The sequence below is a fragment of the Nonomuraea sp. NEAU-A123 genome (genome assembly GCF_018603905.1).
Taxonomy (GTDB): Bacteria; Actinomycetota; Actinomycetes; order Streptosporangiales; family Streptosporangiaceae; genus Nonomuraea.
In genome coordinates, this window is sequence record NZ_JAHFZZ010000029.1 from 41,625 (window position 1) to 99,295 (window position 57,671).

Annotated in this window: 48 protein-coding genes (1 of these 48 only partly in view); 24 read left to right on the forward strand and 24 right to left on the reverse strand. The window is 70.0% G+C overall.

The features are described 5' to 3' along the window. Window positions 1–129 precede the first annotated feature (129 nt). The 7 genes from KLK06_RS51045 to KLK06_RS51075 form a co-directional block, all read right to left on the reverse strand. Entirely contained in the window at window positions 130–999 is an 870-nt protein-coding gene (locus KLK06_RS51045; protein WP_214643109.1) for a dioxygenase, read from the reverse strand. After that, on the reverse strand, window positions 996–2,093 hold the full coding sequence (locus KLK06_RS51050; protein ID WP_214643110.1) for a maleylacetate reductase: 1,098 nt from the start codon (window positions 2,091–2,093) through the stop codon (window positions 996–998). Before KLK06_RS51050 ends, KLK06_RS51045 begins: the two co-directional genes overlap by 4 nt. Beyond that, complete coding sequence (locus tag KLK06_RS51055) at window positions 2,090–2,677, reverse strand: nuclear transport factor 2 family protein (protein ID WP_214643111.1); 588 nt, start codon at window positions 2,675–2,677, stop codon at window positions 2,090–2,092. Before KLK06_RS51055 ends, KLK06_RS51050 begins: the two co-directional genes overlap by 4 nt. Beyond that, entirely contained in the window at window positions 2,674–3,513 is an 840-nt protein-coding gene (locus KLK06_RS51060) for a sugar phosphate isomerase/epimerase (RefSeq protein ID WP_214643112.1), read from the reverse strand. Before KLK06_RS51060 ends, KLK06_RS51055 begins: the two co-directional genes overlap by 4 nt. A gap of 84 nt (window positions 3,514–3,597) precedes the next feature. Continuing rightward, window positions 3,598–4,455 carry an alpha/beta fold hydrolase gene (locus KLK06_RS51065; RefSeq protein WP_214643113.1) on the reverse strand — a complete coding sequence of 286 codons (858 nt, stop codon included), beginning with the start codon at window positions 4,453–4,455 and terminating at the stop codon, window positions 3,598–3,600. Window positions 4,456–4,500: 45 nt separating this feature from the next. Further along, window positions 4,501–5,328, reverse strand: coding sequence for an IclR family transcriptional regulator C-terminal domain-containing protein (locus KLK06_RS51070; protein WP_308168844.1), 828 nt, complete (start codon window positions 5,326–5,328; stop codon window positions 4,501–4,503). A gap of 121 nt (window positions 5,329–5,449) precedes the next feature. Then, on the reverse strand, window positions 5,450–6,172 hold the full coding sequence (locus tag KLK06_RS51075) for an alpha/beta fold hydrolase (protein WP_214643115.1): 723 nt from the start codon (window positions 6,170–6,172) through the stop codon (window positions 5,450–5,452). A 307-nt stretch (window positions 6,173–6,479) separates the two neighbouring features. Between KLK06_RS51075 and KLK06_RS51080 the strand changes: the two genes are divergently transcribed. The 6 genes from KLK06_RS51080 to KLK06_RS51105 are packed head-to-tail and all read left to right on the forward strand — an operon-like array spanning window position 6,480 to window position 12,712. Next, window positions 6,480–7,424 (forward strand): ABC transporter permease, encoded by a 945-nt coding sequence (locus KLK06_RS51080; protein ID WP_214643116.1) that lies wholly within the window; start codon window positions 6,480–6,482, stop codon window positions 7,422–7,424. A gap of 2 nt (window positions 7,425–7,426) precedes the next feature. After that, complete coding sequence (locus KLK06_RS60925; RefSeq protein WP_214643117.1) at window positions 7,427–8,311, forward strand: ABC transporter permease; 885 nt, start codon at window positions 7,427–7,429, stop codon at window positions 8,309–8,311. After that, the gene (locus KLK06_RS51090; RefSeq protein WP_214643118.1) at window positions 8,308–9,306 is read left to right on the forward strand and encodes an ABC transporter ATP-binding protein; all 999 of its coding nucleotides are present in this window, start codon (window positions 8,308–8,310) and stop codon (window positions 9,304–9,306) included. Before KLK06_RS60925 ends, KLK06_RS51090 begins: the two co-directional genes overlap by 4 nt. Continuing rightward, complete coding sequence (locus tag KLK06_RS51095; protein ID WP_214643174.1) at window positions 9,303–10,061, forward strand: ATP-binding cassette domain-containing protein; 759 nt, start codon at window positions 9,303–9,305, stop codon at window positions 10,059–10,061. Before KLK06_RS51090 ends, KLK06_RS51095 begins: the two co-directional genes overlap by 4 nt. A gap of 24 nt (window positions 10,062–10,085) precedes the next feature. After that, window positions 10,086–11,699, forward strand: a complete 1,614-nt coding sequence (locus KLK06_RS51100; RefSeq protein WP_214643119.1) for an ABC transporter substrate-binding protein — start codon at window positions 10,086–10,088, stop codon at window positions 11,697–11,699. Between the two features lie 14 nt (window positions 11,700–11,713). After that, complete coding sequence (locus tag KLK06_RS51105) at window positions 11,714–12,712, forward strand: LLM class F420-dependent oxidoreductase (RefSeq protein ID WP_214643120.1); 999 nt, start codon at window positions 11,714–11,716, stop codon at window positions 12,710–12,712. Window positions 12,713–12,897: 185 nt separating this feature from the next. Here KLK06_RS51105 and KLK06_RS51110 read toward each other — a convergent pair whose 3' ends face one another. The 4 genes from KLK06_RS51110 to KLK06_RS51125 form a co-directional block, all read right to left on the reverse strand. Further along, window positions 12,898–13,746 (reverse strand): hypothetical protein, encoded by an 849-nt coding sequence (locus KLK06_RS51110; protein ID WP_214643121.1) that lies wholly within the window; start codon window positions 13,744–13,746, stop codon window positions 12,898–12,900. 78 nt (window positions 13,747–13,824) lie between these two features. After that, a complete protein-coding gene (locus KLK06_RS51115; RefSeq protein ID WP_374197202.1) occupies window positions 13,825–14,046 on the reverse strand; it encodes a hypothetical protein in 222 nt (73 codons plus the stop codon). 550 nt (window positions 14,047–14,596) lie between these two features. Continuing rightward, complete coding sequence (locus KLK06_RS51120) at window positions 14,597–15,022, reverse strand: ATP-binding protein (protein WP_214643122.1); 426 nt, start codon at window positions 15,020–15,022, stop codon at window positions 14,597–14,599. A gap of 73 nt (window positions 15,023–15,095) precedes the next feature. Beyond that, window positions 15,096–15,407 (reverse strand): STAS domain-containing protein, encoded by a 312-nt coding sequence (locus KLK06_RS51125; RefSeq protein WP_214643123.1) that lies wholly within the window; start codon window positions 15,405–15,407, stop codon window positions 15,096–15,098. Between the two features lie 306 nt (window positions 15,408–15,713). Between KLK06_RS51125 and KLK06_RS51130 the strand changes: the two genes are divergently transcribed. From KLK06_RS51130 to KLK06_RS62760, 6 genes are all read left to right on the forward strand, one after another. Further along, entirely contained in the window at window positions 15,714–16,766 is a 1,053-nt protein-coding gene (locus KLK06_RS51130) for a LacI family DNA-binding transcriptional regulator (RefSeq protein WP_214643124.1), read from the forward strand. Between the two features lie 164 nt (window positions 16,767–16,930). Then, window positions 16,931–19,084, forward strand: coding sequence for a CBM35 domain-containing protein (locus KLK06_RS51135; protein ID WP_214643125.1), 2,154 nt, complete (start codon window positions 16,931–16,933; stop codon window positions 19,082–19,084). Window positions 19,085–19,356: 272 nt separating this feature from the next. Beyond that, a complete protein-coding gene (locus KLK06_RS51140) occupies window positions 19,357–21,450 on the forward strand; it encodes a glycoside hydrolase family 36 protein (protein WP_214643126.1) in 2,094 nt (697 codons plus the stop codon). Between the two features lie 28 nt (window positions 21,451–21,478). Further along, a complete protein-coding gene (locus tag KLK06_RS51145; RefSeq protein WP_214643127.1) occupies window positions 21,479–22,801 on the forward strand; it encodes an ABC transporter substrate-binding protein in 1,323 nt (440 codons plus the stop codon). A 4-nt stretch (window positions 22,802–22,805) separates the two neighbouring features. Further along, complete coding sequence (locus KLK06_RS51150; RefSeq protein ID WP_214643128.1) at window positions 22,806–23,684, forward strand: carbohydrate ABC transporter permease; 879 nt, start codon at window positions 22,806–22,808, stop codon at window positions 23,682–23,684. Further along, window positions 23,681–24,544 carry a carbohydrate ABC transporter permease gene (locus KLK06_RS62760; protein ID WP_214643129.1) on the forward strand — a complete coding sequence of 288 codons (864 nt, stop codon included), beginning with the start codon at window positions 23,681–23,683 and terminating at the stop codon, window positions 24,542–24,544. The genes KLK06_RS51150 and KLK06_RS62760 overlap by 4 nt, the downstream gene beginning before the upstream one ends. Here KLK06_RS62760 and KLK06_RS62765 read toward each other — a convergent pair whose 3' ends face one another. The 5 genes from KLK06_RS62765 to KLK06_RS51180 all read right to left on the reverse strand — a co-directional run bounded on the left by KLK06_RS62765 (window position 24,545) and on the right by KLK06_RS51180 (window position 31,440). Further along, window positions 24,545–26,191: a ricin-type beta-trefoil lectin domain protein gene (locus tag KLK06_RS62765; RefSeq protein ID WP_214643130.1), complete on the reverse strand. Its 1,647-nt coding sequence runs from the start codon at window positions 26,189–26,191 to the stop codon at window positions 24,545–24,547. It lies immediately after the preceding gene. A 64-nt stretch (window positions 26,192–26,255) separates the two neighbouring features. Next, window positions 26,256–28,292 (reverse strand): glycoside hydrolase family 2 protein, encoded by a 2,037-nt coding sequence (locus tag KLK06_RS51165; protein WP_214643131.1) that lies wholly within the window; start codon window positions 28,290–28,292, stop codon window positions 26,256–26,258. 33 nt (window positions 28,293–28,325) lie between these two features. After that, window positions 28,326–29,168, reverse strand: coding sequence for a carbohydrate ABC transporter permease (locus KLK06_RS51170; RefSeq protein WP_214643132.1), 843 nt, complete (start codon window positions 29,166–29,168; stop codon window positions 28,326–28,328). Further along, on the reverse strand, window positions 29,165–30,079 hold the full coding sequence (locus tag KLK06_RS51175; protein WP_214643133.1) for a carbohydrate ABC transporter permease: 915 nt from the start codon (window positions 30,077–30,079) through the stop codon (window positions 29,165–29,167). The genes KLK06_RS51170 and KLK06_RS51175 overlap by 4 nt, the downstream gene beginning before the upstream one ends. Then, window positions 30,079–31,440: an ABC transporter substrate-binding protein gene (locus KLK06_RS51180; RefSeq protein WP_214643134.1), complete on the reverse strand. Its 1,362-nt coding sequence runs from the start codon at window positions 31,438–31,440 to the stop codon at window positions 30,079–30,081. Before KLK06_RS51180 ends, KLK06_RS51175 begins: the two co-directional genes overlap by 1 nt. A 150-nt stretch (window positions 31,441–31,590) precedes the next feature. Here KLK06_RS51180 and KLK06_RS51185 point away from each other — a divergent pair, with 150 nt between their 5' ends. Further along, window positions 31,591–32,601 (forward strand): LacI family DNA-binding transcriptional regulator, encoded by a 1,011-nt coding sequence (locus KLK06_RS51185; RefSeq protein ID WP_214643135.1) that lies wholly within the window; start codon window positions 31,591–31,593, stop codon window positions 32,599–32,601. Window positions 32,602–33,335: 734 nt separating this feature from the next. Beyond that, window positions 33,336–34,601, forward strand: coding sequence for an MFS transporter (locus KLK06_RS51190; RefSeq protein ID WP_308168833.1), 1,266 nt, complete (start codon window positions 33,336–33,338; stop codon window positions 34,599–34,601). Window positions 34,602–34,627: 26 nt separating this feature from the next. Here the strand turns inward: KLK06_RS51190 and KLK06_RS51195 are convergent, their stop codons facing one another. Beyond that, entirely contained in the window at window positions 34,628–35,197 is a 570-nt protein-coding gene (locus KLK06_RS51195; RefSeq protein WP_214643137.1) for a carboxymuconolactone decarboxylase family protein, read from the reverse strand. Window positions 35,198–35,275: 78 nt separating this feature from the next. Between KLK06_RS51195 and KLK06_RS51200 the strand changes: the two genes are divergently transcribed. Further along, the gene (locus KLK06_RS51200; RefSeq protein WP_250907341.1) at window positions 35,276–35,635 is read left to right on the forward strand and encodes a helix-turn-helix domain-containing protein; all 360 of its coding nucleotides are present in this window, start codon (window positions 35,276–35,278) and stop codon (window positions 35,633–35,635) included. 153 nt (window positions 35,636–35,788) lie between these two features. On the opposite strand, the gene KLK06_RS51205 is transcribed toward KLK06_RS51200, so the two are convergent. Together KLK06_RS51205 and KLK06_RS51210 are read right to left on the reverse strand one after the other, a co-directional pair. Then, window positions 35,789–36,211 carry a heme-binding protein gene (locus KLK06_RS51205; RefSeq protein ID WP_214643138.1) on the reverse strand — a complete coding sequence of 141 codons (423 nt, stop codon included), beginning with the start codon at window positions 36,209–36,211 and terminating at the stop codon, window positions 35,789–35,791. Between the two features lie 59 nt (window positions 36,212–36,270). Then, complete coding sequence (locus KLK06_RS51210; protein ID WP_308168835.1) at window positions 36,271–37,509, reverse strand: MFS transporter; 1,239 nt, start codon at window positions 37,507–37,509, stop codon at window positions 36,271–36,273. A gap of 117 nt (window positions 37,510–37,626) precedes the next feature. Here KLK06_RS51210 and KLK06_RS51215 point away from each other — a divergent pair, with 117 nt between their 5' ends. After that, entirely contained in the window at window positions 37,627–38,061 is a 435-nt protein-coding gene (locus KLK06_RS51215) for a MarR family winged helix-turn-helix transcriptional regulator (RefSeq protein ID WP_214643139.1), read from the forward strand. Window positions 38,062–38,430: 369 nt separating this feature from the next. On the opposite strand, the gene KLK06_RS51220 is transcribed toward KLK06_RS51215, so the two are convergent. After that, on the reverse strand, window positions 38,431–39,792 hold the full coding sequence (locus tag KLK06_RS51220; protein WP_214643140.1) for a hypothetical protein: 1,362 nt from the start codon (window positions 39,790–39,792) through the stop codon (window positions 38,431–38,433). After that, a complete protein-coding gene (locus tag KLK06_RS51225) occupies window positions 39,711–41,603 on the reverse strand; it encodes a S8 family serine peptidase (RefSeq protein ID WP_214643141.1) in 1,893 nt (630 codons plus the stop codon). The genes KLK06_RS51220 and KLK06_RS51225 overlap by 82 nt, the downstream gene beginning before the upstream one ends. 101 nt (window positions 41,604–41,704) lie before the next feature. On the opposite strand from KLK06_RS51225, the gene KLK06_RS51230 reads away from it, so the two are divergent. The 8 genes from KLK06_RS51230 to KLK06_RS51265 all read left to right on the forward strand — a co-directional run bounded on the left by KLK06_RS51230 (window position 41,705) and on the right by KLK06_RS51265 (window position 54,166). Next, window positions 41,705–41,968 (forward strand): substrate-binding domain-containing protein, encoded by a 264-nt coding sequence (locus tag KLK06_RS51230; RefSeq protein WP_214643142.1) that lies wholly within the window; start codon window positions 41,705–41,707, stop codon window positions 41,966–41,968. Window positions 41,969–42,509: 541 nt separating this feature from the next. Continuing rightward, a complete protein-coding gene (locus KLK06_RS51235; RefSeq protein ID WP_214643143.1) occupies window positions 42,510–42,686 on the forward strand; it encodes a hypothetical protein in 177 nt (58 codons plus the stop codon). Window positions 42,687–43,053: 367 nt separating this feature from the next. Continuing rightward, the gene (locus KLK06_RS51240) at window positions 43,054–45,351 is read left to right on the forward strand and encodes a TIM-barrel domain-containing protein (RefSeq protein WP_214643144.1); all 2,298 of its coding nucleotides are present in this window, start codon (window positions 43,054–43,056) and stop codon (window positions 45,349–45,351) included. Next, on the forward strand, window positions 45,348–46,655 hold the full coding sequence (locus tag KLK06_RS51245) for an ABC transporter substrate-binding protein (RefSeq protein ID WP_214643145.1): 1,308 nt from the start codon (window positions 45,348–45,350) through the stop codon (window positions 46,653–46,655). The genes KLK06_RS51240 and KLK06_RS51245 overlap by 4 nt, the downstream gene beginning before the upstream one ends. A 4-nt stretch (window positions 46,656–46,659) precedes the next feature. Then, window positions 46,660–47,526, forward strand: a complete 867-nt coding sequence (locus KLK06_RS51250) for a carbohydrate ABC transporter permease (protein ID WP_214643146.1) — start codon at window positions 46,660–46,662, stop codon at window positions 47,524–47,526. After that, entirely contained in the window at window positions 47,523–48,335 is an 813-nt protein-coding gene (locus tag KLK06_RS51255; protein WP_308168838.1) for a carbohydrate ABC transporter permease, read from the forward strand. The genes KLK06_RS51250 and KLK06_RS51255 overlap by 4 nt, the downstream gene beginning before the upstream one ends. A 10-nt stretch (window positions 48,336–48,345) precedes the next feature. Next, a complete protein-coding gene (locus tag KLK06_RS51260) occupies window positions 48,346–51,279 on the forward strand; it encodes a glycoside hydrolase family 3 protein (protein ID WP_214643147.1) in 2,934 nt (977 codons plus the stop codon). Between the two features lie 178 nt (window positions 51,280–51,457). After that, window positions 51,458–54,166, forward strand: a complete 2,709-nt coding sequence (locus KLK06_RS51265; protein WP_214643148.1) for a cellulose binding domain-containing protein — start codon at window positions 51,458–51,460, stop codon at window positions 54,164–54,166. Between the two features lie 41 nt (window positions 54,167–54,207). Here KLK06_RS51265 and KLK06_RS51270 read toward each other — a convergent pair whose 3' ends face one another. The 3 genes in view from KLK06_RS51270 to KLK06_RS51280 are tightly spaced (each overlapping or abutting the next) and all read right to left on the reverse strand, a layout consistent with a single transcriptional unit that may run on beyond the window. After that, the gene (locus KLK06_RS51270; RefSeq protein ID WP_214643149.1) at window positions 54,208–55,104 is read right to left on the reverse strand and encodes a carbohydrate ABC transporter permease; all 897 of its coding nucleotides are present in this window, start codon (window positions 55,102–55,104) and stop codon (window positions 54,208–54,210) included. Beyond that, a complete protein-coding gene (locus tag KLK06_RS51275; protein ID WP_214643150.1) occupies window positions 55,101–56,129 on the reverse strand; it encodes a sugar ABC transporter permease in 1,029 nt (342 codons plus the stop codon). Before KLK06_RS51275 ends, KLK06_RS51270 begins: the two co-directional genes overlap by 4 nt. Further along, window positions 56,116–57,671, reverse strand: partial view of an extracellular solute-binding protein gene (locus KLK06_RS51280; protein WP_308168841.1) — the 3' portion only. It continues 100 nt past the right edge of the window; 1,556 of the gene's 1,656 nt are visible here — the last part of the coding sequence; its start codon lies beyond the right edge, outside the window; the stop codon is at window positions 56,116–56,118. Before KLK06_RS51280 ends, KLK06_RS51275 begins: the two co-directional genes overlap by 14 nt.

Consider the following 57,671-nt stretch of genomic DNA (forward strand, 5'->3'; position numbering starts at 1 on the left):
GTCGCACTCGCTCCCCCGCCCGCTGCGCAGCCCGCGGGGGGCGGCGGCCTGGACGGCTGACACACCGCCGAGGCCGCCGCCGACGACGACCAGGTCGAAGTGCTGCGATCGGGACACGTGGTCACTCCTTCATGTGGTGCTGTCAGGGGTTTCGGGCCGCAGCCGGATGTGCTCCTCGAGGTGGAGCCCTCCGTCCGGGCTTCGCCGGAAGACGTGCCTGCGGCTCCGCTTCACGCCGAAGACGGCGTCGGAGTCGATGTAGGGGTCCTCCGCGTCGAAGATCGTCGTGGTCAACGTGTGGTGGCCGGGGGCCGAGACGATGAGGTGGATGTGGGCGGCCCGCCACGGATGGCGGCCGGTGGCCGCGAGCAGGCGTCCCACCGGGCCGTCGGCCGGGATGGGATAGCTGACGGGGCGGACGGTCCGGAAGTCGTAACGGCCGGCGTCGTCCGTCCGGAACCGGCCGCGCAGGTGGAACTCCGGCTGGCCGTCGTCCTGCACGTCGTACAGCCCGTTGGGGGCCGTCTGCCAGACGTCGACGACGGCGCCCGCGATCGGCCGGCCGGCGGTCGTGGCGACCTCGCCGGTGACGAGCAGCGGCTCGCCGTCGAGGCCGGCGGCCGCGATGGAGGCGCCGCTCTCGCGGAACGGCGCGCCGGGCACGTAGAAGGGGCCGAGGATCGTCGACTCGGTGGCGCCGTCGGTCGCGGGATGGCCGAGGTCGTCGACCAGGCTCGACAGGCCCAGGGTGTCGGACAGCAGGATGAACTCCTGCCTGGTCGGCGTGCAGGTCCGGCCCGTCTCGGTGAGGAACACGATGCCCGCCAGCCATTCCTCCTCCCGCAGGCCGACGTCGACGGCGAACGCGTGCAGGTGGCGGACCAGGGAGCTCATCACCTCGCGCAGCCGAGGGTCGGGAGTGGCCTCGAGGCGGTCGAGCACCGTGCGGGTGAGTTCATGCCGCGCCTGCGCATCCGGGTTCATCACGTTCTTCCTCACGGGATCTCGGTGGGGTGCCGCCCGTCGAGGGCGGCTAGCAGGATCGCGCGGACGCCGGCGACGTCGGCCGGCCGCGGGTTGACGGGGTGCTCCTCGACGACGAGCGCGGCGGCGTGGTCGAGGTCGGACGCGGTGAATCCGAGTCCTTCCAGGGCGGCCGGGGCGCCGATGGCGTGGCGCAGGTCCCACAGGGCGCCCGCCGCGTCGTCGCCGCCGAGCGCTTCGGCCACCCGGCGAAGGGGCTGGGGGGCCGCGGATCGGTTGTACGCCGCGACGTACGGCAACACGGCCGAGTGGACGGCGGCGTGCGGCAGCCCGTACGCGCCGCCGAGCACGTGGCAGATCTTGTGGTGCAGGCCCATGGGGGCCGAGCCGAGGGCCCACCCCGCGAGCCAGGCCCCCTTCAGGGCGTCCGCGCGCGCCACGGGATCCCGCGGCGTGGTGGTCACCCGCGGCAGCGCGCCGGCCAGCAGGCACAGGCCTTGCACGGAGATCGCGGCGGTCACCGGCGACACCCGCGGGGCGTAGCCGGCCTCCACGAGGTGGGCGACGGCGTTCATGCCGCTCCCGGAGGAGAACGCCGGGCTCAGTTCATAGGTGAGCTCCGGATCGTAGACGACCGTGACGGGCTGGACCACGGGGTCGCGGCCGGTCCGCTTGTGGCCGTCGCGGGTGATCCCCCAGATCGGGGTCATCTCGCTGCCCGCGTACGTGGTCGGCACGGCGAGGATCCTGGTCCGGGTGCGCAACGCGACGGCCTTGGCGAGCCCGGTGGCCGAGCCGCCGCCCACGCAGACGAGCAGGTCCGCCCCCCGCGTGCGGGCCAGCCGGGTGGCGTCCTCGGCCTGCTGGTGCGGAACGTGGGTGGCGGTCTCGACGACGCGGCCGCACACGCGCCCGCCGAGCAGGCCCGCGATCGTGTCAGCGACCCCGCGGTTGCGCCGGTCGGAGATCAGCAGGATCCGCTCGGCTCCCAGCCGTACGGCTTCGGCGCCGACTCGCCTCACCTCGCCGGGGCCGAACACCACGCGCGAGGCTCCCTGCTCGTGGACGAAGGTCGGGGCGGGGCTCTCCGTCACGGGGCCGGCCGTCATCGGCCGTCGCGCAGCCAGGCGCGTCCCCGCTGGTAGAGCGCTTCGACGGCCGCACCGGTGAGCTGCGGCATGTCGGTCTTCACCTGGTAGCCCAGCCCGGTCTGCAGGTACGCCAGGTGGCGGTAGCCGTCGGGCAGGCTCTTCAGCAGGTCCTGGTCCAGCCGCAGGTTCGCCCCGGGGTCGACCGGGTCGATGCGGTCGCGCTCGTAGACGGGCTGCCGGAGGACCAGCTTCCAGCCGTCGCCCCGTTCGAGGAAGTCGTAGAACCGCCCGGTGCAGACGACGTCGCACTCGACGCCCTCCACGACGGCCCGCTGGGTGATCGTCATCTTCGTCTGGCCGATCGCCCGATGACCTGCCACCTCCACCGAGGTGCCGCCCAGGAAGTGCCAGATGCGCACCCCGCGCTCCCACCCCTGGCGGCTGACCTCGATGAAGTCACGGTAGCCGCCCTGGAACCAGGTGGCCTGCATGACGCCGTCGGGATGCCACAGCGTGGCGAACTGGTCCCAGTGGCCGGCGTCCCGCCAGACGGCCCAGTTCTCGACGAGCTGCCTGATCTCTGCCTGATCGGTGGTGTTCACGCTGACTCCTTGTGGTGGTCGTCCTGATGGAGGAGGGGCCAGCCGGCCGCGGCCAGGGCGCCGGCGGTGGCGTCGTGGACGAGGCGGGCGGCCTGCGCCGGAGGGAGCAGTTCGAGCTCGTCGGACCACACCTCGGCGGACATGCGGGCAGTCACGCCGAGACCGCGCAGCTCCCGCGCGAAGGCGGCCGCTCCGGCTCCCGGCGGCAGGCGCAGGTGGCGGGCCTCGTAGCGGAGGTCGTCGTGCGCGGTGGGCCGCGTGTCGTTGAGCTGCACCGAGAACACCCGCTCCGGCGGGACCTCGGCGAGGTCTGCCGGCGAGCCGCCGGAGCGCCGGTGGTGCCAGCTGTCGAGCAGGAGCCCGGCGTTGGGCGCCTGGGACTCGCGGACCAGCCGCCAGGCGTGTGGCAGCGTGCGGATCTCGCTGAACGGCATGTACTCCAGCGCGATCCGTACGTCGTGGGCGGCGGCCCGCTCGCACAGCCCGGCCAGCCGTCCGACGAGCCGCTCGTGCGGGTGCGCGGCGAACTGGACGACGTTGAGCTGGTCGCAGCCGAACGTCTCCAGGACGTGGAAGAGCAGCCGTCCCTCGTCGCCTCGGTCCGGGCCGTCGGCGGCCCAGTCCCACGGCGCCTCCACCTCGGCGACGTGCAGGCCGTGCACGGCGAGCAGGCGGCGCAGCGACGCGTCGTCCCGTCCGTCACGGGCGGCCTGGTACTGGTCGAGGGTGAGCCCGATCGCGTCGAAGCCGGCTTCGGCGGCGGCCCGGAGCCGATCGGTGAACGAGGCGCGCCGCAACGTCATGGCGCAGAGCGTGATCGCGTATCCCGACGTCATGTCGCTCCATTCTGTGCGCTATGTGCACACATGTGCGTATAATAAACGCCACAAGGATGCCAGTGCAATGAGCCGGCCATCCCGTCAGGCGGGCAGGAACGCGAGGAGGTGCTCCAGCACCTGCTCAGGCTGCTCCTCGGGCAGGAAGTGCTTGCAGTCGCGGATGGGCGCCCCAGCGACCCGGTCGGCGTAACCGGACCAGATCCGCGTCACGTCACTGCTCCCGAGCCCCCCGTCGGCGCCCCACAGCAGGAGCAGCGGCCGCGTCAGGCGGTTGCCGGCGTGGTGGTCCCGCTCGTCGGCGTCCAGGTCCTGCCGGAACCCGGCCCGGTAGTCCTCGAGGGAGGCGTGCAGGGAGCCCGGGTCGCTGAAGGCCGCGACGTACTCGGCCACGGCCTCCTCGCCGACCGCGTCCGGCAGCAGGGCCTGCCGTTCCAGGAAGAAGCGCAGGTAGGCCTCGGTGTTGCCGGCGATCAGCAGCTCCGGCAGCTCGGGCTGGAGGTGGAAGAACCAGTGCCACATGGCCGCGGCGGAGTCCTTGTCGAAGGAGCCCATCACCTCCCGCGTCGGCAGGATGTCCAGGAGCGCCAGGTGGTCGATGTCACCGGGCCGGTCCAGCGCCCAGCGGTGGGCCACGCGGGCGCCCCGGTCGTGGCCCACGACGTGCGCGCTGTCGAAGCCGAGCGCCCTGATCAGCCGCGACATGTCCCCGGCCGTGGTGCGCTTGTCGTAGCCGGAGCCGGGCTTGCCCGACGCGCCGTAGCCGCGCAGGTCGGGGGCGATCACGGTGAACCGCTCGCCGAGCGGCCGCATGAGGTGCCGCCAGCAGTGGCTGGTCTGGGGCCAGCCGTGCAGCAGGATCACGAGCCGGTCCGCCGTGCCGCACCGGCGGTAGTAGATGTCGACGTCGTCCAGCTCGGCGCGGTGGGAGGTGACGGTCACAGAAATTCCTTTCCGGACCCGCGCTCTCTCCGTCCGAGGAGGCCCCTATCCGATGAGGCCGAACTCCTGGTGGACGGAGCTGTGGCGCAGGTCCGCTTCTATCTGGGCTGCCGCTCGCCTCATGGCGGGCAGGAAGTCACTCATGGCTTCGGCGCTTCCGCGGCCGGACAGCATCGACACGTTGAGCGCGGCCAGGACCCGGCCGGCCGCGTCGCGGACCGGCACCGCGATCGAGCGCGATCCGTCGTCGATCTCCTGGTCGACGATCGCCCATCCCTGGGTCCCGGTCTCGCGCACGATGGTCCGGAGCCCGTCCGGATCGGTCACCGTGTGCTCGGTGATGGGCGCCAGCTCCACGGAGGCGAGATAGTCGTCGAGCCGCTGCCCGGACTGCCCGGACAGGAGCACGCGCCCCATCGACGTCGCGTAGGCGGGGAATCTGCTGCCGACCATGATGGGGATGGTCATCAGGCGCTTGACGGGCACCCGGGCGACGAACACGACGTCGTTGCCGTCCAGCACGCCGAGCGAGCAGGTCTCGTGGATCTCGCCGACGAGCTGCTCCATGTGCGGCAGGGCCACATCGGGAAGGCTGAGGCTCGACAGGTAGGCATAGCCGAGCTCGAGGATGCGCGGGCGCAGGGAGTACAGGCGCCCGTCCGTCATCACGTACCCCAGGTCGACGAGTGTCAACAGGAAGCGCCGCGCGGCGGCCCGGTCCAGACCGGTGATCTTGGCGACCTCGGTGGAGGTCAGCTGCGGCCGGGTGTGGTCGAACGCCTTGATGACGGCGAGTCCCCGCTCCAGGGACTGGACGAAGTAGGGTGGCCGCTCCTGAGCTCGCGAAGCCTGCTCGGCTTGGTCCACGTCGATTCGCGCCACCGCTGCCACACTCCCTGTTCGCTCATATGGGGTGGTTCCGATCCGCCCCGGCGGAGGACCGCGGCGGCGCCCCCAGGATATGGGGCGTCGCGACGGCGGACGATTGATCATCTCAGGCATACCGCACCGCTTCGGTCAGCAGTGCTGTGAGCTCCCGAGGGTGCGACAGCATGGGGGAGTGGGCGCTGCCGATCTCGGCCCGCCGGGTCGCACGACCGGCCATGGCACGCTGCGCCTGCGGTGACAGGGCGACGTCCCGGGCGCACACGATGTAGGTGGACGGGATCTCGTGCCAGGCGGCCCGCGTCGCCGGGGCGGTGACGGTGCCGATGTGCTCGGGCGTGAGCCGCCCGGTCGCGGCGGCCACCTGCTCGGGGGAGCACCCGCCGTAGAACAGGTGGCGGGCGGCCGCCTCCGACACGTGCAGGTAGTCGCCCTCGGCCGTGGGGCCCAGCGCCGGATCGGCGGGCGCCGGCGTCAGGGCGTTGGCGTCGGCGCACGACTCGCCGGCCTCCAGCAGGAACGCCGTCAGATAGATCAACGACGCCACGTTCGGCGCCCCGGCCGCGGCCTCGGTGATCACCGCTCCGCCGTAGGAATGCCCGCACAGCGTCACGGGGCCGTCCAGAGCGGCGAGCTCGGATCGCAGGAACGCGGCATGACCCGCGAGGTCGTGCCGGCCAGGGCCCCGGCCGAGGCCGGAAAGCTGCACGGCTCTGACGCTCAGGCCCGCCTCGGTCAGCAGGGGGACCACGGGGTCCCACGCCCAGGCGCCATGCCAGGCCCCGTGGACGAGCACCAGCGTGGGCAGCGCCTTTTCGGTCGTCGAACGCACATCGAATCCTCTCGCCTCGTCGCGCCGGGCGGCGCCACGGACAGCCGAATGGTAACAGTGCGCACAGCCGTGCGCCATACGCACAAATATGGGCGCACCTATTGCATTGGTTCCGGGCCGCTGAGTAGCATGCGCACAATCGTGCGTATACCGCACGGATCACTACGGGTCTCCTTCACAGCCCCGAGTGAAGGACGACCCCCCCTTCTCCACCACCCCGGTCACGCCCCAGGAGGAACGACGTGGAACTGCATTCCGAGGTCCCTGAAGCCGCACTCTCCCGAGCCGCGGTCCCGAAGTGGGAAAAATGCTGAGATTCCTGGGCCGTCGCCTGTTTCTGGCGGTGCCGACGCTGTTCGGCGTCTCCCTGGTCGTCTTCGTCACCGCGAAGCTCGTGCCGGGCGATCCGGTGGCCAGCCTGCTCGGCCCCCTCGCACCGGAGTCGGCACGCCGCGAGCTGATCAGCAGCCTCGGCCTGGACCAGCCGGTGGCCGTCCAGTTCGGCACCTGGCTGTGGAACCTCGCCCAGGGCCGGCTCGGCACGTCCATCCAGCTGCAACTGCCGGTGCTGGACCTCATCGTGCCCGCCTTCGGCAACACGGCCCTGCTCGCGTTCGCCGGCGCGCTGATCGCGTTCACCGGAGCCGTCGCGATGGGCTCCGCCGGCGCGTTCACCTCCCGGTCAGGGCCCGGCCGGTTCGCCTCCGGCCTGTCCTTCCTGGCCATGTCGGTGCCGCCGTACTCGGTCGCCCTGCTGCTGATCGTCGTCTTCGCCGTAGGGTTCCCCGTCTTGCCCGCCGGCGGCATGCACGACCCGATCAACGGCGGGGGCACGGCCGACCTGCTGCGCCACCTGATCCTGCCCGCGATCGCCGTGGCGGTGATCCCGATGGGGGTCATCGCCCGGATGCTCCAGGCCACGCTGGCCGAGGTGCTGGCCGGCGACCACATCACCGCCATGCGGGCGCGCGGCCTGAGCCGGGCCGCGATCGCCGGGCACGCGCTGCACAACGCCCTGCCCTCGCTGCTCACGATCGCCGGGCTCCAGCTCGCCTACCTCGTCGGCGGCGTGGTCTTCGTCGAGACGATCTTCTCCTGGCCGGGGCTCGGCCAGGCCCTCTACAACGCCATCGCCTCCCGGGACCTGCCGCTCATCCAGGGCGGCGTCCTGGTCATCGCCGTCTCGTTCGTCGTCATCAACATCGTGGTCGACGGGGCGCACGCCCTCATCGACCCCCGCGTACGGAGATAGCCGTGGACGACACCTCACCCACCCGCGACACCACCACCCCTCGCCCTCCACGAGGCAGGCTCCAACGGCACCGGCTTCCGGCGGCCCTGGTCGCCGGCGCGCTCATGACCCTGGCCCTCGTCCTGACGGCGGTCCTCGCGCCGCTGCTGCCGCTGCCCGACCCCGACACCGGCTCCCTCGCCCAGCGGCTGCTGCCGCCCGGTTCCGCCGGCCACCTCCTGGGCACCGACGGGCAGGGCCGCGACCTGCTCAGCCGCCTGGTGTGGGGCACCCAGCCGTCGCTGGTCGTGGGATTCCTACCGGTCATGGTCGCCGGCATCATCGGCACCGTCCTCGGCATCGTCGCCGGACTCGGCGGGCGCGGGCTGGAGAACGCCGTCATGCGCAGCCTCGACGTGCTCTTCGCCTTCCCCGCCGTGCTCCTGGCCATCTCCATCGCCGCCTCGCTCGGCGCCGGCCTGACCAGCCTGATCATCGCCCTGTCCGTCATCCTCGTCCCCGCCGTCGCCCGGGTGGTCGTCACCGAGGTGGCCAGGCTGCGCGAGCTGGACTTCATGCAGGCGGCGCAGGCCAGCGGGGCCACCTGGCCCACGATCGCGCTGCGGCACGTGCTGCCCGGCATCGTGCCGCCGGTGACCGTGTACTGCTCGGCCCTGGTGGGGCTGTCCATCGTGCTCGGCGCCGGGCTGTCGTTCCTCGGCCTGGGCGTCGCGCCGCCGCGTGCCGAGTGGGGCGCGATGCTGGACGACGTGCGGCAGCACATCTTCGTCGCGCCGCTCCTCACCCTGATCCCGGCTGTGGCGATCTTCCTCGCGTCCGTGGCGTTCAACGTGCTCGGCGAGGGACTGCGCCGGCACTTCGACGTGCGATCGAGGTACACGGTATGAGCGCGCTGCTGGAGATCGACGACCTGACCGTGGACTTCGCCGCCGGCCCGCGGGTGGCCCACGCCGTCCGCGGCGTCAGTCTCACCGTCGAGGCCGGCCGCACGACGGTCGTCCTCGGCGAGTCGGGGAGCGGGAAGTCCGTCACCGCGCGGGCGATCATGGGGCTGGTGGGAGGCCCGGCAACGATCCGCGGCGCCGTCCGGCTCGACGGCGCCGACCTCCTCGGCCTCGACGAGCGCGCCATGCGGGATCTCCGCGGGCGCGACATGGGCCTGGTGCCGCAGGACCCCAACGGCTCGCTCGACCCGCTGCGCCGGGTGGGCGCGCAGATCGGCGAGGTGCTGCGCGCGCACCGCGTCGTGGCGTCGCGAGCCGCCCGCCGCGCCCGGGTGCAGGAGCTGCTCGCCCACGCCGGGATCACCGACCCCGCCCGCGTGGCCCGCTCCTACCCGCACGAGTTGTCCGGCGGCATGCGGCAGCGAGTCGCCATCGCCGCGGCCGTGGCCTGCGGGCCCCGCCTGCTCATCGCCGACGAGCCCACCACCGCGCTCGACATGACGGTCCAGGCCAGGATCCTGGAGCTGTTCGACCGGCTCCAGCGCGACCTGGACATGGCGATCCTGCTGGTCACCCACGATGTGGGCGTCGCCCGGCAGATGGGTTCCTCAGTGGTCGTCATGTACGCCGGCCGGGTCGTGGAGCAAGGCCCCGCCCGGCGGGTGATCGAACGGCCCGCCCACCCGTACACCGCGGCCCTGCTCGGCGCGCAGCCCCGTCCCGGGATCCCCCGCGGGGAGCTGCTGGCACTGCCCGGCCTGCCGCCGTCGGCCACGACCCCGATCGACGACAGGTGCGCGCTGGTGCCGCGCTGCGCCCACAGCATCGCGGGCTGCTCGGCCGCGCTGCCCCGGCTCGAGCCCGTCGCGGACAGCGGCTCGTCCGCCTGCCCCGTGCCGTGGGCGAGCGCCCCCGCCACCGAACGGAGCTCAGGATGACCGAGCCGCTGCTGGCCGCGACCGGCCTGACCAAGAGGTTCGCCAACGGCGTCCTCGCCGTCGACGACGTCAGCCTCACCCTGCACGCGGGCGAGACCCTCGGCGTGGTGGGCGAGTCGGGGAGCGGCAAGTCCACCACCGCGAAGCTGATCCTGCGCCTGCTCCGGCCGGACGCCGGGCAGGTCGTCTTCGCGGGGCAGGACCTGGGACGCGCGCGGCGCTCGGAGTTGCGGGCGCTCCGCGCCAAGCTGCAGGTGGTCCCGCAGTCGCCGCAGACCTCGCTGAACCCGCGCATGAGCGTCGGCGACGCCATCGCCTTCAACCTGCGCGCGCACGGCTGGCGCAGGCAGGCGATCGTGGCTCGCGTCGCCTACCTGCTCAACCGGGTCGGGGTGTCGCCGGCGGACGCCGGCCGCTACCCGCACGAGATGTCCGGCGGCCAGGTCCAGCGGGTCGCCCTGGCCCGCGCCCTGGCCACCGACCCGGAGCTGATCGTCTGCGACGAGGCGGTCTCCGCGCTCGACAAGAGCATCCAGGCCCAGGTGCTCAACCTGCTCGCTGAGCTCCAGCGGGAGACCGGCGTGGCCCTCCTGTTCATCTCCCATGACCTGTCGGTCGTCGAGCACATCGCCGACCGCGTCGCCGTCATGTACCTGGGGCGGCTGGTCGAGGAGGGCCGGGCCGACCAGATCTGGTCGGCCCCGCGCCACCCCTACACCCGCACGCTCCTGTCGTCCATCCCCTCGATCACCTGACCCGCCCCACGTATGGAGACACCCATGACCTTCCGGCGACGTTCCACCCTGATCCCGGCCGCCCTCCCCTTCGCCCTCGTCGTCGCCCTCGCCGGCTGCGGCTCCGGCGCCTCCACCACCGGGTCGGGCTCCGGCTCCGGCTCCGGCGGCACTCTCGTGATCGGCATGACCGCGTCCGACATCCCCGGCACCGACACCGTCCTGGCGTTCACGCAGGGCTTCGAGGGCGAGCGTTTCGTCAACTTCCAGCTCTACGACGGCCTCACCCGCTACGACCTGAAGCAGGCGGACAAGACGCCGTCGATCGTGCCCGGCCTGGCCACCTCATGGGAGACCAGCAAGGACGGCCGCACCTGGACCTTCCACCTGCGGGAGGGGGTCACCTTCTCCGACGGCACCCCGTTCGACGCCGACGCCGTCGTGTTCGCCTTCGACCGGCTGCTGAAGAAGGACAGCCCCTTCTACCTCCCGACCGCGGCCGGCGCGGCGTCCCTGTGGGCCCACGACATCACCTCGTACGCGAAGGTGGACGCCCGCACGGTCACCGTCACCACCGAGAAGCCGAGCGGGCACCTGCTCACCGACCTGACCTTCCTCACCGTTCCCAGCCCCACCGCGGTCAAGAAGTACGGCAACGAGCAGTTCGGCCTGCACGCCTCGGGCACGGGTCCCTTCACCTTCGAGTCGCTCAAGCCGGGGCAGCAGCTCACGATGGTGGCCAACAAAAAGTACTGGGGCGGCGCACCGAAGCTGGACAAAGTGGTCCTGCGGCCCATGCCGGACGCGGGCGCGCGCACCGCGGCGCTCCGGTCGGGCGAGGTCAACTGGATCGAGTACCCCAGCCCCGACGACCTCGACTCGCTGAAGTCGCTCGGCTTCCAGTTGCTGTCCAACAACTACGACCACCTCTGGTACTGCACGTTCGACCAGGCCAAGAAGCCGTGGAACGACGTGCGGGTGCGGCAGGCGGCCAACTACGCCATCGACCGCGAGTCCATCGCCAAGAACCTGCTCAAGGGCACCGGCGATCCGGCCTACCAGCACGCCCCCGCCTCGACGGAGCAGTACGTCGCCGCCAACGACACCTACTCCTACGACCCGGCCAAGGCCAAGAGCCTGCTGGCCGAGGCGGGCCTGGCCGGCGGGTTCAGCACGACCTTGGCCGTGCCGACCGGCGGCTCGGGCAACCTCATCCCCGTGCCCATCGCGACCGCCCTCCAGGCCCAGCTCGCCAAGGTCGGGATCAACGTGAAGATAGAGAAGGTGGAGTGGTCGGCGCTGCTGGCCGACCTCAACGCCGGCAAGCCCGCCCTGGGCGCCGACGTACAGTGCGCCTCGACCGTCACCTACCAGGCCGAGGCCCTGATGCGGAAGTTCTGGGCCAAGGACACCCCTGTCTACACCGGCCACTGGTACTCCGCGAAGGTCGACCAGCTCACCGAGAAGGCGGAGCGCACGCTCGACCCGGCCGCGCGGAACACCCTGTTCCAGCAGGCCGAGCAGATCATCAGCGCTGAGGCGCCGTACCTGTTCGTGGTGAGCGACCGCAACCCGCGCGCCGTCGCCCCCGGAGTCAAGGACGTGGTCCAGCCGAAGTCCTGGTTCATCGACCTGACCACCATACGCATCGGCGACTGAGGAGAAGACCAGCCATGACAGCCATCGACGACCAGATCCGCTGGGCCCTGAACCTGCCGCTGCCCGGCCTCACGCTCCGCGACCACCGCCGGGCGGTGGAGGCCCTGCCCGATCTCGGCTACGGCGACGTATGGACCGGCGAGGGCGGCGGCCTGGACGCCTTCACCCCCCTGGCCGCAGCCGCGGCCTGGAGTCCCGGGCTGGGCGTGGGCACCGGCGTGGTGCCCGTTTTCACCCGCGGTCCCGCCGTCATCGCCCAGACGGCCGCCGCCCTGGCCGATCTGGCCGGCGGCCGGCTGACGCTGGGCATCGGGACCTCGGTGCCCGCCCACGTCTCGGCCTTGAACGACGTGCCGTTCACCAAGCCGGTCACCCGCCTGCGCGACACGCTGCGGTTCCTGCGCGCCGCGCTGCGCGGCGACACCGTCGACCAGGAGTACGAGACCTTCACGGTCCGCGGGTTCCGGCTGCCGAGAACCTCCACCGTCCTTCCGAAGGTCGTGGTCGGCGCGCTGCGCCCCCGCATGGTCCAGCTCGGGCTCAGCGAGGGGGACGGGGTGATCACGAACGTGCTGACCGAATCCGACCTCACGCGGGTCCTCGACGCGGCCGGACCCCGGCCGCCGGGCAAGGAGATCGTGGTGAAGGTCTTCGTCTGCCCCACCGAGGACGAGGACTACGCCAGGAGCGCGGGCCGGGCCTTTCTGGGCTGGATCCTCAACCAGGCGCCCTACCGGGCCTTCCACGACTGGCTCGGCCGGGGCGACCGCCTCCAGGAGACGCGGGCCCGCTTCGACGCCGGCGACCGGGACGCGGCGGGCAGGGCGCTGCCGGAGGACCTGGTGGACGCCCTGTGGATCCACGGCTCGGCGGCGGAGTGCCACCGGCAGATCGCCCGCTTCGCGCAGGAGGGGATCACCTCGATCCTGCTGTACGTAGCCCCGACCCCCGAGCTGCTCACCGGCCGCGCGGACCTGCTGGACGTGCTGGCCGGCCTGAGGGGTGGCGCCTAGAGGGGAACCACGCCGCCCAGCGATCCACGCGTGGTTTCCCCATCGGGCGGTTGACGTAAGCGCTGCGCCGGCCGAGGAAGATCAAGCTGACCGATGTCCGCGGCAAGGGCCGCGGACATCGCCCATACGTTGACCGCGGCCGGCCGGCCGTGCTCGCCTGCCGGCGCGGCAGGTGTCGGCAGGTGTTATAGCAGGGATCCGGCGAGCGGGATGTTCTGCGTCCGCAGGGCGCCGGTGACCAGCCGGGCGATCCGCCGGGCGCCGTACGCCTCGAAGTGGGTGTGGTCGTTGCAGAAGAACTGTCCGACCAGCCCGGAGGTGTAATCGCCGTTGTTGGGACACAGACCCAGGGAGTTGTAGTAGTCGACGCTGAGGGTCTGCAGGTCGATGACCGGTGAGCCGGTGGCGGCGCCGGCAGCGGTGGTCTGGGAGACGAAGCCGCGGTTCTTGACCGCGGTGCTGCCCGAGCAGGTGATGGCCGCGACGGCGGTGAGCAGGATCGGGTGGGCGCCGCGGGCCTGCGCCGCCTGCGCCATCATCGTCATCAGCGCCTGGTACCGCGCGGTGCCGACGTGGCGCGGGCAGGTCGTCGAGCCGTCGTTGATGCCGAACTGGATGAACAAGTAGTCACCGGCCTGCATGTTGGTGAGCATCTGCTGCCATCGGGACGAGTAGGCGGTGGAGCTGAGGACGCACTCGCCGTTCGAGCCGATCGTGGAGGTCACGTTCCCCTCGTAGAGCCAGGTCTGGATGCTGCGCCCGGCGACGGCGAGGTTGTTGACCACGATGTTGCTGTGGAACAGCGAGTCGAATTCGGTGGCCCAGCCCACGGGGCAGGTGGCACTGGGGTTGGCCATGGTCGAGTCGCCGGCCATCCAGACGGTGGTCGTTGCCACGGCGGCGGTTGCGGCCGCGTTGGCAACCCGGGCGTTGCACCCGGTCGCGCCGATCACCGTGGCCGAGGCGGGGCTCGGGGCGATCAGCGACAGAGATGTCACCAGGGCAGAGACGATGGATAAGAGGATCTTACGCATGGTTTCTCCTGTCACCCCAATGGTGAAAAGGACCGCGCCGGCAGCCGCAGCAGACGGCGGAGCGCGGGCGCGGCTGAGTCAGCACCAGGACAGCGTCGAGTTGACACGGGTCACGTTGCTGATCGTGTTGTTGCTGCCGCTGCAGGGACTCCACCTGATATCGGTGGCGCCGCCGCTCTCCGAGACGCAGAAGACGCCCCGGCCGCCTCCGCGCGCTTTGACCGTGCCTACCCGAATGTTGTTCGGGTAGGCACTGCCGACCCGGCGCCGGCGTGGCGCCGTGGTGGTGACTGCCGTCATGAGACTCTCCTAGGGGGCGCCCAGGTGGTGATGGCGATGCCGCCAGTCGGCGCCGCACGGTCGCTCCCGCCCCCTTGCACCTGAGATATCAGGCGGAATTGTTGGCGCTAACATTAAACGGAGTCATCCCTTCGTGGGCGCCATTGAGGGATAGCGGTGATGCCGCCGAGCAAATATGACGCCGCCGAGGCTTGTCAATTCCGGTGTCAGCTCTCCTGTGCCTGCCGATCGCGAAGGTCCTCTTTCCGGGCATGGCCTCATCGAGGTGCTGGTGTGGTGAGATTTCATCCGGCTTCAACGCATTGCCTTGGTCGAACGCGGTTCCCGTACCGGCATGGGTTCGCTTGCGCGGCGGGGTAAGTGACGGTAGTCAAGGCCACCGGATCACCCGCCCACGCGGGTCGTATCCGATGAAAATTTCAGAAGGGGTTTGTTGGGGGCGAGGTGGTCAGTTGTTTGTTAGAACAACGTCGCGTGCTCCTGAAGTTCATTCATCGCTTTCATTGCCGTCGCCAACACAAGCCGGGTGGCGGCCGCCGCCGCCGGTTGCTCAGGGGTCGTTCGACTGTTTCGACTGCGGGGTGGTGGCCTCCAGGGTGACGCTGGTGCCCTCGGCGTCGCTCTCGATGGTCAGGCGGTTGACCCACTGCCGGGCCAGCCACAGGCCCCGGCCACTGCTGCTGCCGGGTGGCACGGGACGGTGGCCGGGCTCGTCCGGCCACGGCAGGCCGGGCCCGTTGTCGGTGACCCGGCAGTAGAGCCGGCCGTCGGCCTGCCACAGGCTCAGCCGCCCGCCCCCGCCGCCATGGCGCACGGCGTTGGTGGTGATCTCGTTGACCGCGACCACGAACCGGTAAAGGTCCGCCTCGGTGAGACCGTGGCGCTCGGCGTACCGCTCCACCAGCCGCCGCGCCGCGACAAGCGTGTCGAAGTCGAAGTCGTACTCCAGGCCGAGGGTTTCGCCGGGCTCACTCATCGGCGCCTTCCCGCCGAGCGGCGCGGGCGGGCAGGCGCCGCGAGGCAGAGGCCATGAGGGCACCCAGCCGTCCTCAGCCCAGGCCGAACGCGGTGAGCAGCCCGGTTATGCGCAGCTGGTCGAAGACCCGGGGAGTGGGATGCCCCACGCTGAAGGACGCGTCGACCTCGGCGGACGCCTTCATCGCATCCACGAGCACGCCGATCCCGGAGGAGTCGAGGAAGGCCACCTCGCCCATCTCGATCCGCACCACGGAAGGATGCTGGTCGATCACGGCGGCGGATACGGTCTTCCGTACCCAGGCCGCGTTGGTGAAGTCGATATCGCCCCGCAGCACCACCTCCAGCAGGCCGTCGGTTACGGTGCCTACCGACACCACTTCCATACGCATTCCTTCCTCTGCCGAGCACGGCGGGCTCGCCCCGTGACGCACTCCGGCCCGCCGGTCGGGTATGGCCGGCTGCTCGCACGAACCATTGTCCCGGTATATACGGGTATTTATCACCGGCTCGCCCGCCACGCCACCCACCCGACCGTTCTCAGCAGCCTGTTCACGCGCCTGAGCCGAGCAGAACGGCGATCCATCCGGCCGCCGATTCGTGCGCGGTCGGGCCGTGGGTCCGTCTGGCAGACGATCCGCGGGCGGTCGAGTCCGGCGGGGTCGTGGTTCGGGGCGGCTTACCATGTGATCGTGAGTTTCAGCCCCCGGCGTGAGCCGCGCTCCGGCGCCCGCAGAGGGGCCGTGCCCAGCATCCGCGACGTCGCGGCCGCGGCGGGCGTCTCGTACCAGACCGTTTCGCGGGTGCTCAACGACTCGCCCCGGGTGCGTCCCGACACCAGGGCCGCGGTGCTCGCGGCCATCGAGACGCTGGGCTTCCGCCCCAACCGGGCCGCGCGGGCGCTCGGTCTCGGGCGCGCTCCCGGCATCACCGTGGTGACCGCCAACACCATGCTGTACGGCTACGCGTCCACGCTGCAGGGCATCGAGGAGGCCGCGCGGACCGAGGGTCTGGCCGTCGGGGTCAGGGTCGTGGAGTCGGACTCGCTCGCCGAGGTCAAGCAGACCGTCGACTACGTGAGCGACCCGAGCGCGGGCGGCCTGATCATCATCGCGTTCGACCCGGCGGGCACCGCGGTGCTGGGGGCGCTGCCGCCGGACATACCGGCGATCGCCGCGACCGAGCCGGTGGCGCCCGACACGGGCAGGGTCACGATCGCGCTGGACGAGCGGAGGGCCGCCGCCGACGCCACCGAGCACCTGCTGGCTCTGGGCCACCGGACCGTGCACCACGTGGCGATCCCGTCCGAAGGGCGCTCCAGCGGCAGGCAGGCCGGCTGGTGCGACGCGCTGTCGCGGGCGGGCGCCGAGATCCCCGAGGTGATCGGCTCCGGCTGGGACATCCGCGCCGCCTACCTGGCCGGGCAGCGGCTGGCCGGCGACCCGGACGTCACGGCGGTGCTGTGCGGCAACGACGACATCGCTCAGGGGGTGCGCCGCGCTCTCTACGACGCGGGCCGGGACGTGCCTGGTGACGTGAGCATCGTCGGGTTCGACGACATCCCGGGCTCGGCGTTCTGGATCCCCGCGCTGACCACCGTGCGGATGGACTTCGTCGGACTGGGCCGGGCGTGCTTCCTGGCGGCGGTGGCCGAGCTGACCGGGCAACCGCAACCGGACACCGAGTTGACCCCGCCCCGCCTCATTGTGCGCGAGTCGACCGCCCCTCCGCGCCGCACGCCCTGAGGACCGCGCCCGTGTCACCGCGCCTTCGCGTGCCCGCTCGAGACCGGGTCTGAAATCCGCACGTAACAATCCGGCAAAGGACCCTTCCGCTCTTGGCATGTGAGCGCTCACACTCCATGTGACCGGTCACATGACCGCCCCTCTCCCGGCAGGAGGTACTCCCGTTGACATCGCTCCGGCTCCTGGGTGTCACGACCATCGTCTCCACGCTGCTCTGCGCCGCCGTCCCCGCGCAGGCGGCGTCCCCTGCCCTCGTCGTCGACCTCGCCTCGGACACCGGCCCGCTGAAGTACGGCGCGACCGGCTTCCTGTACGGCCTGGGAAACGACGGGATCCCCACCGACACCATGCTGGCGGCCCTCAAGCCCCAGGTCACCGCGCAGAAGGCGCCCGACGGCCTCCAGCACCCCAACGGCGACGCGCTCCAGATCGCGCCCATGTTCAAGCGCGCCGGCGGCCGTGACATCCAGGTCTACATGCAGGACATCTACCGCGAGTGGCCGTACGAGAACCTGGGCATCGACGACTACCTGGCCAAGGTCGACACGATGACCCGCAAGATCGTCGCGGACCCCTACCGGACGTCGTACGTGTACGTCCCCTTCAACGAGCCCGACCAGATCTGGTACCAGGGCAACCTCAACGGCCTGCTCGACGCCTGGAAGCGCGTCTACCAGAAGATCCGCTCGATCGACCCCGCCGCGCGGATCGCGGGCCCGAACTTCGCCTCCTACCGCGCGGCCGACTACCGCACGTTCTTCACCTACGCCAGGGCCAACAACGTGCTGCCCGACGTCACCACCTGGCACGAGCTGGGCAACGACTTCTTTACCGGCTGGTACGACCACCACGCCGACTACCGGGCCATCGAGACGAGCCTCGGCATCAGCCCCCGGCCCATCGCGATCAACGAGTACGCCCGCTTCTCCGGCGACCTCGGCGTGCCCGGCAACCTGGTCCAGTACGTGACCCGGTTCGAGAACAGCAAGGTGGACGCCTGCCTGGCCTACTGGACCACGGCCGGAGCCCTCAACGACCTGGTCACCAGGAACAGCCAGGCGACCGGCGGCTGGTGGCTCTACAAGTGGTACGGCGAGCTGACCGGCCACACGGTCACCGTCACCCCGCCCACCAAGAACGGCTCCCTCCAAGGGCTGGCCGCCCTGGACCCGGCCAGGAAGCAGGCCCGGGTCATCTTCGGCGGCTCCCTCAACGTGACCGACACCTACTCCGCCGACGTCGTGGTCAAGGGCATGGGCTCGGCCTCCTACCTCGGCAGCTCGGTCCACGTGACGGTGTGGGGGGTGAACAGCACCGGCCTCAACGCCTCCCCGGGGCCAGCCCTGATCCACGAGGGCGACTACACCGTCTCGGGCGGCCAGATCACCGTCCCGCTCACCGGCCTGAACGGCGCCGCCGCGTACCAGCTCATCGTCACCCCGAACACCGACCTGACGCCCGCCGGCCCGGCCACCCGCTACCAGGCCGAGTACGCGGCGCTCGGCGGCACCGCCCGCGTCACCTTCGGCCCCAACACCGGCTACTCCGGCACCTCCTTCTCCGAGGGGTACGGCGCCAGCAACACCGCCGCGACCACGTTCGTGGTGACCGCGCCCGGCGACGGCTACTACAACCTGGGCCTGCGTTATTCGGCGGGCCCGTACACCGGGGCGCCGCAGACCCGGGCCGCCCGCCTGATGCTCAACGGCACCGCGCTGACCGACCTCACCCTGCCGGGCACCGCCGACTGGAACACCTGGAACACGGTGACGACCAAGGTGTTCCTGCAGGCCGGCGTCAACCGGATCGGCGTGCACGCCTTCACCACCGACGACCGTGACGCCGTCAACCTCGACTACCTGGACGTGACGGCCACCACCGGCACCATCACCGCCTACGAGGCCGAGAGCGGCGCCAACGTCCGGGGCGGCACGGCCGCGGTCGGCGCCAACAGCGCCGCGTCCGGCGGCTCGTACGTCGGCTACATCGGCAAGGGCGCCGCCAACATTTTACGGTTCACCGGCGTCAACGCCCCGGCCGCCGGGCGCTACCGCGTGGTGATCACGTACGCCAACGGGGAGCTGGGCGAGGGCGCGACCAACTACAACTCCAACATCGTGGACCGCTACGCCGACGTCAGCGTCAACGGCGGCGCGGCCACCCGGGTCTACTTCCGCAACACGCTGGGCTGGTCGAACTTCCGCACCACCGTGATGACCGCCGACCTCAGGGCCGGCGCCAACACGATCGAGTTCGGCAACGCCACCGCGTACGGCCCCGACGTCGACCGCATCCAGATCGCCGCGGCACTCGGCTGACCTTTGTCCCGCCCGCGCCCGAAGCGACGCGGGCGGGCACCGCCGACCTCACCGACCCGACCCGCCGGACCACCGGACCCGCCCGACCCGCCCGGACCCCCGACTCCCTGACCCGCCGGACTCCCTGGGACCGGACTCCCTGAGAGCGGACCTCCGGGACCGGACCCCCGACCCCTCGGACCGGATCTCCCGGCCCCTTGAAGATCCCCGCTTATCGCGGCGGACCAGTGTGCGCGCCTGCGGACACCCGCACAACCGAAGGAGATTTCTTGATGCCTGTTGACGTGGTCAAGACCCTGCGCTGGGGACATGACGCCCTGGCGGCGGTGGTGGAGATCCACCCGGACCGGCCGGTGGCCCTGCAACGGCTGGGGCCGCCCGGCGAGGAGCCGCGCCGATTGTCGCAGCCGCTGGTCGAGGTGCTGATCCCCGGCGAGGGCCGGGCCAAGGCGTCGCCGCGCCTGTCGGAGACGGCCGTCGGCTGCCGGTTGCGGTACACAGGTGCCGAGCAGGGCCGCGACGGCGACTGGCACACGCTGCGGATCGCGCTGCGCGACGAGGTGTCGGGGCTGGCGGCCGAGATGACGCTGCGCTCGTTCGAAGGGGTCGCCGCCTGTCAGATCCAGGTACGGGTGACCAACGAGGGCACGGACCCGGTGCTGCTGCTCGCCGTGTCCTCCTTCGCCGCCGGGTTCCTCGGCCACCCCGTGAGCGAGCTGGACGTCCTGTCCGCCGACAGCGAGTGGCTGGGCGAGAGCCGGTGGAGCAGGCGGCCGCTCCGCGACCACATCGCCGACCTCAACCTGGCCGCGCACGGCCAGCACGGGCGCGGCCGGTTCGCGCTGAGCAGCTCCGGCACCTGGTCCAGCGGGCGGCACGTGCCGATGGGCGGTCTGGCCGACCGGCGTACCGGCCAGACCTGGCTGTGGCAGATCGAGCACAACGGCGCCTGGGGGTGGGAGACCGGCGAGCGGCTGGACGGCGTGTACGTCGTGGCCACCGGCCCCACCGACGCCGACCACCAGTGGAGCCAGACCCTGGCGGCGGGGGAGTCCTTCACCACCGTGCCGGTCTCGGTCGCGGTCTCCGCCGACGGCCTGGAGGACGCCGTCGCCGCGCTCACCGCGCACCGGCGCGCGCTGCTGCGCCCGCACCCCGACAGGTCGGCGCTGCCGGTCGTCTTCAACGACTACATGAACACCCTGATGGGCGACCCGACGACGGCCAAGCTGCTGCCGCTGGTGGACGCCGCCGCCGCGGCCGGGGCCGAGATCTTCTGCATCGACGCCGGCTGGTACGACGACGACGGAGCCTGGTGGGACAGCGTCGGCGAGTGGGAGCCGTCCCGGACCCGCTTCCCCGGCGGCATCCAGGAGGTGCTCGGCCGCATCAGGGAGCACGGCATGACACCGGGGCTGTGGCTGGAGCCCGAGGTGATCGGCGTACGCAGCCCGATGGCGGACAAACTGCCCCCGGAGGCGTTCCTCCAGCGCGGCGGCCATCGCCTGACCGAGCACGGTCGCCATCACCTGGACCTGCGCCATCCCGCGGCCGTCGCGCACCTGGACCAGGTGGTGGACCGGCTGGTGGAGGAGCTCGGCGTCGGCTACTTCAAGCTCGACTACAACATCAACCCGGGCGTCGGCACCGACCTGGACGCCGACAGCGCGGGCGCCGGGCTGCTGGCCTGTAACCGGGCCCACCTCGCCTGGCTGGACGGCGTCCTGGATCGGCACCCCGGGCTCGTCCTGGAGAACTGCGCCTCGGGCGCGATGCGCATGGACTACGCGCTGCTGTCGCGGCTGAACCTGCAGTCGACCAGCGACCAGCAGGACTTCCTCCGCTACCCGCCGATTGCCGTGGCCGCGCCGCTGTCCATGCTGCCGGAACAGGCCGCGAGCTGGGCCTACCCGCAACCGGAGATGACGGACGAGGAGCTCGTCTTCACCATGTGCACCGGCGTGCTGGGGCGGCTCTACCTGTCCGGCAACCTGCACGCCATGAGCGCCACCCAGCTCGACCTGGTGCGGGCGGGCGTGAGCGCGCACCGTGACCTGCGCGCCGACCTGGTACGCGCGGTCCCGTGCTGGCCGCTCGGCCTGCCCGGCTGGGACGACCACTGGCTCACCCTCGGCCTGCGCGCCGGGGACACCACCCATCTCGGGCTGTGGCGCCGCCCCGGCGCCGCCGAGACCGCGGTCCTGTCCCTGCCGCACCTGGCCGGGCGCCGCCTGCAGATCGAGACCGTCTACCCGGGGTACGCGGAAGGCTGGGGACACTCCTGGGACCCGCTGACCGCCGAGCTGACCGTGACCAGCGCCATCACCGGTCCGACCGCCCGAATCCTGAAGCTCCGCTCCCTGTGAACCCCCCGATGAATAAAGGAAGCACACCGTGAAACTCACCGCGATCACGGCCGCGGCCGCCACCGCGTTCCTGGCCCTCACCGCCTGCAGCGACCCGGCCTCCGGACCCGCCGCCACCCCGGCCGGGAGCGGGCAGCCCGCCGCCTGGGCCGCGCCCACCGCGCGGCTCGACGGCACCGCGCTCACCATCTGGGCCGCGCAGAACAGCAACACCGTGCCCAAGCAGGTCATCGACGCCTTCACGAAGGCCACCGGCGCCAAGGTGGACGTCGTCACCATCCCGGACCCGTACGAGCAGGGCGTGCAGACCAAGGTGGCCACCGGCGACAAGCCCGACCTGGCCTTCTGGCAGCCGACCGCGTCCATGCTCACCGCGCTGAACGCCAGGACCAACCTGCAGCCGCTGGACGGCGCCCCCTGGCTCGCCTCGATGACGCCCGAGCTGCGCGACATCACCGGCCTGCTGGACAAGACCCGCTATGCCGCCCTCATCACCAGCCCGGCCGTCGAAGGCGTCTACTACAACAAGGAGGTCTTCGCCGCCAACGGCGTCACCGCGCCGCCCAAGAACTTCGACGAGATGGTGGCGACGGCCCGCAAGCTCAAGGGCAAGGGCGTCACCCCGTTCTTCGAGATGGCCGGCGACAAGTGGGCCACCCAGTGGTGGGTGCAGGTGCAGCTCGCCGACGCCGCCCGCGACGGCCTGTGGGACCGGGTCAACACCGGCAAGGAGACCTTCGCCGACAAGACCATCCTGGACGCGATCAAGAAGTACAAGGCGCTGATCGGCGAGGGCCTGTTCAACTCCGACATCAAGACGGCGACGTTCGAGGACCAGGGCGCGGCGCTGCTGGCCGGGAAGGCGGCGATGGCCGTCCAGGTGAACTCGTTCTTCGGCCAGCTCCAGGCCAAGGCCGACACCGCGACGCTGGACAAGAAGATCGGCTTCTTCCCCATCTCGCCGTCCGGCAACGTCGGCACGTTCATCCCCGACCAGAGCAACGCGCTGGTGGCCTTCAGGACCGGCGACGCCAAGCGCGAGGCGGCGGCCCGCCAACTGCTGTCGTACTGGATGGGCCCCGGCTACCAGAGCTTCATCGCCGACCGGAAGACCGTCTCGCTGCGCGCCGACGTGCCCAGCCCGGCCGGAGTGCCGCAGGCGCTGCTCGACGTGCACAAGTCGCTCGGTGACGCGGTCGGGTCGATGCAGGCGCTCGCCGTGGCCAACCCCGACCTGTACCTCAACCTGGCCGACATGATCACCGGCAGCCTGACGCCCGAGCAGGTGGCCGCCGCGACCCAGAAGCAGTTCGCCCAGCTCGCGAAGGCTGCTGGAGCCTCCGGGTTCTGACCACATGACCGACACCAGCGCGCGCCGCACGCATCCCATGTGGTTCCTCGGCCCGGCCTTCGCGATCCTGTTCGTCTTCTTCTTCCTGCCGACCCTGTTCAACTTCATCTACGCCTTCACCGACTGGTCCAGCTTCAAGAGCGAGATCCGCCCGGTGGGGCTGGACAACTTCACCGACCTGCTGTCGGACGGCACGCTGTTCGCCGCGCTGCGCATCACGGTCGTGTACGCCGTCCTGGTGGCGCTGTTCCAGAACCTCTTCGGGTTCGGCCTGGCCGTGCTGCTGGAGCGCGACACCTGGCTGAACCGGGTCGCGCGGCTGTTCTTCCTCATCCCGGTGCTGATGTCGGCTCTGGCGGTCGGCTACGTCTTCCAGGCGCTGCTGAAACCCAACGGCAGCCTGAACGGCCTGCTCGGCGGTCTGCTCGGCCACCCGGTCAGCATCGCCTGGCTCGGCGACACCACCTGGACGCTGGTCGTGGTCTCGGTCATCCACGCCTGGAAATGGATGGGGCTGTCCATGCTCATCTACTTGGCCGGGCTGAAGACCGTGCCGGAGGACATCACTGAGGCGGCCAGGATGGACGGCGCCTCGCCCTGGCAGGCGTTCTGGTCGATCCGCTTCCCGCTGCTCGCGCCCGCGGTGACCTTCAACGTCGCCACCGCGCTGCTCGGCTCGATGAACGGCTTCGACATCGTCCAGGCCACCACCGGGGGCGGGCCGGCGCGCAGCACCGAGATCCTCAACATCTTCATCTACCGCACCTTCGGCCAGGGCCTGTTCGCGCAGGCCACGACCATGAGCCTGGTGCTGTTCCTGCTGGTCGGGCTGCTGGCCTTCCCCGTCATCCGGACCCTGCGCAAGCGAGAGGAGATCCTGTGACCATCCCCGCGTACGGCGTCCGGGTCCGGCCGCCCCGGGCGAGCGGCCTGGCGGCGCGGCTGCGGCCCTTCGCCGTCGTCGCGCTCGTCGTCACCGTCATGGGCGTGCCGCTGTGGCTGATCGTCTCGACGGCGGCCAAGTCACAGGCCGAGGCGCTCTCGCCGGACCTGTCGCTGCCGTCGCGCTGGCTGCTCTGGGAGAACCTCGCCCAGGTGTGGACCCAGGGCGACATCCCGGCCGCCTTCCTCGGCAGCGTGCTGATCGTGGTCCCGGCCGTCGCCCTGGTGCTGACGTTCGGCTCCATGGCGGCGTGGATCCTGGCCCGCCGGGCCGGCCGGCTCACCGCCGTCCTGTACGCGCTGGCCATCAGCGGCATCGTGCTGCCACCCGCCGTGGTGACGATCGTGCTGCTGCTGCGCCAGCTCGGCCTGGCCGGGACCCTCACCGGTATGATCGGCGTGTACGTCGGCATCTACCTGTCGACCGTCGTCTTCTTCGTCACCGGCTTCGTCCGCACGGTGCCGCTGTCGATCGAGGAGGCCGCGCGCATGGACGGCGCGGGCCCGGTGCGGGTCTTCGTCTCGGTCATCCTGCCGATGTTGCGCCCGGTGCTGGCCACCGCCACGATCCTCATCTGCCTGTACGTGTGGAACGACGTCTTCTACGCGTTCTTCGTCATCGGCGGACGGATGGACACCTTGCCCCTGAACCTCTTCCAGGTGGCCAACGCCGGGCTCTACCTCAACAACTGGCACTTGATCTTCGCTTACATCATCCTGATGAGCCTGCCGCTGCTGGTCGTCTTCGCCGTGGCGCAGCGCAAGATCATCTCCGGGATCACCGGGGGCGCGGTGAAGTGATCATTGGGGGACGTTCCACTTCTGCGGGTCGAGGCCGTTGCAGTCATAGATCTGCAGGCGGGTGCCGTTGGCCGTGGCGCCTTGGGGGGCGTCGAGGCAGCGGCCCGACTGCGGGTTCAGCAGTGAGCCGTTGGCCTGGCGGCGCCACTGCTGGCCGCCCGCGGTGTTGCACTGCCACAGCTGGACCTTGCTGAAGTTCGCGGTGGCGTTGGCGTCGATGTCGAGGCACTTGCCGAACGCCCGGACAGTGCCGTTCGGGTGCATGGACCAGCGCTGGCCGGTGGCGGTGCCACAGTCCCAGAGCTGGACGGCGTTGCCGTTGGTGTTCGTGTTGGTGTTGACGTCCAGGCACTTGCCGGCCGTGGCCGGGCCGGTGATCTGGCCGACCGGGCCGCCCAGCGTGCCGATGCCGTAGCGGACCTGGCACTGGTTGCCGGTGAGCAGGGTTCCGGCCAGGTAGAGGAAGCTCGTGCCGTCGGCGGAGGGCACGATCGGGGAGCTGTAGCCGGGGCAGGCCGGCGCCCCGGCGGCGTATCCGCCGGTGGGGCTGATGTTGACCGGGGCCTCGATCTCGGTCCACGCTCCGGTGCCCAGGTTGGTGTTGGCGAACACGACCTGGCCCGACTCCCCGTTCACGGTCTTGTTCCCGGTGGGACCGGCGACCACGCGCTGGCCGGACATCAGCAGCGTGCCGTTGGGGCCGCCGCCGGGCAGCCAGGCGACGTAGGGAGTGTGCAGCAGCTCCCGGCTGTCGGAGGTGCGGACGATGGTCCCGGCCGCGCTCCAGTTGAGGCCGTCCGGGCTGGTCTTGGTGTACACCTCGCAGGCGTGGTCGGGGTCGGTGGCGTCGCGGCACAGCTCGTACGCCATCAGGAACGTGCCGTTCGGCAGCGCCGTGAGGATGGACATGCCGGGCCGGGCCAGGTTGTCGGCCGGGTAGGCCACGTCCTGGGTGAGGGTGGGGCTCCAGGTCTGGCCGCCATTGGTGGAGGTGTAGTGGCCGATGACCTGGTTGTTGGTCGGGGTGCCGGCGGGCCGCTCGTCGGAGATGAAGCAGGCCAGCGTGTTGTTCGGGGCGAGCAGGAACCACGGCTCCCAGGTGCCGTGCCCGACCGTGTTGGGCTGGCCGCTGCTCTGCGTGCAGTTGGACAGGTACGTCCAGGTCACGCCGTGGTCGGTGCTCTTGAACACCTCGACCTTCTGCGCGGTGAAGTCGCCGACGTGCCAGGCCGTGCCCGCCGCCAGCAGGTCGCCCTGGTTCAGCCCGTTCGCGGTGCGCGGCACCTCGTACAGGACCGGGGCGCCCAGGTCCCAGCCGGCGGTGTGCGAGGTGATCGTGGAGATGGGGTTGGCGGTCCAGGTGCGGCCGCCGTCGGTGCTGCGGTAGACCGGGAACGCGTTGGGCGCGTTGTGGTTGTTGCGGGCGAACGTGGCCAGCATGGTCTCGTTCGGCGAGCCGTCGTAGTCGAGCCGGACGGCCCTCGGGTAGCTGGCGTCACCCTGCGGATAGGTGGTCAGGTTGGGCGAGTAGAGCACCTGTCCGGCCGGGGCGGCCGAGGCGGGACCGGCCAGGGCGACGAGCAGCCCGGCGATCAGGGCGAGCGCCATCACCAGCGGTAACGGACGCCTGGGGGGTGCTATGCGCACGGTGTCTCCTGGGGTGGGGGCCCGGTGAGCGGATCTCACCGGGACGTTTCAGGGGGAGGCGGGCTCAGGGGCGGGCCTGGGGGTCGTCGCCGATGACCGGGGCGGTGTGGGTGTCCACGTCCACGGCGGAGCGGGCCAGGACGGCGCCGTCCGACACGAGCGCGATGTGCAGGCGGCCGCTGGTCCAGCCGTCGGGCAGTTCGGCGTGGACCTCGGCGGGCGCGCCGAGCAGGAACGGCTTGGCCTCGGCCGCCGCTCCGGCCGTTCCCGGCCGCGAGGGGGCGGGCCCGTAGACGGGGGACCAGGCGGTGTGCAGGTGACCGCTGACCGACTCCGTGCCGTGATGGGAGATCCGGACCGGGACCGTGACACGCCCGGTGTCGCTGAGCAGGTCACGGCCGGGCGCGACGGGGACCACGTCAAGGACGAGCGTCGTCGTCGCGTTGACGTGCGCCGGATCCACCCCGGCCAGGTCCTTGGCCCGGCGCTCGAAGTCCAGCAGCCCGGCCGACTCGTGCTCGATGTCGTACAGCTCGGTGTAGACGTACCCGGCCAGCCGGTCGTGGCGGCGCATCTCCTGGGTCTGCCAGCGCAACTGCCAGGCCCGTTCCACGGAGGTGAAGCCGGTTCCGTACTCGCTGTTGAGGTTCGGCAGGCCGCGCAGCGGCTGCGCCGGCGTCCCCGTCAGCTTCTTGCGGACCACGTAGTCGGGGCCGAGCGGCACGGGGAAGTCGTCCTGTTCGCCGTCGAGCAGCGCGGCGATCGTCTTACCCCAGGAGGCGGCGGACTCGTCGTAGTAGTGCCAGTCGAGCAGGTCCGTCTTCACGTGCGCCCAGCCGGAGTTGTCGACCGCGGGCCGGGACGGGTCGAGGGCCTTGAGCAGGTCGTACGCGCGGGCGACGGCCTCCTGCTTGGCCGGGTCGCCGGGGATGTCCCAGTCCAGGCCCCACTCCTCGTTGTACAGGCCCCAGATGACGATCGCGGGGGAGTTGCCGTCGCGCTCGGCCATCGGGGCGATCTGCGCCTCGAAGGCGGCGACCGACTCCGCCGAGAACCGGCCGGTGGCGGCGGGCTCGGCCCAGACCAGCATGCCGAGCGTGTCGGCGTGGTGGACGAAGCGCGGGTCCTCCAGCTTGAGATGCTTGCGCACCAGGTTGTAGCCGGCCGCGGCGGCCAGCTCGATGTCGTGGCGCAGCGCGGCGTCGTCGGGCGCGGTGATGCCGGTACGCGGCCAGTAGCCCTGGTCGAGCACGCCGCGTACGAACAGGCGGCGGCCGTTGAGATACAGGTCCTCGCCGGACACCTCGATCCGGCGCAGCCCGGTGTAGCCGGTGACCCGGTCGGTGCCGTCGTCCGAGACCAGCTCGGCGTCCACGTGGTAGAGGTGCGGGTCCTCGGGCGACCACAGCCGCGGCTCGGTGACCGCCACCACAGTCCGCGCGGCACCATCGGAGACCGTCACGTCCACCGTCGTTCCGTGGCCGCGCAGGGTCAGCCGGAGCGTGGCCGGAGACGGTCCCTCGACGCGGGCCTCGACGGCGATGCCATCCAGCCCCTCGGCCGGGCGCAGCTTCAGCGAAGCCAGGTAGGTCGCGGGCCGCGCCTCCAGCCAGACGCTCTGCCAGATGCCCGACGACGGGGTGAAGCACACGCCGTCGAAGTCGTCGCGCGGCACGCTGCGCTGCTTGCCGTGCGCGATCTCCCGCTTGTCGGCGGGGGAGGAGACCCGGACCACGATCTCCTGCTCGCCGTCACGCAGCGCGTCGGTGATGTCGGCCTCGAACGGCGTGTAGCCGCCCACGTGCCGGGCCACCTCGGTGCCGTTGACCCAGACGGTGGCCTCGTGGTGCACGGCCCCGAAGTGGAGGACGATCCGCTGCCCCGCCCACCCGGCGGGTACGGCGACCCGGCGGCGGTACCAGGCCACCGGCAGCCAGTGGGCCTCGATGCCGGACGCCGGGGTCTCCCAGGCGAACGGCACGGTGATGGTCCGGTCCCAGTCCTCGTCGGCGTCGGCCCGGAAGTCCCAGTCGCCGTTCAGGCTCGACCAGGTGTGCGACCGGTCGAAGTGGGGCCGGGGGTATTCCGCACGCGGCGTCATGGTGCTCCGATCATGAGAGAGAGGGGTGTCCGGTCAGCCCTTGACGCTGCCGGCGAGGATTCCGCTGATGAAGTGGCGCTGCAGCAGGATGAAGATCACCAGCAGCGGCAGCATGGCGATGCTGCCGGCGGCGAGCAGCTCACCCCAGACGGTGGCGAAGTCGGCGCCGACGCGGTTGCCGGTGACGTTCTGCGCCAGGGTCGACAGCACCACCTGGAGGGTCTGGTGCTCGGTGTCGTTGACGGCGACGACCGGCCAGACGAAGTCGTTGTAGATGTTCATGGTGGTCAGCACCGCCAGCGCGACCAGGCCGGGCCGGATCACCGGGATGACGACCCGGTAGAAGACCCCGAACTCGCTCGCGCCGTCCACCCGTCCGGCGTCGAGCAGCTCGTCCGGGATGGCGGCGATGACCTGGCGCATCCAGAAGATGCTGAACGCGTCGACGCTGCCCGGCAGGATCAGCGCCTGGTAGGTGTTGACCCAGCCCAGCGCGCTCATCTCCAGCAGCAGCGGGATGATCAGCACCAGGGTGGGCAGCATCAGGGTGAGCATCACCACCCCGAACAACGCGTTCTTGCCGGGGAAGGTGTACTTGGCGAAGGCGTACCCGGCCAGCGGGCAGAACACCATCGTCATCGCGCCCTTGACCGCCAGGACCAGCGCGGTGTTCACGAAACCGGTGCCGATCGGCACGTCGGCGAACATCGCCCGGTAGTTGTCCAGCGTCACGGCGCCCACCGACAGCGGGCTGGTGATGATCTCGGTGGCCGGCTTGAGCGAGGAGCTGAGTGCCCACCAGATCGGGTACAGGAACGCGATGGCGAGCAGCACGAGCACCGCGTACTGCACTGGGCCGGGCCGGGCCTGCTTCATGAAACCTCCTCTTTCGGGCGCAGCAGCCGGACCGCGCCCAGCGAGAGGCCGAACACGAGCAGCACCAGCAGGAAGGAGTTGGCGGCACCGGTGCCCAGGTCGGATGCCGAGATGTGTTCATAGAGGTAGAGGCCGGCCGTGGTGGTGGAGCCGTACGGGCCGCCCTCGGTGACCACGTACGGCTCGGCGAACATCTGGAACACCGCCAGCGTCTGCACGACCACCAGGAAGGCGATGCTCCGCCGGACCAGCGGGACGGTCAGCGACCAGAACTGCCGCCACCGCGAGGCGCCGTCGATCGAGGCGGCCTCGTACACCGCTCCGGGAACGGCCTGCAGCCCGGCGAGCAGGATGATGATCGCGAATCCGGTGGTCTTCCACAGGAACAGCAGCGCGAGCGTCGGCTTGGCCCACGCGGTGGAGGTCAGCCAGCCCACGGCGGGCAGGCCCACCAGGCCGAGCACGTGGTTGACCAGCCCGTAGTCCTCGTCGAACACCACGATCCACACCTGCGCCATGGCCACCAGCGGGGTCACGAACGGCGCGATGAACGCCACCCGGAACAACCCGCGCAGCCGCAGCCGCGCGTTGGCCAGCAGCACCGCCGCGCCCAGCCCGGCGACCACCTGGATCGGCACGATCAGCAGCCACATCACCGCGCTGTTGCCGAGCGAGGCCCAGAAGTCGGGGTTGGTCAGCAGATAGACGTAGTTGCCCACGCCGACCCAGGTGGCCTCGCCCGCGCCGCGCCAGCGGGTGAAGCTGAGCCGCAGCGCGTACATCAGCGGGTAGACGCCGAAGGCCGCGAAGACCACGAAGAACGGGGCGATGAACAGGTACGGCGACAGCCGGGGCAGGCGCCGCGAGCCGATGGCGGCCCGCCTGGCCGTCGTGGCGGTGAGACCCGCCATCAGGACCGGTCGATCAGGTTGCGCTGGATCTTCTTGGCCGACTCGGCGATCACGTCGTCGGGGGACATCTTCCCCTCGATCAGGCGCTGGGTGTTGTCACCGAGATAGTCCACGGACTGGGCCCACCACACGGGCAGCGGCGCCGCGGCCGGGATGGTGGCGGCGGCCTCGACGGCGACCTTCCACAGGTCCTGGCCGCCGAGCGCGTCGATCGGCTTGAACAGCGGCTTGTCCGGCCGCAGCGCCGGGCTGAAGGAGGGCACGGAGGTGGACAGGCCGCCGGGGTAGATGCTGTTGGGGCCGTACACGGCGGTGTATCCGGGCTCGGTGAAGCACAGGAACTCATACAGCAGCCAGGCCAGCTCCGGGTTCTTCGCCTTGGCGGGGATGATGAAGCTGCTGCCGCCCATCGCGCCGCTGCGGGCGCCGCCGGGCGTCCACGCGGGCAGCGGCGCGGCCCGCCACTTGCCCTTGGTCGCCTTGAGGAGCTGCTGCGGCGCGAACGACCACCAGATCGCCCACGGGACGAACACCTGCTGCCCGCTGTCGAGGGTGTTGATGTCGGCCGCTTCCAGGTAGGGCGCGTGGGTGACCAGCTCGCCCTTGACCGCGTCCTGGATCCAGCCCAGCGTCCGCCGGTATTCAGCCGACTCCAGCCGCAGCTTGCCCTGCGCGTCGGCGAGGCTCGTGCCCTGCTGGTTGGCCAGCATCTCCAGCCAGAGCTGGCCGAGGAACGGGTTCTTGTCCAGGTGGATGGGCCTGGTCTTCGGGTCCTTCTCCTTGATCGTCCGGGCGGCGGTCAGCAGGTCGTCGTAGGTGCTGATCCCGGCCGGGTCGACCCCGGCGTCCTGCAAAATGTCCTCGCGGTACCAGAGCAGGCCGGGGTCCAGATCCCACGGCACGCCGTAGATCTTGCCGCCGACGGTGTTGACGGACAGCTTGTACGGCGCGATCTTGTCGCGGTACGGGCTGATCAGGTCGGTCAGGTCGTACAGGTGCTCGGACTGACCGCCGATCTTGGCGTCGTCCCAGAAGCTGCCGTCCGGCACGTCGGTGCCGCTGATCAGGGTGTTGGCCAGCTTGGCGTCGATGTCGACGGCCTGGTGGTTCACCTTGACCCCGGGATAGGCCTCCCGGAACTTCCCGATCGCCGCGTCGAACACCTTGAACAGGTCTCCGGAGCGGTTCCAGATGGTGATCTCGCCCTTGGCGGACGCGGACGAGGTCGTGGTCGGCTTGGCCAGCTTGCTCGGCGCCGCGCTGGTGCCGCCGCCGGGAGCGCAGGCGCCGGCCGCGGCCAGCGCGCCAATCCCGAGCGCTCCCTTGAGGAAGCCGCGGCGGGCCATGGCGGGTGTGGACATCTTTACTCCTCCGGCGGGGGTACGGCACAGTCGTCCCCACAGTAGGGGAAGCGACCTGGTGAAAGCTCTGCAACGATGCAGACATCATGCATGTGCCTCTGCAACGATGCAAGAGTGAGTTATGATCCAGAACGACGACCGAGGAGGAACATGGCCGGCCCAACGCTGCGTGACGTCGCCAAACGGGCGAATGTCTCGATTCGCACGGTGTCCAACGTGGTCAACGGCTACGCGCCGGTCTCCGACGAGCTGCGGGCCCGGGTGCAGGTCGTGCTGGACGAGCTGGGCTACCGCCCCAACCTCATCGCCCGCAACCTCAAGCAGGGGCGTACCGGGATGATCGCCCTGGTCGTCCCCGAGCTGGACGTCCCCTACTTCGCCGAGCTGGTGCGTGAGGTGATCACCGCGGCCCGCGCGCAGGGCTACGTGGTGATGGTCGACCAGACCGACGGCGACGCCGAGCGGGAGCGGGAGCTGCTGGCCCGCGACTCACGGGCGACGATGTTCGACGGGCTGCTGCTGAGCCCGCTGGCGATCTCCGCCGAGGACCTGCGCGGGCGGGGCAACCGGGTCCCGATCGTGCTGCTCGGCGAGCACATCTTCAACGGCAGCTTCCACCACGTCGCCATCGACAACGTCGCCGCCGCCCGTGAGGCCACCGCGCACCTGCTGGAGCAGGGCCGCCGCCGCGTCGCCGCGATCGGCGACCAGCCGTACGCCACCGGTGAGACCGCCCAGCTCCGCACGTCCGGCTACCGCCAGGCACACGCCCGCTTGGGACTGGCCGTGGACGACCGGCTCATCGTCCCGACTCCCCGCTTCCACCGGCGCCTGGGCCTGGAGGCGATGGAGCACCTGCTCGCGTTGCCCGACCCGCCCGACGCCGTGTTCTGCTACAACGACCTGCTCGCCCTCGGCGCGATGCGCGCCCTGACCAGGGCCGGCCGCCGGATCCCCGACGATGTCGCGGTGATCGGCATCGACGACATCGAGGAGGGCCAGTACAGCACGCCCAGCCTCACCACGGTCGCCCCGGACAAGGCGGAGATCGCCCGCCTGGCGGTGGACATCCTCCTGCAGTCGATCAACGGCACGGCCACCACCCCGTCGGAGCTCGTCGTCCCGCACCGCCTCATCGTCCGGGAGAGCACCGCGACCTGACCGACGGCTCCCTCACGTGCCTGTATTCACGGCGTAAAGCCCGACCGGGGGATGCCCAGCCTGAGTCTCGGCATGGGCTCGGACGGTAAAAATCCAGGTCAGAAGCCCTCTCGGCGGGCAGGCTCAGGGCATCCGATGGGTTGTAGCCGTGGAGAGCGGGGTCAGTAACCATCCCCGCTGACACCAGAAATTCCACGGAGAACACTGTGTTTATTCTGCGCTTCCTCGGCATGACCCGCCCGCCGGTGCCCATGCCGCCGGATATCTTCTCAGGCGGCAGCTCTGGTGCGGAACTTGCGCGCCGTCGTCGCCGTCACCGCCACTGAGTTCAACGCTCAACCCAGAAAGACGCTCGGCGGGGAGATTCCTCGCCGGGCGTTTCGCTGCGCCGGCCCTCGGGTGTGTAGCACGGCGTTATGAGGTGGCAGGGTGTGAGTCCGCAACCTTGGCGCCACCCCTAGCCAATACCGGGCCGCCACCCTGCCGGACCAGCGCAACACCGGTACGCGTCGTACGCCGACACGCTGCTAGCGTGTGCTCGTGCCGAAGACAGACAAGGTGCGCCGTCGCTGAGAGCGACGGCGCAAAACCCCAGTTCTCGCCGTCGCTCCTGAGCCTTGGCCAGGAGCGCCTTCGTGGCGCTCGGATTTCCCTTGTTCCGGAGCGCACCCATGTTCGCCTTGTCTTCTCGTCAACGTCGGCGTGTCCTTGTCGCTGACCTCATTTCCACCGCGGTGTTCCCGCTCGCCATCACCGGCGCGACAGCGGCTGTCCCCGACGCGACCGCGCAGTTGCCCGGTGCGGATGCCCTGGGCCCGTGGATCGTCCTCGCCTACAACGGGCTCTTCGCCGCGGCCCTGCTGCTGGCGGGGGCGACAGCGGACCGTACCGCCCGCACCCGGTTCTTCGCCGTCGGCAACATCGTCGTCGCGGCCACCGGGGTCTTGTCGGCCCTCGCTCCGGACCTGTCGTCTCTGGTAGCCCTCCGTGCGGTCGCTGGCGTCGGGGCGGCCATGTGCGCCGCCGGTGGATCGTCGATGGTCTTGGCCGTGTACCCGCCGGAGGAGCGGCGTCGGGTGTACGGCTACGCGGGCGTCGTGCTGGGCAGCAGCCTGGCGCTGGGACCGATCGTCGCCCAGGCCCTCATGGCCGTGGGAGGTTGGCCGCTCGTCTTCGTCGCGCCGGGGGCTGTCGCCGCCGTCGCGGCCTTGGTCACGCTCGGGCTTCCGGGTCTTCGCAGCCCCGAGGTGTCCGATGACTTCGACCTTGCCGGCGCCGTCCTGTTCGGAGTGACCATCGCCGCGGTGGTGACCGCACTCGGGCCTGGCCTTGGGGCTGGCGTCCCGTGGTGGGGACCGGGCGTGCTCATCCTCGTCGCGGCAGCCGGCGCCACCGGGCTCATCCGCGTGGAACGGCGCGCAGCTGATCCCGCGATCCCCGTGGACTTGTTGCGGATCCCCGCCTATCGCGCGTACGCCGTGGCGACGGGTGCCTTCATGGGGATGCTCGTGGTGGGATTGACCGTCCTCCCGCAGCTCGGCGCTGTCCAGAACATGGGTCCAGGCGAGGCGGCGATCATGCTCAGCCTGCTGACCGTGCCATCGACGGTCCTTCCGCTCCTTGCCGCTCGGCTCGCGCGCCGACTGGCACGGCAGATGGTGACAACCGCCCTGTTCGCCTGCACCGTCACCGCCGTCATCCTCCAGGTGACCGACCATCCTGCCGCTCTTCTCGTGGCGGCCGGGGTCATCGGGCTGTGCCTGGGGCTGACCGAAGGCGTCCCGGACGGGCAGGCGCTCACGTACGTGCCCTCCCATCGCGGAGGGGCGGGCGCCGCGCTGTTCAGCACGACGCGGATGAGCCTGGAAACTCTCACCCTGGCCGCCGCCACCGGGGTGATGGCGGCTCTCGGCCCCTCATCCGGGATGGCAGTCGCCGGAGCCGTGTGCCTCGCCGCCGCTCTCATCGTCCAGCAAGCCGTCCCCTCCCGCGACACATAGCCCACCGCCGTCGCCACTCGCATCTCTCAGCTCGCGGGAGCGAAGTCGGCGAATCTTGGGGTGTTCGGCTCGTGGGGCACGCGTGCCGCGGTGGCGGCGAAGCTGATCGCGTGGTACCAGCCGCAGAGCAGGAGCAGATCGAGGAGCTGGCCGTCGTCTATGACCTCCGCGAGCCGGGCCCACAGTGCGTCGTCGATGTCGCAGTTGGCGTGCAGGGCGTCGACGGCCTCGATCAGCAGGCGTTCCCGCGGGGACTCCCAGCACGGATCGTCGGGCGTCCCGTGCGTCACCGAGACGATCTGCGCGGTGGTCAGCCCGACCCGCTCGGCGAACATCGACACATGCACGCCCCACTCGTACTCGCAGCGGCACCGCGCACACGTACGGGCGATCGTGATCTCCCGCTCCCGCATGCTCAGCGTCAGCTGACGCCCCAGCTCGTAACGGCCCCATCCGTGCATCGCACCGGTCATCGGAAGATTACCGGCGAACATCCTGAACAGCCCGATCGGCGGCACACCCGTCGGCATCATGCTCTCCAACTGCGCCCCGACCTCGGGCTCGTACGGCGGCTCCACAAGCGCTATGCGCGACATCCACCCTCCCAGGTGTTTCGGAAATCGAAACGGCCGCCTCGATGCTAATGTTTCGGAAAACGAAACACAAGGAGGGGCATGTCCACGAATCGGACTCCGCTTCCTGGCCGGCCCGTCCGCGGCTCCAAGACAGGCCGGCCGCTGATGGCCGCCATGGACCTACTGAGCCGCCGCTGGGCGCTGCGGATCATCTGGGAGTTGCGAGACGGCCCGCTCGGCGCGCGCCCGCTACTCGCACGCTGCGAAGGACTGTCCTCCAGCGTCCTGTACCAGCGCCTCGACGAACTGACGACCGCCGATCTGGTCGCCCCCAGTGAGGCCGGCTACACGCTGACCGACGTGGGAATGTCCCTCGGCCCCGCCCTCCACGAGCTCAACATCTGGGCCGACGCCTGGGCCGAGACCATCCACGCACGCTCACCTGAACAGCCCCACTGACCCGACTCCAGATCGGGCCCAGGACTGGCGACCTCTGAGATGACGCGGTTGGTTGGCTCGTCGCTGTAGCCGAGCATTTGAGCGATCACCGGTGCCGGTACTTGGAGAGCGGGGCTGAGCCGGTGTCGGGGGCCGGTTCCAGCCGACGCGCTGTCAGTTGATCGCGGTCATGCCTGCTCCGGCGATCTTGATGTCGTCGCTCCAGTGGCCGCCGGACACGCCGATGCCTCCGACGATATGGCCGTCGACCGTGATCGGGATCCCGCCGCCGAACGCCACCAGGCGGTCGACGCCGGTGGGGGCGCCCAAGGCCAGCGGGGCATCATCCTTGATGAACTCGTGCCACTGCTCGGTGCTCATCCCGAAGCCTGCGGCGGTGTAGGCCTTGTCCTGGGCGACCTGTGCGGCCATCACCGGCGCGCCATCCATGCGGATGAACGCGGTCAGGTGCCCGGCGGCGTCGACGACGGCGATGGCGTACGCGATCGAGGTTTCCCCAGCGGCCTCGACGGCCGCGTCGATGATGGCGCGGGCTGCGGCGTGGGTGATGGACGGGTTCTGCGTGACGTACTTCATCGATATCTCCTTAGGCGATTGTCCGACACGAGCTCGAGAGGGCCGCTGTTCCTTCGGGGTCAGCGCGCCTGGGCGGTGTCGGCTGCCGCGGGTGCTGAGTGGCGCCGCTTCTCGACGCGAACGGGGATCACGGCAACCGCCAGCAGCGGAAAGACCGCAGCAGCCGCGAACGCGGTCGCGTACCCGTCGGCTCCGATCACCATGGCCATGATCGGCGGGGTCGCCGCGGCGACCGCGTTCTGCGCGGTGTTCTGGATGCCCAGCGCCCGGCCGGCCCAGGCGCGGCCGGCGTGCTCCGCGACGGCGGTGAACGCCAGCCCGTTGGGGCTGACGGACACGATCGAGGCGGCCACCACCGCACCGACCGCGATGGCGGATCCGCCCGCCGCACCCGCGGCCAAGATCGCGACAACGACCGCGATAGCCACCGAGACCGTGCGCATCGGGCGCATGCGGCTGCCGACCCGGTCCGACCACCAGCCCGACAGCAACCGCGCGGCGGCACCGCCGATCTGCGCGGCGGCCAGCATGTGCCCCGCCTGGGAGGGATCCCAGCCGCGCTCGTCGATCAGGAACACCAGAGCGAACGTGGCCACCGTGAACTGCGGCACGATCAGCAGGGCGCTGGCGCCGTGGAGACGCCACAGCATCGAGGTGCGATACGGCGACCCCGCCCGCTCGTCCGAACCTGCCGGCGTCCGTTGCGGATCGCGGACCACGGCGGCCACCAACACGGCCGCCGCCAGGCAGAACACGGACATGAACACCAGGGCCGGGATGCGGCCCGTGGCGGCCAACGCCGGCAGGGCGATCGCCGCGATCGCCACCCCCAGCGGCTGAGCGGTCTGCCGCAGCCCCATCGCCAGACCGCGTTCGTGGGCGGTGAACCAACCCAAGATCAACCGCCCGCTGGAGGCGTGTACGGAGGCGCCGGCAGCCCCCGCCAGCAGGAAACAGAAACCCAGCGCGACCGCGCCGTCCATCTGGGTTGCCACCGTCAGCACCGCTCCGGCCGCGACCAGCCCACCGGCCAGCACCCACCGCTCGCCCCACCGATCGGCGGCGGCACCCCAGGCGACCAGAGTCAGCAGCAACCCGGCAGTCGGCGCGGCGGCCAGCACACCCGCGGTGCTCAACGACAAGCCTTCATCGCGTAGCGCGGGCATGAGGTAGGCCAGGCCGAACTGGAACGTGCAGCCCGCGGTCATGGCGAGCATTCCCACCGCCAGTACGGCCCACCGGCGCCTGTCACCGTCTTGCCGCACCGCCATCGCGGTGCGCGCACTCGTGTTGCCCACAGAGTCCTCCCCATCCTCCAGCCACGCTCCCGGCCCTTGTTCGATGCCTGACAGTTAACAGTAAGCATGCTGATAGAGGCAAGTGCGCTGTTTGTTGCCAGCCAGTAACCTGGCAGCATGCACTACTCCGAGCGCCTTCTCGCCTATGTCAAACGCGCTGAGCAGACCACTCAGCAGGCCAAGGAGAACGTCCTGCGCGAGTTCGGCATGACCGCCGCCCAACAGGCAGCGCTCGCCATCCTCAGCGACCACGACGGCATCACCTCCGCCGAACTCGCCCGCAAGGTCGGCGTCACCGCGCAGACCATGAACAGCACGGTCAGCCGCCTGGAGGCTCGCGGCCTGATTGCCCGCGCCTCTCATCCGATGCACGGCACTCTCATCGAGATCCGTCTTACCGATCACGGCCGAGACCTGTTCGATCGCGCGGATGCCCGCGTGGCCGAACTCGACACGGCACTGGGCGCAAACCTGTCCGCCAAGGAACTCGACACGCTCAAGAAGCTGTTGACCCGCCTCGGCGACACCGCGACCCAGGCAGCCAAGCGCTGACGCAAGCCGACGCTGACCTTTTCATCCCGGCCCAGGGATCACATCACCATCTTGAGCGGACGATTCTGACGCTGGGCACCTAATGTCCGTCACCAGGGGCCTTTCGTAGTCTCGAACCCAGCCCACGAGGTGACGTCGTGCCCGTAAGCCCGGACGAAGTGCCGTAGTCCTCGACGGTGATGCCGGCCAAGGTGAAAGCTTTCACAGCTGTGGAAGTCAGGCATCAGCTCGGCACCGGCCGGGTCGAGTCCGACGCGGCGGCTGGCCATGTCGAGCGTGGCCCACGCGGACGCCTCGGCGTTGCTGGTTTGGGTCATGCCTTCCAGGCCCGGCCGGTAAGGGCCGGGCCTGGGTGGGTGTGGTCGGTGGTCAGCCGACGGCGTACGCGCGGATGATCGTCTGGGTCAGTCCGATGCCCGCCGTGCCGGTCACCACCGCGCGGAGCGAAACGAATCCGGCCGTGCTCGGGTTCGGTACCGTGGCGGACCAGCCCGAGCCGGTGCGGACGACCGGGATCCTGCGCCAGTTCGCGCCGTCGTCGACGGACATCTCCAGCCGGACCGACTCCGCCTCCACCGGCGCGGACCCGGGGTTGCGCTCGATCCGGACGGGCAGGCGAGTCACGCTGCCCGGCTTGGCACGGTTCGAGTCATCCAGGCCCACGGGGCTGTACCGGACCGCGGTCAGCGGCAGCGGCTGCTCCTTGGCGGTGGGCGCGGACGGGAACGTCCACACCGATTCCACGCCGGTGGACAGCGTCGAGTGCGGGACCTGCCTGCGCATCGACGCGGTCAGCGTGTACGAGCCGCGCCCGGAGGCAAGGTCGGCGCGCAGCTCGCACCCTTGCGGCTCGTAGATCGAGCAGCTGGCGAGGTCGGCGGTGGTCAGCACCTTCCCGTCCTTGGTGAGGGTGGCGGTGCCGGTGGCGGCGGTGTCCGACCCCGTCCTTCCCGCTCCCCCGTCGGAGAACAGCCCCACCCCGGAGAAGGTCAGCTTGTCGCCGGTACGGTTGCCGCCCGGCAGCAGGAACGACGGCCCGATGACCGCGGCGTTCCAGACCTCGCTGGTTTCGCCGCGCTTGGCGAGCCGGCCGCCGTCGAACATCAGCGAGGTGCCGACCTCGAGCCCGCTCTCGTAGGTCAGCCCGGGGGTGCGGTAGCGGATGAGCGTACCGGGCAGGGTGATGTCGCCGACCAGCGGTATCAGGGCCGAGCCGGGGAAATCAGGGTCACGCAGTCCGGCCATCGGCGTGCCCGTGGCCGCCGCTCCTGAGGCCCGGTAGGTCGCGGTGACCTTCGCCAAATCCTTCTGCCTGGCGTTGTAGACAGGATCCTCGGGAAGGCCGTCGGTGCGACGGTCGACGAGGTTGTAGACGTACGGGCTGGGAGAGGCGTCCTTACTGAGCCACCTGGTCTCCAGACCGTAAATCAGACCTGCCCGGCGGCTGGGAACGACGAAGAGTGAGGTGTTGACGTCGCCACTGATCGACCACCAGGAGTTCCATGCGCCGTGTGTCACCCCGAGGGCGTACTCGAGCTGAAGTTCGGCGCTCGGATCGTCAAGCGTGACCTTGGCCACCTTGCCCTGGCGCGCGTCCACCGTCAGCTTCTGGTCGCCGCCGTCGATCTTCAGCGCGGGGTCGGCGATCGTCATGAGCCGCTTCCCGTCGATCTTCTCCGCGATCTCGGTGTAGACGTTCCAGTCGCCCTCGGGCAGTCGTATCTTGGCCACGCCACCCGGAAGGCCGCCTGGTGGACGGTGCCGGTCTTCGCGTCGTAGATCTCGCTGCGCATGGGGTTGATCGGCTGGCCCTGCTTGCCGATGACGGTGAGCGTGACGTTATAGGACTCGGGCTCGACGTAGGCGCCGGCCAGCGTGCGGACCACCGTCTCGCCCGATCTGGCGGTGACCGTTCCCGGGTAGTCGCCCGGCGCCTTGCCGCCGGCGTCGATGGTGAGCGTGATCGAGGCCTCGCCCTTGGCCGGGACCGTGACCTGATCGGCCGGCAGCTTCAGCACTTCACCCTGCGCCGACAGGTCCAGGGTGACCGGAGCGTCGCTCGCGTTGGCGTACGTGATCGTTTTGGTCGTCACCCGCTCGCCGGCGGCCTTCCACGGGAAGGCCGCCCAGAGGTTGCCCGGCGCGGCCACGACCTGCTGCTTCAGCACGCGTACCAGGTCGATCAGCCCGGCTCCCTGCTGATAGAGCGTCGGGCCCTCGGCGGGCGCGGCGCTGCCGGTCAGCGCGGCCTTGAGCTGCGCGCCCGTCCACTCCGGATGACGCTGGGCCAGGATCGCCGCCGCCCCCGCCACGTGCGGGCTGGCCATCGAGGTGCCGCTGAGCGGCCGGTGGAGGCCGTCGGCGGTGCCCGCGGCGGCCGCGGCCACGATGCCCACGCCCGGCGCGGTCACGTCGGGTTTGATCGCGTGGTCGCTCACGCGCGGCCCCGGGCTGGAGAACGCGGCCAGGAGGCCCTGTTTGTCCACCGCGCCCACGGTCAGCGCCGCCTCAGCACTACCGGGGCTGAGCACCCTGCCGTCAGCGCCGTCGTTCCCCGCCGCCGCGACGAACAGCGTGCCGGTCCGCCCCGACAGCGTGTTGACCGCCTGCTCCAGCGGGTCCAGATCGGGGCCGTCCGGGTCGCCGAAGCTCATGTTGACGACCTTGGCCTTGAGCTCGACGGCCGCCCACTCCATGCCGGCGAGGATGGCCGAATCGGTCGGACCCGCGGCGCCGCCCACCTTCCCGATGGCCAGCGTCGCCTCCGGCGCCACTCCCCGATACTTCTCATTCCTGCCCGCCACGATCGAGGCGACATGGGTGCCGTGGCCGTTGGTGTCGCGGATGTCGGGTTCGTCGCTGAAGTTGCGTTCCTGCGCCACCGCGTCCTTCAGGTCCGGATGGTCAGGGTCGTAGCCGGAGTCGAGGACCGCGACGGTGACGCCCTTGCCCGTCATGCCCTGCTGCCACGCCTGCGGGGCGCCGATCTGCTTGACGCTCTCATCCAGCGAGAACGACCTGCGGCCGTCCAGCCACAGCTTGGTACGCCCCGCTGCCAGGGCGCGGGCGCCGCCGCCCGTCAGGTCCTTCCAGGTCTGGGCGGCGTTCGCCTTCGGCACGCGCGACGCGCTCATTCCGAGGCTGGACAACTGCCGGACCCGCTGGGCGCCCTGCGGTGCGACGGCCGGTCCGGCGGTCTCTTGAGAGATCACGGGGATGTCGGGGGTGTCGGCGTCGCCGTACTTCCAGGCCAGGAGCTGGGTGACGTCGAACAGCCGGCGGTCCAGCACGCCCCGGGCGATCAGCGGCGTGGCGTCGGCGGGTATCACGTACAGGTGGCCTCCGAGCACCTGACTCGTGAAGTCCGCCTGCCTGCCGGGACCGGGCTCCACGCGGTGCCCCCGCCCGGTGACCACGACCCGGTCGCCGGTGATCAGGGTCACCCCGTTCTCCTGTTGAGGTGGGGCCTGCGGGGCCGACGCCGGTGTGGCGCTGATTGCTCCTGCCGCGAGCGCGGCGATGAGCGACTTGCCTAAAGTCACGATCTACCTCATAGACGTAGGAGAGTGATCTTCCTCTCCTGTCTTCGCCGAAGACCGCATTCGTCTTCCCGGCCGCCACATTTCGTCGTCGCCCTGGCGCGATGCGCGTCCTGACCAGGGCCGGCTGCCGGATCCCGGACGACGCGGTGATCGGCATCGACGACATCGAGGAGGGCCAGTACAGCACCCCCAGCCTCACCAGGATCGCCCCGGACAAGGCGGAGATCGCCCGCAGAGCGGTGGACATCCTCCTCCAGCCGATCAACAGCGCGGCCACTACCTCGTTGGAGACCGTCGTCCCCACTGCCTCATCGTCCGGGAGAGCACCGGGAGCTGACCGCGCTTTGCCAGGCGGCCCGGGGTGACGCCCTGGCTGGCGAACTAGTCCTCCCCGATCATCGAGCGAAAGTCCTCCTCTCCCTCCTCGGCGGCACGTGGATCGGCAACGTAGTGGACGCTGACGACGGCCAGATGATGCTGCTCGATCTGGAGTGCTCCTCGCCCTCGAGGTGTCGGCGATCACGTGTTCCATGCTCGTCTTGTGGCCAGATCCTCTTTGCAAGGGAGGTGTGAGTTGGTGATACTCGTGATGGGCTTTCCTGGTCGTGTGCTTCGGAACCTGAAGTGCTCATGCGACGCGCCAGGTGTTCCGAAGGAGATATGGCCCTGTATGTTGCTTGATGGGTGAATTGTTAGTGAATGGTTTCTGGTCTTGAGAGGCGCATTGCCTGATCAGATGCCGTGGCGGTCGCCCTTCCGGGCGGCCGAGCATCGCAACGAGCTGACCGCGCGCACCAAGCTCGCCGCCGGCTGGTGGCGGTCGCCCTTCCGGGCGGCCGAGCATCGCAACTCCATGTGGGCTGGGCAACGGCACTTGGCCTCGTTGCGTGGCGGTCACCCTTCCGGGTGGCCGAGCATCGCAACGTCCTGTTCGGCACGACCGGCGCGGGCAAGAGCAAGTGGCGGTCACCCTTCCGGGTGGCCGAGCATCGCAACATCGGGGTCTATGTCCTCGTCAGCATCGAGTTCGAGTGCCGGCGGCCCGCCGACTACTCGGTGACGAGCTCGACCACCACCTTGTAGGGGCTGGCCCACGGACCCGATCCCTACCCGCGGTCACCTGCATCCGCAGACTCTGACCCGCGTCTGCGGTCAGGACCCACCGTCCGGGTGAAGACCCGCGTCTGCGGTGAGGACGTACGCGCCCACGGTGAGGACCTACGCGTCCGCGTGAGGCCCCACGCGTCCGCCTGAGGCCCCACGCGTCCGCGTGAGGCCTGGGTGGTCAGCTCGCGGCGGTCCAGCCGCCTGCGCGCTGGCGGCCCAGGGCCGTTGCACGCTCTCTTCCTTTGTTTGGCTGGCATCTAAACTAATCAGCGACCGTTGACGTTTGTTCGTTGGGACGGAAAACTAACTCGCGAGCCTGTGCCGGTCAGTTGAAGGAGCTTTCATGCCCTACCGCCCGCCTTTGGTCGCGCACGAGTACTTCGTCGCCGACCCACCGGAGCTGCCGGTCCGTACGCGTGGCGAACAGGGCCTGTCCGCGTTGACCGCCGCCGAGCCGGTGGCGGTGGACGACTCGGGGGTGACGCTGAAGGGTGTGACCTCGGCCGAGGAGAGCCTGGTCGTGCAGGTGCGGGTGGCGGGGGAGGGGGTGATCCGGGTCCGGCTCGGCCAGGACGTGGACGCCCGCGCCCGCTCGGCCCGGGCGATCTCCCTGGTGACCCCGGGCACGTACGCGGGGGCCCGGGTGGAGAGCCGGTCCGGCGGGCTGACCATCGACGCGGGCTCGTTGCGCGCGGAGATCACTCTGGACCCGTGGCGGCTGCGGTTCACCGACGCGGCCGGCGCCACGCTGGTGGAGCAGGACCGGGGGCACACCGACATCAGCGGGCGGATGCGCACGCTGCCGTTCGGGCGCTCCCACGCCGACGGTGTCACGGTGGCCTACCACGAGAGCTTCGCCGCGCCGGCCGACGAGGCGTTCACCGGGTTCGGGGAGTCGTTCACCCCGTTGGACAAGCGCGGCCAGCGGCCCGTCATGTGGAACTTCGACGCCTTCGGCGCCGAGTCGCAGCGCGCCTACAAGAACGTGCCCTTCTACCAGTCGAGCAGGGGATACGGCATCGTCGTCGACAGCGGGGCGCCGACGGAGTTCGACGTCTGCCAGTCCACGCACAGCGTCGTGCAGATCGTCGTCCCCGACGACCTGATCGACTACTACGTGCTCGCCGGGCCGACGCCGCCGGAGATCCTCGACCGCTATGACCGGCTGACCTGCCGCCCGGCGCTGCCGCCGAAGTGGGCGTTCGGCACCTGGATCTCCTCGGGCTTCTTCGTGGACAGCCAGGAGCGGGTCATGACGCGGGCGCGGAAGATCCGCGAGCGCGGCATCCCGTGCGACGTGCTGCACCTGGACACCTACTGGCAGACCGACGGCCACTGGTCCGACATGCGCTGGGACGAGGCCCGCTTCCCGGACCCCGCCGGGATGCTCGAAGAGCTCAACGGGATGGGCTTCAAGGTCTGCCTCTGGATGAACCCCTACATCTCCCACCTGAGCCCCGCCTTCGCCCCCGCCGCCGAAGCCGGATATTTCCTGAAAAATCCTGACGGCGAGGCGTACGTCGCCGACTGCTGGCACGGCTCCTACCCGGCCTGCGGCATCGTCGACTTCACCAACCCGGCCGCCGCCGCATGGTTCAAAAACCTCCTCCGCCCCCTGCTCCAGCAGGGCGTCCAGGCGTTCAAGACCGACTTCGCCGAGGGCGTGCCGCACGACGCGACGGCCTTCAACGGCATGACCGGCACCGACCTGCACAACGTCTACACGCTGCTGTTCAACGACGCCGTCGTCGAGGTGACCCGCGAGATCAACGGGCACGGCCTGGTCTGGGCCCGCTCGTCGTTCCTGGGTGGGCAGCGGCACTCGGCCCAGTGGGGCGGCGACACCTTCACCAGCTACCCGGCGATGGGCAGCACGCTGCGCGGCGGCCTGGCCCACGGCCTGTCGGGCGTGCCGTTCTGGAGTCACGACGCGGGCGGCTTCACCGGCCGCCCGGCCGACGACCTCTACGTCCGCTGGACCCAGTTCGGCGCGCTCTCCCCGCTGCTGCGGCTGCACGGCACCACCAGCCGGGAGCCGTGGGAGTTCCCCGCGGTGGAGGCCGAGGCGGTGGCCGCGCTGCGGCTGCGGTACCGGCTCATGCCCTACCTCTACTCGGCGGCTGTGGAGGCCGCGCGGACCGGCGCGCCGATGATGCGGGCGCTGTGCGTCGACCATCCGGGCGACCCCGTCGCTTGGCAGGCCGATCTGGAGTATCTGCTCGGCCGTGACCTGCTGGTCGCGCCCATGACCGCGCCCGACGGCACTCGGCAGGTGTACCTGCCCGAGGGCCGGTGGGTCGACTACTGGACCGGGGAGCTGCTGGAGGGCGGGCGCTACCGCGTCGTCTCCGCGCCGCTGGATCGGATCCCGCTGTTCGTCCGGTACGGCGCGCTGATCCCCGTCACCGCGCCGGGGGACACCGTGGACGTCCCCTCGGAGATCACCCTTGTCGCCTTCGGGGGCGGCGACAGTCGTACCACCGTCCACGATCTCGACGGCGAGACCGTCGTCGACGCCACCCGCGACGGCGACACCCTGCACGTCACCGTCACCGGGCCGAAGCGGATCGCCGGGGTCGAGTTCGCCCCCGTGGCGGGCGCCCCGGTCCGGGCGGTCATCACCCCCCAGGAGACACCATGATCAAGCTGAGAAGTGCCGCGGCGGCGCTCGCCGTCGCGGCCTTGACCCTGACGGCCTGCGGCTCCAACGCGGACAAGCAGCAGCCCGCCGCGAGCGGCCAGCCGCGCGTGCTCAAGCTGTGGCACTACGAGAGCGCCGACGGCGCGATGGGTAAAGCCTGGGCGGCGGCGATCAAGAAGTTCGAGTCGACCCACCCGGGCGTGACGGTGAAGTTCGAGGAGAAGGGCTTCGAGCAGATCCAGAAGACGGCCAGCATGGTGCTCAACTCCGACGAGGCGCCCGACATCATGGAGTACAACAAGGGCAACGCCACCGCCGGACTGCTGTCGAAGCAGGGCCTGCTGACGGACCTGTCGGAGCAGGCGACGAAGCGCGGCTGGGACAAACTGCTCTCCGCCAGCCTGCAGACCACCGCCAAATATGACGACCGGGGCATCATGGGCTCAGGCAAGTGGTTCGGCGTGCCGAACTACGGCGAGTACGTGATGGTCTACTACAACAAGGACCTGTTCGAGAAGAACGGCGTCACGGTGCCGACGACGTTCGAGGAGTTCACCGCCGCGCTCGACAAGTTCGCCAAGGCCGGCGTCACGCCGATCTCCACCGCCGGCGCCGAGTACCCGGCCCAGCAGATCTTCTACCTGCTCGCGCTGAGCAAGGCCAACCGGGCCTGGGTCGACTCCTATGAGCTCTACAAAGGCAAGGTCGACTTCCATGGTCCCGAGTTCACCTACGCCGCCGACACCATGGTCGACTGGGTGAAGAAGGGCTACATCGCCAAGGACTCGGCCGGGATCAAGGCCGAGGACATGGCCACCGCGTTCATGGGCGGCAAGTTCCCGATCATGGTGTCCGGAAGCTGGTGGTACGGCCGGTTCCAGACGGAGATCAAGAAGTTCCAGTGGGGCTCGTTCCTGTGGCCCGGCAACCAGCTCGCCCCCGGCTCCAGCGGCAACATCTGGGTCGTCCCCGAGAAGTCCAAGAACAAGGACCTGGCCTACGACTTCATTGACATCACGATGAGCAAGGAGATCCAGAACCTGCTCGGCAACTCCGGCGGCGTCCCGGTCGCGGCCGACCCCGCCGCCATCACCGACCCCAAGAGCAAGGAGCTCATCGACAACTTCAACAAGCTGACCTCGCAGGACCAGCTCGCCTTCTACCCCGACTGGCCCGCCCCCGGCTACTACGACGTCCTCGTCGCCGGCGTCCAGAACCTCATCAACGGCAGCAAGCCCCCGGCCAAGGTGCTCGACGAGATCGCCCAGCCGTACACCGAGAACCTCGCCGACCTTGGCAACTAGAACCTTGGCAACTAGAGCGGCACGCGGCTACTGGCCGTACCTGATCCCCAGCGCGGTGCTGTTCACCGCGGTCATCGTCGTGCCGTTCGTGATGAACGTCGCGACGAGCTTCACCCGCTGGTCAGGGGTGGGCACACCCACCTGGATCGGTGCGGACAACTACGTCCGGCTGTTCCACGATGAGCGGTTCTGGACGTCGTTCGCCAACAACGTGGCGCTGATCGTCGCGATGGCGATCGTCCCCACGGTGCTCGGCCTGGTGCTGGCCGCCGCGTTGTTCGACTACATCGGCAAGAGGTTCGGTCCCCGCACGGCCTCGGCCCTGCGGGCGGCCTACTACCTGCCGCAGGTGCTGCCCGTCGCGGTGGCCGGGGTGGTGTGGGGCTGGATGCTCCACCCGACCTACGGCGCGGTGAACCAGATCTTCGGGCTGAAGGTCAACTGGCTCGGCGATCCGGACTTCGCGCTGGCCACCGTGATGGCGGTGATGGTGTGGTTCCAGCTCGGCTACCCGGTCGTCATCTTCATGGCCGGGTTGCAGCGGGCCGACCCGGCCCTGCACGAGGCGGCGGAGATCGACGGGGCCTCGTGGTGGCGCAGGTTCTGGCACATCACGATCCCGCAGATCCGTCCTGAGATCTTCGTCGTGCTGCTGACCTGCACGATCGCCGCGCTCAAGGTGTTCGGGCCGATCTTCGTGCTCACCAGGGGCGGGCCGGCCAATGCCACGATGGTGCCCTCGTACTTCTCGTATCTGAACTTCTTCCAGAAGTCCAACGTCGGGTACGGCTCGGCCATCGCCACCATCCTGGCGCTGATCATCGTCGTGGTGACCTTCGCCTTCCTGCGGGTCCAGGAGCGAGAGTCGTGAGACGCTACCCGATCCTGGCCGCGATGACGGTGCTCGCCGTCGTCATGCTGTTCCCGTTCGTCATCGTCACGTTCAACGCCTTCAAGACGCCCGCCGAGTATTCGGCGGGCAGCCCGCTGAGCCCGCCGCAGGGCCTGAACCTCGACGGGATCATCGCGTTCTGGACCCGGGTCGACTTCGGCGAGAAGCTGCTGAACAGCCTCGTGATCAGTGGCTCCGTCGCGGTGCTCGCCGTGGTGCTGTCGGTGCTCAACGCCTACGCCCTCGGCATCGGCCGGGTCCGGGGGCGGCTCTGGATCCTCGTGCTGTTCCTGGTGGCCAACACGCTGCCGCAGGAGGCGCTGGCCTACCCGCTCTACTACCTGGCCAAGGCGGCAGGCCTGTACGACTCCAAGCTGGCGGTGATCATCGTGTTCACCGTCATCCAGGCCGCCTTCGGCACCTACCTGCTCAGCGCCGTCCTCGGCGAGTTCCCCCGGGAGATCCTCGAGGCGGCGCGGATGGACGGCGCCGGGCGGTTCCTGGCGCTGTGGCGGATCGTCGTGCCGATCAGCAGGCCCACGCTGTCGGTCCTGGTGATCTTCTTCTTCATCTGGACCTGGAACGAGTTCTTCCTTCCGCTCATCTTCCTGGTCTCCAACGACACCCAGACGGTCCCCGTCGCCCTCGGCGTGCTGCAGGGCGAGAAGTACATGGACGCCACCATGTCCAGCGCCTCGGCGCTGCTCGGCATCGTCCCGGCCGTCGCGTTCTTCCTCATCTTCCAGCGGACGCTGACCCGGGGCATCACGGTCGGCGCCATCAAGTAGGAGCTTCCGAATGAAGCGAGTCCTAGCGGCCGTCTTACTGGCGGTCACCATGGGCGCGGCGCCCGTCAACGCGGCGTCCGTCCATGCCATGGAGGTCCTGCCGTACCAGAACCCGGCCCTGCCGCTCGACCAGCGCGTCGGCGACCTGCTGGGCCGGCTCACCCTCGACGAGAAGATCTCGCTGCTGCACCAGTCGCAGCGGGCGATCCCCAGGCTCGGCATCCCGTACTTCAAGGCCGGGACCGAGGCGTTGCACGGCGTCGCCTGGTCCAACGACCACAACGACGCCTGGAACCAGAAGCTGGCCAGCGGCACGGTCTTCCCGCAGGCCGTCGGCCTGGCCAGCACCTGGGATCCGGAGCTGATCAAGCGGGTCGGCTCGGCCGTGGGCGACGAGGTGCGCGGCTACAACGCGATCGACCCGGTCCTGTGGGGCACCCAGGTGTGGGCGCCGGTGGTCAACCTGCTGCGCGACCCGCGCTGGGGGCGCAACGAGGAGGGCTACTCGGAGGACCCGCTGCTGACCGGCGCCATCTCCACCGCCTACGGCAAGGGCCTGTCCGGCGACGACCCCGTCTACCTCAAGACCGCGCCGGTGCTCAAGCACTACCTGGCCAACAACAACGAGTACCTGCGCGGCCTCACCTCCTCCAACCTGCGGCCCCGGGTCAAGCACGAGTACGACGAGGCCGCCTTCAAGCCGGCCATCTCCGCCGACGCCGCCACCGGCGTGATGGCCTCCTACAACCTGGTCAACGGGCGGCCGAACACCGTCAACCCCGACCTCGACGAGGTCGTGCGCTCGTGGACGGCCAAGGACCTCTACAACGTGAGCGACGCCTGGGCGCCCGACGCGCTCCAGGAGTACGAGCACTACTACGACACCAAGCCCGAGGCCGTCGCCGCGACGCTCAAGGCCGGGCTCGACAGCTTCACGGTCAACGGCGACGACCCCGCGCCCATGACCGCGAACCTGACCGCCGCCCTCTCCCAGGGGCTGATCACCGTGGCCGACATCGACCAGGCCGTGCGGCACACGCTGTCGATCAGGATCCGGCTCGGCCAGCTCGACCCGGACGGCGGGCCGTACGCGAAGATCACCAAGGACGTGATCAACTCGGCGGCGAACCAGCGGCTCAACAGGGAGACCGCGGGCAAGGCGATGGTCCTGCTCAAGAACTCCGGCAGGACGCTGCCGCTCTCGCCCGGCCTGAAGAAGGTCGCGGTGCTCGGGCCGCTGCAGAACACCCTGTTCAGCGACTGGTACGGCGGCACCATGCCGTACCAGGTCACCCCGCTCGACGGCATCAAGGAGCGGCTCGGCGCGAACGCGGCGGTGACCGGCGCCGACGCGCTGGACCGGATCGCGCTCAAGGACCTGGCCACCGGCAAGTACGTCACCGCGACCGGCACCACGGGCCAGAACGTCGTCGTGTCCGACACCGCGCCCGGCGGCGCCTCGACCTGGGACCAGACCGACTGGACCGGAGACGTCTCGACCCTGCGCAACGTGGGCAACGGCAAGCTGCTCACCGGCAACTTCGGGCCGTACGTCACCAACTCCGACGTCCCGGGCGGTTGGTTCGTCCAGCAGCAGTTCCGGATGGAGCGCCAGGCGGACGGCACGTACCTGATCCAGTACGTCGGCTACGAGGTCAACGAGGGCTGGTGGCCCTTCCCCGAGCACTACGTGACCGTCGGCGCGGACGGCACGCTCGGCACCGGGACGAAGGCCGCCGCGGCGCACTTCGCCAGGGAGGTCGTCCAGAGCGGCGCCGAGAGCGCGGCGGCGGCGGCCAAGGGCGCCGACGCGGCGGTGGTCGTGGTCGGCAGCAACCCGTTCGTCTACGGCCGCGAGAACCACGACCGCGCGAGCCTCGCGCTCGGCCAGGGACAGCAGGAGCTGATCAAGGCCGTGCGGGCGGCCAACCCCAACACCGTGGTCGTCCTGGAGGACAGCTACCCCACCACGATGAACGTGGACACCCCGTCCCTGCTCTGGACCACCCACGCGGGCGCCGAGACCGGGCACGCGCTCGCCGACGTGCTCTTCGGCGACCGCGACCCGGGCGGCCGGCTGACCCAGACCTGGTACCGGTCCGACGACCTGCCGGACATCCTGAATTACGACATCACCAAGACCGGGATGACCTACCTCTACCACCGGGGCGACCCGCTCTACGCCTTCGGCCACGGGCTCAGCTACACCACCTTCGGCTACCAGGGCCTGAAGGTGACCCCGCGCGGCGACTCCTACGACGTCACCGTCAAGGTCACCAACACCGGGTCGCGGGCCGGTGACGAGGTCGTCCAGCTCTACACCCACCAGCAGAGCTCGCGCGTGACCCAGCCGGTCAAGCAGTTGCGCGGCTTCACCCGCGTCTCGCTGCGGCCCGGCGAGAGCCGGACGGTGAAGCTGACCGTCAAGAAGGCCGACCTGGCCCTGTGGGACGTCACCCGCGGCAAATGGGCCGTGGAGAGCGCCACCCATGACGTCCTGGTCGGCTCCTCCTCCTCGGCCATCAGGGCACGCACGACGCTCCAGGTGAGCGGCGAGCGGATCCCGCCCCGCGACCTGACCAGGAGCACCCGGGCGATCGACTTCGACGACTACTCCGGCGTGGACCTGGTCGACACCTCGAAGGTGAGCGGCGAAGCGATCGGGGCGTCCGCGGGCGACTGGCTGAAGTTCGCCGACGCCGACCTCCGCGGCGGGCTCACCGGCATCACCGCGGGCGTGTCCTCGGTGGCGGGCGGCTCCTTCGAGGTCCGCTCGGGCTCCCCGACGGGCGCGCTCCTGGCCACCGTCGCGGTCCCGGCCACGGGCGGCATCTACCAGTACGGAACGGTGTCGGCAGGGCTGTCCGGAGCCGGCGGGATCCGGGACCTCTACGTGGTCTTCAAGGGCGACCTGCGGATCAAGGATCTGGCGCTCACCAAGTAAGTTTGGTTAATAACCAAACTATTGACCTCACTCGGAGGCTGTGTGAGCCTCTGAGTGAGGTTTCGGGGCCTCTACACCATGCGCGCTGGAACGGCGACGGCAGGGTCCTGTACCCGGTCGTGCATGGCGGTCGTCTGCTGCTGTGGGGCGCCTCACGCCCCGGAGAGGGAAACCGCTCATGCGAAGAAGGTTGTTCAGCCTGCTCGCGATGGCCGCCGTCGTCGTGACGATGGTGGTCGTGCGGATGGCGCCGGTCGGCGCCGTCGCCGCGGATCCGTACGCGTTCAAGGGGGTGAAGATCGGCGGCGGCGGCTTCGTCCCCGGCATCATCTTCAACCAGAAGGAAAAGGACCTCATCTACGCGAGGACCGACATCGGCGGCGTCTACCGCTGGGACAAGACCAAGTGGGTGCCGCTGCTCGACTCGATCGGCTGGGACAAGTGGAACTGGGTCGGCGGCGTCAGCGTCGCCACCGACCCCGTCGACCCGAACCGGGTCTACGTCGCCACCGGCATGTACACCAACGACTGGGACCCCAACAACGGCGCGATCCTGCGCTCCACCGACCGGGGCGCCACCTGGGCCGCCACCGAGTTGCCGTTCAAGGGCTTCGGCAACATGCCGGGCCGCGGCATGGGCGAGCGCCTGGTCATCGACCCGAACAAGAACAACATCCTGTTCTACGGCACGGCCAACAAGAACGGCCTGTGGAAGAGCACCGACTACGGCGTCACCTGGGCCAAGGTCACGACCTTCCCGAACGTCGGCAACTTCGCCCAGGACCCGAACGACACCACCTACAACTACAACACGATGACCCAGGGCATCCCCTGGATCACCTTCGACCCGCGCACCGGCTCGGCCGGCACCGCCACCAAGACGATCTACGCCGGGGTGGCGGACAAGGACAACAACGTCTACCGCTCCACCGACGCCGGCGCCACCTGGAGCCGGGTGGCCGGCCAGCCGACCGGCTACATCCCGCACAAGGGCGTGCTCGACGCCGTCAACGGCTACCTCTACCTGGCCACCGGCAACACCGGCGGCCCGTACGTGGGCGAGGACGGCGAGGTGTGGCGCTACGCCACCGCCACCGGCACCTGGACCGAGATCACCCCGACCCCCGACGCCGACCGCTACTACGGCTTCAGCGGCATGACCATCGACCGGCAGAACCCGAGCACGATCATGGTCGCCAGCCAGGTGTCGTGGTGGCCGGACAACATCATGTTCCGCAGCACCGACAGCGGCGCCACCTGGACGCGGATCTGGGACTGGAACGGCTACCCCAACCGGACCTTCCGCTACACCCAGGACGTCTCCTCCCACCCGTGGCTGGCCATGGGCAACCCGCAGCCGCCCGAGATCACCCCCAAGCTCGGCTGGATGACCGAGGCGATGGAGATCGACCCGTTCGACTCCAACCGGCTGCTGTACGGCACCGGCGCCACCGTCTACGGCACCACCAACCTCAAGCAGTGGGATGTCGCCGGCGGCAAGATCACCATCAAGCCGTTCATCGAGGGGCTGGAGGAGACCGCCGTCCTCGACCTGATCAGCCCGCCGTCCGGGGCGCCGCTGCTCTCGGCGGTCGGCGACATCGGCGGCTTCGTGCACAGCAACCTCGACGCCGTGCCGCCGATGATGTACACCCAGCCCAACCACGTCACCACCAGGAGCATGGACTACGCCGAGCTCAGCCCGTCGAACATGGTCCGCGCCGGCGACAATGACACGGCCGGGGTGACCCGCCTCGGGTTCTCCTCCAACGGCGGCGCCAACTGGTGGCAGGCCAGCAGCGAGCCGGGCGGGGTCACCCAGGGCGGCAGCGTCGCGATCTCGGCCAACGCCGGCGCCACGGTGTGGTCGCCCACCGGCGGCGCGGTGAGCCGCTCGACCGACTCGGGCAGCTCGTGGACCGCCTCCACCGGCATCCCGGCCGGCGCGCAGGTGCGCTCCGACCGGGTCAACCCGAACAAGTTCTACGGCTACTCCGCCGGCAAGCTCTACGTCAGCACCAACGCGGGCGCCACCTTCACCCAGTCCGCCGCCACCGGCCTGCCCACCAGCGCCGCCACCGTCAAGTTCAAGGCCGTACCCGGCAAGGAGGGCCACATCTGGCTGGCCGGCGGCTCCCCGTCGACCGGCAAGTACGACCCGGCGGGCACGTACGGCCTGTGGCGCTCGACCGACTCCGGCGCCACCTTCACCCGGCTCGCCAACGTCACCGCGGCCGAGAACGTCGGCTTCGGCAAGGCGGCGCCCGGCGCCTCCTACATGGCGATCTACCTGGTCGGCATGATCGACGGGGTGCACGGGCTGTTCCGCTCCGACGACGCGGGCGCCTCGTGGGTGCGGATCAACGACGCCCAGCATCAGTACGCCAACATGGGCGAGGCGCTCACCGGCGACCCGCGCGTCTACGGCCGCGTCTACTTCGGCACCAACGGCCGCGGCATCATCTACGGCGACCGCACCGGCCCCAACCCGACCCCGACCCCGACGCCCACCCCGACCCCGACCCCGACTCCGACACCCACGCCCACCCCGACACCCACGCCGACGCCCACGGTTCCCGGCAAGGCGTGCGCGGCGACCTACGCGCCCAGCGGCCAGTGGCAGGGCGGCTTCCAGGCCGGGGTGACGGTGCAGAACTCCGGCACCGTGGCCATCACCGGCTGGACGGTCGGCTGGACCTTCCCCAACGGTCAGACCATCACCCAGCTCTGGAACGGCGCCCTCACCCAGACCGGCGCCGCCGTCAAGGTCGCCAACGTGAGCTACAACGGCGCGCTGAACCCGGGCGCGAGCACCACGTTCGGCTTCACCGGCAGTTGGACGGGCAGCAACAACCCGCCCGCCACGGTCACCTGCACGCCGGCCTGACAACGTGGAGAGGGAGGACCCCACCCGGGGTCCTCCCTCGATCAGCCCTTGACGGCCCCGATGATGACGCCCTTGGTGAAGTGCTTCTGCACGAACGGGTAGATCACCAGCACCGGGATCAGCGCCAGCGTCACGATGGCCATCTGGATGGCCAGGCTCGGCGGCAGCGCGTGCCCTCCGATGGCGGTGTCGCCCGTCTGGCCGACGAACATCGACTGCCCCTGCAGGACGAACTGCCGCAGCACCACCTGCAGCGGCCATTTGGTGTTGTCGTTGAGGTAGAGGGTCGCGTTGAAGAAGGCGTTCCAGTAACCGACCGCGTAGAACAGCCCGATCACCGCCGTGACGCCCTTGGACATGGGCAGCACGATCCGCCACAGGATGCGGAACTCGCTCGCCCCGTCGATCCGCGCGCTGTCGGTGACCTCCTCCGGGATGTTCATGAAGAACGCCCGCATGACGACCAGGTTGAACGCGGTGACGGCGGTCGGCAGGATCAGCGCCCAGTACGAGTCGATCAGCCCCAGCGAGCTGACCAGCAGGTAGCTCGGGATCATGCCGGGCCCGAACAGGAACGTCAGCAGCACGAGGAACAGCATCGGCCGGTGCAGCAGCGAACCGGGACGCGACAGCCCGTAGGCCGCCAGGACCGTGACCGACAGGCTGAGCAGGGTCCCGACGACGGTCACCCCGAGGCTGACGGCGATCGACCGGGTCACCACCCCGCCCGCGAACAGTTGCTCGTAGGCGCCGAAGGACAGCTCGCCCGGCACGGTGACCAGGCCACCCGCCTTCGACACCGCCTCCTGCGTGGACAGGCTGGTCAGCACGACCATGTAGATCGGGAACAGCACGGCGGCCACGATGAGGGCCAGCACCAGCCCCTTGACGCTCGCGCCGAGCCGGGTGGGCCGCTCGGCCCAGGCAGGCATAGTCATGATCTTTTGTAGATTCCCTGCTCGCCGAATCGATGGGCGACCTTGTTGGCTATGAGGATCAGGATCAGCCCGGCCACGCCCTTGACCAGGCCGGCCGCGGCGCCGTAGCTCCACTCGCCGGTCAGCAGCGTGCGCCAGTACATGAACGTGTCGAGCACCTCGGCGGCGTCCCGGCCGACGGCGTCGCGCTGCAGGAAGAACTGCTCGAAGCCGACGTTGAGCGCGTCGCCCAGCCGCAGGATCAGCAGCAGCACGAACACCGGGCGCAGGCCGGGCAGCGTGATGTGCCACAGCCGCCGCCAGCGGGAGGCGCCGTCCACGGCGGCGGCCTCGTAGAGATGGGGGTTGATGGCCGCCAGCGCCGCCAGGAAGATGATCGTCCCCCAGCCCGCGTCCTTCCAGACCGTCTCCGCGGTGACCAGCAGAATAAACGTGTCCGGATTTGTCATGATGTCCACGCCCGAGAAGCCGTGGTCGCGCAGGATCTGCGCGAGCAGCCCCGCGCCGCCGAACATCTGCTGGAACAGGGTGACGACCAGGACCCAGGAGAAGAAGTGCGGCATGTACACGATGCCCTGGATGAACAGCCGCAGCCGGGGACGTACGACGCTGTCGAGCAGGATGGCCAGCAGGATCGGTAGCGGGAAGTAGAAGATCAGCTGGAACGTGGTGATCGACAGCGTGTTGATCGTCGCGTCCCAGAAGCTCTCGTCGAACATCAGCCACTGGAAGTTCGACATCCCCACCCACGGGCTGTCCTTGATGCCGACGTAGGGGGAGTAGTCCTGGAAGGCGATCACGTTGCCGAGCAGCGGCACGTAGTGGAACAGCAGCAGCAGCCCGATCGCCGGCACGGTCATGAGCAGCAACTGCCAGTCGCGCCGGAACCGGCTCCGCAGCGAGCCGTGCTTGGCCCGCTCCTGAGCCCTTCTCCGGGTGGTGCCCGGGCGACCGGGTACGGCCGGGCTTCCCGCCGGCCCGGCGTCCGTGGAACGCTCGACCGCGAGGTGGTCAGGCGCGGCCATTGTCCCGCAGGACCTTCATGTAGAACTCGCGTGCCTCGTCGCCGCCGTCGCGCCGCCACTCCGCGGCGATCTGCTTGGCGTCGCTGACCGGCCGGCGACCACGCATGATGTCGGTGAACTTGTCCTCGGTCGGCACCTGCAGGCCCGCGTACTTGGACGGCCGCTGGATCCTGATCCCGTCGAACGGCGTCTTCTCGATGTACTGGAACGAGGTGTTCTGCCACTCGATGTTGGCCTTGGCCGCCTCGGGGAAGGGCCAGTCCACGAACAGGGGGCGCCCGCCCAGGAAGCCGTAGGTGTAGGCGACCTCCTTGCGGCCCAGGTCCGTGGTCTGCGGGATGCCCTTGGCGTCCAGGGTGAAGTGCTTGCCCTTGATCCCGAAGTTGGAGAGCTCGTACTCCTTGGTCCCGTACGGTGCGGCGCACCAGTTGAGGATGGAGAGGATCTCCTCCATCTTCTCCTTCGGCAGCCCCTTCTTGATGAAGGTGAACATGCCCGCCGCGTTGTTGTGGTACATGATCGGCGTGCCGCCATCGTGCGCGAACAGTGGGAAGACGCCCATCGCGAAGTCGGGGTTCTTGCCGGTGTGCTGCTGGAGCAGCTCTTTCCAGCCGCCGAAGCCGTCCCGGTAGATCGTGATCTGGCCGGCGCCGATCAGGTCCTTCTCGTTGGCGCCCTTGCTGCTGGCGACGTTCGGGTGGATGAGCCCCTCGGCGAAGAGCTTGCGCATCCACGCCAGCATCTCCTCGAACTCCGGCGTCTCGTACTTGTTCACCAGCTTGCCGCCCGCGTAGCGCCAGTCCTGCGGGACGCCGAAGATGGGCCAGGCCATCTCGTGGATGTCGCCGAACGCCCAGCGCTTGGCCTTCGCGTCGGTGATCGTCTTGCCGAGCTGGTAGAGCTCGTCGGCGGTCTTGGGGTTCTGGTTCCAGCCGTTCTTCTCGAACAGGTCCTTGCGGTAGAGCAGGCCGTACGGGAAGGGCTCGGTGGGGTAGGGGACCGCCATCAGCTTGCCGTTCCACACCGACCACTCCCATGAGGCGGTCGGCAGGTTGGCCAGCAGCGGGTACGGCTTGACCTTGTCGCCCTGCAGGTACGGCGTGAGGTCCTCGAACGCCTTGTCCACGGCGGTGTTGAAGTCGGCCATCTTGTCGATCTCCCAGCTCGGGAGGGCGAAGATGTCGGGCAGGTCGCCGGAGGCCAGCCGGGCGATCGCCTTGTCGGCGTAGGTGTTGCCGTCGGCGATCTGGAACTCGACCGTCGCGCCGATGTCGGCGTTGACCGCCTGGAAGTAGGAGTTGCTCGACAGCCCGGGCGGCGGCGGCCCCCACAGCGGGGTCATCGCCTTGTAGCTGCCGCCCTTGCCCGCCTTCTGGGTGAGCGCCGCCGTGGGGCTGGCCGGGTAGGTGGTGAAGCCCCCGGCGATGCCGGGCACACCCGGCAGGTTGGAGACCGTGCCGGCCAGGTCGGGCTTGACGCCGGCGAACGCGATGTAGGTCGGCGCCAGCTTGGTCAGCTTGTCCGCGGCCGCCGCGGTCGCGC

Excerpts from the sequence above, each read along its gene's own strand:
- KLK06_RS51140 (WP_214643126.1), top strand. The coding sequence starts at position 19,357 with ATGCCTGTTGACGTGGTCAAGACCCTGCGCTGGGGACATGACGCCCTG.
- KLK06_RS51205 (WP_214643138.1), bottom strand. The coding sequence starts at position 36,211 with ATGAAGTACGTCACGCAGAACCCGTCCATCACCCACGCCGCAGCCCGC.
- KLK06_RS51245 (WP_214643145.1), top strand. The coding sequence starts at position 45,348 with ATGATCAAGCTGAGAAGTGCCGCGGCGGCGCTCGCCGTCGCGGCCTTG.
- KLK06_RS51215 (WP_214643139.1), top strand. The coding sequence starts at position 37,627 with ATGCACTACTCCGAGCGCCTTCTCGCCTATGTCAAACGCGCTGAGCAG.
- KLK06_RS51200 (WP_250907341.1), top strand. The coding sequence starts at position 35,276 with ATGTCCACGAATCGGACTCCGCTTCCTGGCCGGCCCGTCCGCGGCTCC.
- KLK06_RS51080 (WP_214643116.1), top strand. The coding sequence starts at position 6,480 with ATGCTGAGATTCCTGGGCCGTCGCCTGTTTCTGGCGGTGCCGACGCTG.
- KLK06_RS51115 (WP_374197202.1), bottom strand. The coding sequence starts at position 14,046 with ATGACGGCAGTCACCACCACGGCGCCACGCCGGCGCCGGGTCGGCAGT.
- KLK06_RS51100 (WP_214643119.1), top strand. The coding sequence starts at position 10,086 with ATGACCTTCCGGCGACGTTCCACCCTGATCCCGGCCGCCCTCCCCTTC.
- KLK06_RS51110 (WP_214643121.1), bottom strand. The coding sequence starts at position 13,746 with ATGCGTAAGATCCTCTTATCCATCGTCTCTGCCCTGGTGACATCTCTG.
- KLK06_RS51185 (WP_214643135.1), top strand. The coding sequence starts at position 31,591 with ATGGCCGGCCCAACGCTGCGTGACGTCGCCAAACGGGCGAATGTCTCG.
- KLK06_RS51090 (WP_214643118.1), top strand. The coding sequence starts at position 8,308 with ATGAGCGCGCTGCTGGAGATCGACGACCTGACCGTGGACTTCGCCGCC.
- KLK06_RS51230 (WP_214643142.1), top strand. The coding sequence starts at position 41,705 with ATGCGCGTCCTGACCAGGGCCGGCTGCCGGATCCCGGACGACGCGGTG.
- KLK06_RS51165 (WP_214643131.1), bottom strand. The coding sequence starts at position 28,292 with ATGACGCCGCGTGCGGAATACCCCCGGCCCCACTTCGACCGGTCGCAC.
- KLK06_RS51180 (WP_214643134.1), bottom strand. The coding sequence starts at position 31,440 with ATGTCCACACCCGCCATGGCCCGCCGCGGCTTCCTCAAGGGAGCGCTC.
- KLK06_RS51050 (WP_214643110.1), bottom strand. The coding sequence starts at position 2,093 with ATGACGGCCGGCCCCGTGACGGAGAGCCCCGCCCCGACCTTCGTCCAC.
- KLK06_RS51260 (WP_214643147.1), top strand. The coding sequence starts at position 48,346 with ATGAAGCGAGTCCTAGCGGCCGTCTTACTGGCGGTCACCATGGGCGCG.
- KLK06_RS51105 (WP_214643120.1), top strand. The coding sequence starts at position 11,714 with ATGACAGCCATCGACGACCAGATCCGCTGGGCCCTGAACCTGCCGCTG.
- KLK06_RS51240 (WP_214643144.1), top strand. The coding sequence starts at position 43,054 with ATGCCCTACCGCCCGCCTTTGGTCGCGCACGAGTACTTCGTCGCCGAC.
- KLK06_RS51150 (WP_214643128.1), top strand. The coding sequence starts at position 22,806 with ATGACCGACACCAGCGCGCGCCGCACGCATCCCATGTGGTTCCTCGGC.
- KLK06_RS51095 (WP_214643174.1), top strand. The coding sequence starts at position 9,303 with ATGACCGAGCCGCTGCTGGCCGCGACCGGCCTGACCAAGAGGTTCGCC.
- KLK06_RS51270 (WP_214643149.1), bottom strand. The coding sequence starts at position 55,104 with ATGACTATGCCTGCCTGGGCCGAGCGGCCCACCCGGCTCGGCGCGAGC.
- KLK06_RS51265 (WP_214643148.1), top strand. The coding sequence starts at position 51,458 with ATGCGAAGAAGGTTGTTCAGCCTGCTCGCGATGGCCGCCGTCGTCGTG.
- KLK06_RS51195 (WP_214643137.1), bottom strand. The coding sequence starts at position 35,197 with ATGTCGCGCATAGCGCTTGTGGAGCCGCCGTACGAGCCCGAGGTCGGG.
- KLK06_RS51120 (WP_214643122.1), bottom strand. The coding sequence starts at position 15,022 with ATGAGTGAGCCCGGCGAAACCCTCGGCCTGGAGTACGACTTCGACTTC.
- KLK06_RS51060 (WP_214643112.1), bottom strand. The coding sequence starts at position 3,513 with ATGACGTCGGGATACGCGATCACGCTCTGCGCCATGACGTTGCGGCGC.
- KLK06_RS51125 (WP_214643123.1), bottom strand. The coding sequence starts at position 15,407 with ATGGAAGTGGTGTCGGTAGGCACCGTAACCGACGGCCTGCTGGAGGTG.
- KLK06_RS51170 (WP_214643132.1), bottom strand. The coding sequence starts at position 29,168 with ATGAAGCAGGCCCGGCCCGGCCCAGTGCAGTACGCGGTGCTCGTGCTG.
- KLK06_RS51275 (WP_214643150.1), bottom strand. The coding sequence starts at position 56,129 with ATGGCCGCGCCTGACCACCTCGCGGTCGAGCGTTCCACGGACGCCGGG.
- KLK06_RS51175 (WP_214643133.1), bottom strand. The coding sequence starts at position 30,079 with ATGGCGGGTCTCACCGCCACGACGGCCAGGCGGGCCGCCATCGGCTCG.